At 69.4% G+C, this 56,398-nt stretch carries 50 protein-coding genes, 2 pseudogenes and 1 riboswitch (1 of these 53 only partly in view); of the genes and pseudogenes, 22 read left to right on the forward strand and 30 right to left on the reverse strand.

Annotation, left to right across the window (positions count from 1 at the left end):
* Positions 1–2,043: pseudogene (locus ACFWY6_RS02780) on the forward strand (hypothetical protein); the annotation flags it as partial.
* Positions 2,044–2,110: 67 nt separating this feature from the next.
* Here ACFWY6_RS02780 and rocD read toward each other — a convergent pair.
* Entirely contained in the window at positions 2,111–3,313 is a 1,203-nt protein-coding gene (rocD, locus tag ACFWY6_RS02785) for an ornithine--oxo-acid transaminase (RefSeq protein ID WP_384685667.1), read from the reverse strand.
* 111 nt (positions 3,314–3,424) lie between these two features.
* Positions 3,425–3,515: riboswitch (ZMP/ZTP riboswitch) on the forward strand.
* Between the two features lie 40 nt (positions 3,516–3,555).
* On the opposite strand from rocD, the gene glyA reads away from it, so the two are divergent.
* Entirely contained in the window at positions 3,556–4,866 is a 1,311-nt protein-coding gene (gene glyA / locus ACFWY6_RS02790; protein WP_384685670.1) for a serine hydroxymethyltransferase, read from the forward strand.
* Between the two features lie 66 nt (positions 4,867–4,932).
* Here glyA and ACFWY6_RS02795 read toward each other — a convergent pair whose 3' ends face one another.
* From ACFWY6_RS02795 to ACFWY6_RS02805, 3 genes are all read right to left on the reverse strand, one after another.
* Positions 4,933–5,682: a hypothetical protein gene (locus ACFWY6_RS02795; RefSeq protein ID WP_384685673.1), complete on the reverse strand. Its 750-nt coding sequence runs from the start codon at positions 5,680–5,682 to the stop codon at positions 4,933–4,935.
* Positions 5,683–5,754: 72 nt separating this feature from the next.
* Positions 5,755–6,606 (reverse strand): hypothetical protein, encoded by an 852-nt coding sequence (locus ACFWY6_RS02800; RefSeq protein ID WP_384685675.1) that lies wholly within the window; start codon positions 6,604–6,606, stop codon positions 5,755–5,757.
* Complete coding sequence (locus ACFWY6_RS02805) at positions 6,599–7,234, reverse strand: RNA polymerase sigma factor (protein WP_384685678.1); 636 nt, start codon at positions 7,232–7,234, stop codon at positions 6,599–6,601. Before ACFWY6_RS02805 ends, ACFWY6_RS02800 begins: the two co-directional genes overlap by 8 nt.
* 238 nt (positions 7,235–7,472) lie before the next feature.
* On the opposite strand from ACFWY6_RS02805, the gene trpS reads away from it, so the two are divergent.
* Together trpS and ACFWY6_RS02815 are read left to right on the forward strand one after the other, a co-directional pair.
* On the forward strand, positions 7,473–8,483 hold the full coding sequence (gene trpS, locus ACFWY6_RS02810; RefSeq protein ID WP_266870185.1) for a tryptophan--tRNA ligase: 1,011 nt from the start codon (positions 7,473–7,475) through the stop codon (positions 8,481–8,483).
* A 73-nt stretch (positions 8,484–8,556) separates the two neighbouring features.
* On the forward strand, positions 8,557–9,144 hold the full coding sequence (locus ACFWY6_RS02815; RefSeq protein ID WP_384685681.1) for a 2'-5' RNA ligase family protein: 588 nt from the start codon (positions 8,557–8,559) through the stop codon (positions 9,142–9,144).
* Between the two features lie 45 nt (positions 9,145–9,189).
* Here ACFWY6_RS02815 and ACFWY6_RS02820 read toward each other — a convergent pair whose 3' ends face one another.
* Together ACFWY6_RS02820 and ACFWY6_RS02825 are read right to left on the reverse strand one after the other, a co-directional pair.
* Positions 9,190–9,945 carry a decaprenylphospho-beta-D-erythro-pentofuranosid-2-ulose 2-reductase gene (locus ACFWY6_RS02820; RefSeq protein ID WP_384685684.1) on the reverse strand — a complete coding sequence of 252 codons (756 nt, stop codon included), beginning with the start codon at positions 9,943–9,945 and terminating at the stop codon, positions 9,190–9,192.
* A gap of 20 nt (positions 9,946–9,965) precedes the next feature.
* Entirely contained in the window at positions 9,966–11,345 is a 1,380-nt protein-coding gene (locus ACFWY6_RS02825; protein ID WP_384685687.1) for an FAD-binding protein, read from the reverse strand.
* Positions 11,346–11,547: 202 nt separating this feature from the next.
* Here ACFWY6_RS02825 and ACFWY6_RS02830 point away from each other — a divergent pair, with 202 nt between their 5' ends.
* From ACFWY6_RS02830 to ACFWY6_RS02845, 4 genes are read left to right on the forward strand one after another with little or no spacing between them, the layout of a single operon-like run.
* Positions 11,548–12,069: a phosphatase PAP2 family protein gene (locus tag ACFWY6_RS02830; protein ID WP_384685690.1), complete on the forward strand. Its 522-nt coding sequence runs from the start codon at positions 11,548–11,550 to the stop codon at positions 12,067–12,069.
* Positions 12,062–13,015: a decaprenyl-phosphate phosphoribosyltransferase gene (locus ACFWY6_RS02835; RefSeq protein WP_384685693.1), complete on the forward strand. Its 954-nt coding sequence runs from the start codon at positions 12,062–12,064 to the stop codon at positions 13,013–13,015. Before ACFWY6_RS02830 ends, ACFWY6_RS02835 begins: the two co-directional genes overlap by 8 nt.
* Positions 13,016–13,050: 35 nt before the next feature.
* A complete protein-coding gene (locus ACFWY6_RS02840) occupies positions 13,051–13,473 on the forward strand; it encodes a GtrA family protein (RefSeq protein WP_384685801.1) in 423 nt (140 codons plus the stop codon).
* Positions 13,461–14,441, forward strand: coding sequence for a YihY/virulence factor BrkB family protein (locus tag ACFWY6_RS02845; protein ID WP_384685696.1), 981 nt, complete (start codon positions 13,461–13,463; stop codon positions 14,439–14,441). Before ACFWY6_RS02840 ends, ACFWY6_RS02845 begins: the two co-directional genes overlap by 13 nt.
* On the opposite strand, the gene ACFWY6_RS02850 is transcribed toward ACFWY6_RS02845, so the two are convergent.
* Positions 14,389–15,651: a D-alanyl-D-alanine carboxypeptidase family protein gene (locus tag ACFWY6_RS02850; protein WP_384685699.1), complete on the reverse strand. Its 1,263-nt coding sequence runs from the start codon at positions 15,649–15,651 to the stop codon at positions 14,389–14,391. The two genes, ACFWY6_RS02845 and ACFWY6_RS02850, sit on opposite strands and share 53 nt — an antisense overlap.
* A 109-nt stretch (positions 15,652–15,760) precedes the next feature.
* On the opposite strand from ACFWY6_RS02850, the gene ACFWY6_RS02855 reads away from it, so the two are divergent.
* The 3 genes from ACFWY6_RS02855 (at position 15,761) to ACFWY6_RS02865 (ending at position 17,894) form a co-directional block, all read left to right on the forward strand.
* Complete coding sequence (locus tag ACFWY6_RS02855; protein ID WP_135331861.1) at positions 15,761–16,000, forward strand: SCO4848 family membrane protein; 240 nt, start codon at positions 15,761–15,763, stop codon at positions 15,998–16,000.
* Positions 16,001–16,002: 2 nt separating this feature from the next.
* Positions 16,003–17,307 carry a metallophosphoesterase gene (locus ACFWY6_RS02860; RefSeq protein ID WP_384685703.1) on the forward strand — a complete coding sequence of 435 codons (1,305 nt, stop codon included), beginning with the start codon at positions 16,003–16,005 and terminating at the stop codon, positions 17,305–17,307.
* A gap of 167 nt (positions 17,308–17,474) precedes the next feature.
* Positions 17,475–17,894, forward strand: coding sequence for an ATP-binding protein (locus tag ACFWY6_RS02865; RefSeq protein WP_384685706.1), 420 nt, complete (start codon positions 17,475–17,477; stop codon positions 17,892–17,894).
* Between the two features lie 69 nt (positions 17,895–17,963).
* On the opposite strand, the gene ACFWY6_RS02870 is transcribed toward ACFWY6_RS02865, so the two are convergent.
* Both ACFWY6_RS02870 and ACFWY6_RS02875 read right to left on the reverse strand, forming a co-directional pair.
* Entirely contained in the window at positions 17,964–19,409 is a 1,446-nt protein-coding gene (locus tag ACFWY6_RS02870) for an ATP-binding protein (protein WP_384685709.1), read from the reverse strand.
* Positions 19,406–20,134: a response regulator transcription factor gene (locus tag ACFWY6_RS02875; RefSeq protein WP_384685712.1), complete on the reverse strand. Its 729-nt coding sequence runs from the start codon at positions 20,132–20,134 to the stop codon at positions 19,406–19,408. The genes ACFWY6_RS02870 and ACFWY6_RS02875 overlap by 4 nt, the downstream gene beginning before the upstream one ends.
* A 172-nt stretch (positions 20,135–20,306) precedes the next feature.
* On the opposite strand from ACFWY6_RS02875, the gene ACFWY6_RS02880 reads away from it, so the two are divergent.
* Positions 20,307–22,925, forward strand: coding sequence for an MMPL family transporter (locus ACFWY6_RS02880; protein WP_384685803.1), 2,619 nt, complete (start codon positions 20,307–20,309; stop codon positions 22,923–22,925).
* 62 nt (positions 22,926–22,987) lie between these two features.
* On the opposite strand, the gene ACFWY6_RS02885 is transcribed toward ACFWY6_RS02880, so the two are convergent.
* A complete protein-coding gene (locus ACFWY6_RS02885; protein ID WP_384685715.1) occupies positions 22,988–24,292 on the reverse strand; it encodes an MFS transporter in 1,305 nt (434 codons plus the stop codon).
* 210 nt (positions 24,293–24,502) lie between these two features.
* On the opposite strand from ACFWY6_RS02885, the gene ACFWY6_RS02890 reads away from it, so the two are divergent.
* The gene (locus tag ACFWY6_RS02890; RefSeq protein WP_384685805.1) at positions 24,503–25,036 is read left to right on the forward strand and encodes a MarR family winged helix-turn-helix transcriptional regulator; all 534 of its coding nucleotides are present in this window, start codon (positions 24,503–24,505) and stop codon (positions 25,034–25,036) included.
* 21 nt (positions 25,037–25,057) lie between these two features.
* Here the strand turns inward: ACFWY6_RS02890 and ACFWY6_RS02895 are convergent, their stop codons facing one another.
* The 9 genes and pseudogenes from ACFWY6_RS02895 to ACFWY6_RS02935 all read right to left on the reverse strand — a co-directional run bounded on the left by ACFWY6_RS02895 (position 25,058) and on the right by ACFWY6_RS02935 (position 34,867).
* Positions 25,058–25,528: a VOC family protein gene (locus ACFWY6_RS02895; protein WP_384685718.1), complete on the reverse strand. Its 471-nt coding sequence runs from the start codon at positions 25,526–25,528 to the stop codon at positions 25,058–25,060.
* Between the two features lie 381 nt (positions 25,529–25,909).
* Positions 25,910–26,050 carry a hypothetical protein gene (locus tag ACFWY6_RS02900; protein WP_384685721.1) on the reverse strand — a complete coding sequence of 47 codons (141 nt, stop codon included), beginning with the start codon at positions 26,048–26,050 and terminating at the stop codon, positions 25,910–25,912.
* 58 nt (positions 26,051–26,108) lie between these two features.
* Positions 26,109–26,384 (reverse strand): hypothetical protein, encoded by a 276-nt coding sequence (locus ACFWY6_RS02905; RefSeq protein WP_384685724.1) that lies wholly within the window; start codon positions 26,382–26,384, stop codon positions 26,109–26,111.
* A 190-nt stretch (positions 26,385–26,574) separates the two neighbouring features.
* Positions 26,575–31,074, reverse strand: coding sequence for a DUF6531 domain-containing protein (locus ACFWY6_RS02910; protein WP_384685727.1), 4,500 nt, complete (start codon positions 31,072–31,074; stop codon positions 26,575–26,577).
* A gap of 94 nt (positions 31,075–31,168) precedes the next feature.
* Entirely contained in the window at positions 31,169–32,197 is a 1,029-nt protein-coding gene (locus ACFWY6_RS02915) for a hypothetical protein (RefSeq protein WP_384685730.1), read from the reverse strand.
* Positions 32,185–32,850 carry a hypothetical protein gene (locus ACFWY6_RS02920; protein ID WP_384685733.1) on the reverse strand — a complete coding sequence of 222 codons (666 nt, stop codon included), beginning with the start codon at positions 32,848–32,850 and terminating at the stop codon, positions 32,185–32,187. Before ACFWY6_RS02920 ends, ACFWY6_RS02915 begins: the two co-directional genes overlap by 13 nt.
* A gap of 256 nt (positions 32,851–33,106) precedes the next feature.
* A complete protein-coding gene (locus tag ACFWY6_RS02925; protein WP_384685813.1) occupies positions 33,107–33,424 on the reverse strand; it encodes a hypothetical protein in 318 nt (105 codons plus the stop codon).
* A 371-nt stretch (positions 33,425–33,795) separates the two neighbouring features.
* Positions 33,796–34,037 (reverse strand): annotated as a pseudogene (locus tag ACFWY6_RS02930) (hypothetical protein); the annotation flags it as partial.
* 254 nt (positions 34,038–34,291) lie between these two features.
* On the reverse strand, positions 34,292–34,867 hold the full coding sequence (locus ACFWY6_RS02935; RefSeq protein ID WP_384685735.1) for a CGNR zinc finger domain-containing protein: 576 nt from the start codon (positions 34,865–34,867) through the stop codon (positions 34,292–34,294).
* A gap of 82 nt (positions 34,868–34,949) precedes the next feature.
* Here ACFWY6_RS02935 and ACFWY6_RS02940 point away from each other — a divergent pair, with 82 nt between their 5' ends.
* On the forward strand, positions 34,950–36,122 hold the full coding sequence (locus ACFWY6_RS02940; protein ID WP_384685737.1) for an epoxide hydrolase family protein: 1,173 nt from the start codon (positions 34,950–34,952) through the stop codon (positions 36,120–36,122).
* An 11-nt stretch (positions 36,123–36,133) separates the two neighbouring features.
* Here the strand turns inward: ACFWY6_RS02940 and ACFWY6_RS02945 are convergent, their stop codons facing one another.
* From ACFWY6_RS02945 to ACFWY6_RS02975, 7 genes are all read right to left on the reverse strand, one after another.
* A complete protein-coding gene (locus tag ACFWY6_RS02945; protein WP_384685739.1) occupies positions 36,134–37,204 on the reverse strand; it encodes a hypothetical protein in 1,071 nt (356 codons plus the stop codon).
* Positions 37,204–37,827 carry a hypothetical protein gene (locus tag ACFWY6_RS02950; protein WP_384685741.1) on the reverse strand — a complete coding sequence of 208 codons (624 nt, stop codon included), beginning with the start codon at positions 37,825–37,827 and terminating at the stop codon, positions 37,204–37,206. The genes ACFWY6_RS02945 and ACFWY6_RS02950 overlap by 1 nt, the downstream gene beginning before the upstream one ends.
* A gap of 314 nt (positions 37,828–38,141) precedes the next feature.
* Entirely contained in the window at positions 38,142–38,912 is a 771-nt protein-coding gene (locus tag ACFWY6_RS02955; RefSeq protein ID WP_384685743.1) for a succinate dehydrogenase iron-sulfur subunit, read from the reverse strand.
* Positions 38,912–40,666 carry a succinate dehydrogenase flavoprotein subunit gene (gene sdhA, locus ACFWY6_RS02960; RefSeq protein WP_384685745.1) on the reverse strand — a complete coding sequence of 585 codons (1,755 nt, stop codon included), beginning with the start codon at positions 40,664–40,666 and terminating at the stop codon, positions 38,912–38,914. Before sdhA ends, ACFWY6_RS02955 begins: the two co-directional genes overlap by 1 nt.
* A gap of 16 nt (positions 40,667–40,682) precedes the next feature.
* Complete coding sequence (locus ACFWY6_RS02965) at positions 40,683–41,165, reverse strand: succinate dehydrogenase hydrophobic membrane anchor subunit (protein WP_266870224.1); 483 nt, start codon at positions 41,163–41,165, stop codon at positions 40,683–40,685.
* Between the two features lie 8 nt (positions 41,166–41,173).
* Complete coding sequence (gene sdhC / locus ACFWY6_RS02970; protein ID WP_076684883.1) at positions 41,174–41,554, reverse strand: succinate dehydrogenase, cytochrome b556 subunit; 381 nt, start codon at positions 41,552–41,554, stop codon at positions 41,174–41,176.
* Between the two features lie 149 nt (positions 41,555–41,703).
* Positions 41,704–42,210: a 2-oxo-4-hydroxy-4-carboxy-5-ureidoimidazoline decarboxylase gene (locus tag ACFWY6_RS02975; protein ID WP_384685807.1), complete on the reverse strand. Its 507-nt coding sequence runs from the start codon at positions 42,208–42,210 to the stop codon at positions 41,704–41,706.
* A gap of 348 nt (positions 42,211–42,558) precedes the next feature.
* Here ACFWY6_RS02975 and ACFWY6_RS02980 point away from each other — a divergent pair, with 348 nt between their 5' ends.
* The 3 genes from ACFWY6_RS02980 to ACFWY6_RS02990 all read left to right on the forward strand — a co-directional run bounded on the left by ACFWY6_RS02980 (position 42,559) and on the right by ACFWY6_RS02990 (position 45,497).
* Positions 42,559–44,154, forward strand: coding sequence for a glycoside hydrolase family 20 protein (locus tag ACFWY6_RS02980; protein WP_384685748.1), 1,596 nt, complete (start codon positions 42,559–42,561; stop codon positions 44,152–44,154).
* 137 nt (positions 44,155–44,291) lie between these two features.
* A complete protein-coding gene (locus ACFWY6_RS02985) occupies positions 44,292–44,798 on the forward strand; it encodes a hypothetical protein (protein ID WP_384685750.1) in 507 nt (168 codons plus the stop codon).
* Positions 44,799–44,912: 114 nt separating this feature from the next.
* Positions 44,913–45,497, forward strand: a complete 585-nt coding sequence (locus ACFWY6_RS02990) for a hypothetical protein (protein ID WP_384685752.1) — start codon at positions 44,913–44,915, stop codon at positions 45,495–45,497.
* Between the two features lie 156 nt (positions 45,498–45,653).
* On the opposite strand, the gene ACFWY6_RS02995 is transcribed toward ACFWY6_RS02990, so the two are convergent.
* Entirely contained in the window at positions 45,654–47,015 is a 1,362-nt protein-coding gene (locus tag ACFWY6_RS02995; RefSeq protein WP_384685754.1) for a hypothetical protein, read from the reverse strand.
* A 437-nt stretch (positions 47,016–47,452) separates the two neighbouring features.
* On the opposite strand from ACFWY6_RS02995, the gene ACFWY6_RS03000 reads away from it, so the two are divergent.
* From ACFWY6_RS03000 to ACFWY6_RS03010, 3 genes are all read left to right on the forward strand, one after another.
* The gene (locus tag ACFWY6_RS03000) at positions 47,453–48,358 is read left to right on the forward strand and encodes a hypothetical protein (RefSeq protein WP_384685756.1); all 906 of its coding nucleotides are present in this window, start codon (positions 47,453–47,455) and stop codon (positions 48,356–48,358) included.
* Between the two features lie 121 nt (positions 48,359–48,479).
* The gene (locus ACFWY6_RS03005; protein ID WP_384685758.1) at positions 48,480–48,914 is read left to right on the forward strand and encodes a hypothetical protein; all 435 of its coding nucleotides are present in this window, start codon (positions 48,480–48,482) and stop codon (positions 48,912–48,914) included.
* A gap of 73 nt (positions 48,915–48,987) precedes the next feature.
* Positions 48,988–50,181, forward strand: coding sequence for a DUF4241 domain-containing protein (locus ACFWY6_RS03010; protein ID WP_384685760.1), 1,194 nt, complete (start codon positions 48,988–48,990; stop codon positions 50,179–50,181).
* A 310-nt stretch (positions 50,182–50,491) separates the two neighbouring features.
* Here the strand turns inward: ACFWY6_RS03010 and ACFWY6_RS03015 are convergent, their stop codons facing one another.
* Together ACFWY6_RS03015 and ACFWY6_RS03020 are read right to left on the reverse strand one after the other, a co-directional pair.
* The gene (locus tag ACFWY6_RS03015; protein ID WP_384685762.1) at positions 50,492–50,821 is read right to left on the reverse strand and encodes a DUF397 domain-containing protein; all 330 of its coding nucleotides are present in this window, start codon (positions 50,819–50,821) and stop codon (positions 50,492–50,494) included.
* Positions 50,808–51,632 (reverse strand): Scr1 family TA system antitoxin-like transcriptional regulator, encoded by an 825-nt coding sequence (locus ACFWY6_RS03020; protein WP_384685763.1) that lies wholly within the window; start codon positions 51,630–51,632, stop codon positions 50,808–50,810. Before ACFWY6_RS03020 ends, ACFWY6_RS03015 begins: the two co-directional genes overlap by 14 nt.
* Positions 51,633–52,050: 418 nt before the next feature.
* Here ACFWY6_RS03020 and ACFWY6_RS03025 point away from each other — a divergent pair, with 418 nt between their 5' ends.
* The gene (locus ACFWY6_RS03025) at positions 52,051–53,079 is read left to right on the forward strand and encodes a hypothetical protein (RefSeq protein WP_384685765.1); all 1,029 of its coding nucleotides are present in this window, start codon (positions 52,051–52,053) and stop codon (positions 53,077–53,079) included.
* Here the strand turns inward: ACFWY6_RS03025 and ACFWY6_RS03030 are convergent.
* A complete protein-coding gene (locus tag ACFWY6_RS03030; protein WP_384685767.1) occupies positions 53,016–55,739 on the reverse strand; it encodes an FG-GAP-like repeat-containing protein in 2,724 nt (907 codons plus the stop codon). The genes ACFWY6_RS03025 and ACFWY6_RS03030 overlap by 64 nt on opposite strands.
* Positions 55,740–55,986: 247 nt before the next feature.
* Between ACFWY6_RS03030 and ACFWY6_RS03035 the strand changes: the two genes are divergently transcribed.
* Positions 55,987–56,398 carry the beginning of a hypothetical protein gene (locus ACFWY6_RS03035; protein WP_384685769.1) on the forward strand. The gene runs 437 nt beyond the window's last position, so only the first 412 of its 849 coding nucleotides appear in the window; its start codon is at positions 55,987–55,989; the stop codon falls past the right edge of the window.

Here is a 56,398-nt window from a genome sequence, read left to right on the forward strand (position 1 = left end):
CGTACGTTTGGCCCCGGCGGGGGCGCGGGCTCGACGTTTGGCCCGGGCGGGGGTGCGGGTGCGATATCTGGCCCGGGCGCGGACGCGGTCGCGACGTTTGGCCCCGGCCCCGGCCCCAGCCCCGGCGGCGGCACGGCGGAGACACCCGGCCCCGCCCTGGACGTACTCGACCTCATCACACGCCTGGTCGACCGCTCCCTCCTCACGGCGGCACCCGGCACCGACGACACGCACGGCATCCGCTACCGCATGCTCGAATCCGTCACCGCCTACAGCCTCGAACGCCTCGACGAGGCGGGCGAGACGAAGGACACCCGCCGCCGCCACGCCCACCACTACACCCACCTGGCCGAACAAGCCGCCCGCCAACTCCGCGGCCCCGCCCAACACCACTGGCTGCACCGCCTGGACACCGAAACGGTCAACCTGCGCGCCGCACTGGAGTGGGCCGCGATGGACGACGACACGGCCGAGGACGGGCCGGCCCTTGGCGTGTCCCCCTCGCGCGGGGCGGCGCCATCCTCGGCCCTCACCGCTCCGGGCGATGCGCCCCCGAGCCATTCAGCCCGGACCGATACCGCCCGCAGCGCCACCACCACGCCACGCGATGACGCCCTCAGCGGCACCGCACCCATCGGCGATCCGAGCGCATCCGGTGTGACCGGCGGTGGTGCGCTCACAGGCGGTGCTGTCACCGGCACTGCTGTCACCGGCACTGCTGTCACCGGTACTGCTGTCACCGGCGGTGCGCTCACCGGCGGGGCGGCCTCCGGCGGGGCCACCACCGGCAGTGCCACCACCGGCAGTGGGCTCGGCGGCAGCACGCTCTCCGAGCCCTCGACTCGCCCTGCCGCCCAGGACCGCCCCGCCCCCGGTGCCGCCGCAATCCCCCTCTCCCTGCGCCTCGCCAACTCCCTGACCTGGTACTGGTTTCTCCGCGGTCGTCTCGGTGAAGCCGAGCGGTCGCTCGGGAGTGCCCTGGACCCGTATCCGAACGGGAGCGCCGCCGCCTCCGCCCGTACCGCCCGCGCCGCCTTCGCCCTGCTGACCGGCGACGCGCCCCGCGACATCGCCGCCGACGACGCCGCCGACCCCCGTTCCCGCTGGCTGCTCGCCTACGCCCGCTGTGGATTCCGTACGCCGCACGAGGACGCCACGCTCGACGGGATCCTGGAGGAGTTCCGCGCGGCGGACGACCGCTGGGGTGTGGCCGCCGCCCTCAGTGTCCGTGCCACGCTGGCCCTCTACCGCGGCGACCTCCCGGCCCTGCGCCGCGACGCCGAGGACAGCGCCGCCCGGTTCGCCGAACTCGGCGACCGCTGGGGCCAGTTGCAGGCCTCCGAGCAACTCGGCGTCCTCGCCGAGATCGCCGCCGACTACGAAGCCGCCACCCGGCTCCACCGCGACGGCATGCGCGACGCGCAGGAACTGCGCCTGTGGACCGATGTCTCCTTCCGTCTCTCACGCCTCGGCCGCATCGCCCTGCTCACCGGCGACGACGCCGCCGCCACAGACTTCCACGCACGCGCCGCACGACTCGCCGAGCAGCACTCGCACCGCCCCGCGCAGCAGTTCGCGGAGACGGGCCTGGCCATCGGCGCCCGCCGCCGTGGCGACCTCGACACCGCCGAGCAGCACCTCCTGCCGTGGCTCGCCTGGAACCGCCGCCTGGGCGTCGACTCAGGCTCCGCCCTGATCCTGGTCCAGCTCGGCTACGTCGCCGAACAGCGCGGCGAAGCCCAACGCGCGGAGGAACTCCACCGCGAAGGCCTCACCACGGCCCGCGCCACCGGCGACGACCGGGCAGTCGCCCTAGCACTGGAGGGACTCGCCGGCGCCCACTCCCTCGCGGGCGACCACACCCGCACCGCCGAACTCCTCGGCGCCGCAGCCGCCCTGCGCGAGGCGGCCGGCAGCCCACTGCCACCCGCCGAACGCGCCGACGTGGACCGCGCCGCCCACCGCTCCCGCACGGCCCTGGGAGAGGACGACTACGCCGCCGCCTTCACCCACGGCCACACATCCCCACCGGAGGGCCGGTGACCACGGGAGCGGGATCCGGTCCCTTCCCTGGCGGGGGAGCGGCCCCGCCAGGGTGCGGCACGCCGAACTAGCTCAGCACCGCCCGGAGTTGATCAAGCCCCCAGTCCAGGTCCTCCTTACTGATCACCAGCGGCGGGGCGATCCTGATCGTCGACCCATGGGTGTCCTTGACCAGCACCCCCCGGTCCATCAACTTCTGGGAGATCTCCCGGCCCGTGCCGTGCGACGGGTCGATGTCGACGCCCGCCCACAGCCCACGGCCCCGCACCTGCGTCACCGCGCCCGTGCCGGCGAGCAGCCCCAGCTCGGAGTGCAGATGCTCGCCCAGCTCGGTGGCCCGCTGCTGGAACTCGCCCGTGGCCAGCATGGCGACGACCTCCAGCGCCACCGCGCACGCCAGCGGATTGCCGCCGAACGTCGAACCGTGCTCACCCGGCTTGAACACCCCGAGCACATCCGCGTCCGCCACCACCGCGGACACCGGCACGACACCCCCGCCGAGCGCCTTGCCCAGGATGTACACGTCCGGCACCACGCCCTCGTGCTCGCACGCGAACGTCCTGCCCGTCCTGCCGAGCCCCGACTGGATCTCGTCCGCCATGAAGAGCACGTTCCGCTCGCGCGTCAGCTCCCGCACACCCGCGAGATATCCGGCCGGTGGCACCAGAACCCCGGCCTCGCCCTGGATCGGCTCCAGCAGCACCGCCACCGTGTTCTCCGTGACCGCGGCCCGCATCGCCGTCAGATCGCCGTACTGAACGATCTCGAACCCCGGCGTGTACGGGCCGAAGTCCGCCCGCGCCTCCTGGTCCGTGGAGAAGCTGACGATGGTCGTCGTGCGCCCATGGAAGTTGTCGCGCGCCACGACGATCTTCGCCCGACCGTCGGGCACCCCCTTGACCTGGTACCCCCACTTTCTGGCGGTCTTCACGGCGGTCTCCACCGCCTCCGCCCCCGTGTTCATCGGCAGCACCATCTCCTTGCCGCACAGCTCCGCGAGCCGCGTACAGAACTCGGCGAACCGGTCGTGGTGGAAGGCCCGCGAGGTGAGCGTCACCCGCTCCAGCTGTGCCTTGGCGGCATCGATCAGGCGGCGGTTGCCGTGCCCGAAGTTGAGCGCCGAGTAACCGGCCAGCATGTCGAGGTAGCGGCGCCCCTCGATGTCCGTCATCCACGCACCCTCCGCCGACGCGACCACGACGGGCAGCGGATGGTAGTTGTGCGCGCTGTGCGCTTCGGCCGAGGTGATGAACTCTTCGGTAGTCGACACGGGGTCTCCGATCGTCCTGCGGCATGGGGCGGGTGTGGCGCCCAAGTTCTATCGTCGCTCGGATCGTGGACGAAGAAACCTGCCGTCCCGGCGCGCCAGCTAGGCTGGCTCTGACAGCACGGCGACTGGCGCGCGGGGAACGGACCCCGAGGAAGCCGTGCGAGGCAGAACCTTCGAGGTGCCGCCCGCCTGGGCACCCCGGGACCACGACCGGACACTCACCGCTCGCCCCGGAGGACGCCATGACCCACCCCTCTCCTTCTTCGTCGGCTGCTTCGCCTTTGCCGAACACCCTCAGCCACCCCGCGCTCGCCGCGCAGGACCCCGAACTTGCCGCCCTCGTCGGCGCCGAGGAACAGCTGCAGGCCGACACCCTGCGCCTGATCCCCAGCGAGAACTACGTCTCCACCGCAGTCCTCGAAGCCTCCGGCACCGTCCTGCAGAACAAGTACAGCGAGGGCTACCCGGGCCGCCGCTACTACGAGGGCCAGCAGAACATCGACCCCGTCGAGCGCCTCGCCGTCGCCCGCGCCAAGTCCGTCTTCGGCGTCGAGCACGCCAACGTCCAGCCCTACTCCGGCTCCCCGGCCAACCTCGCCGTCTATCTGGCCTTCGCCGAGCCCGGCGACACCGTGATGGGCATGGCCCTGCCCATGGGCGGCCACCTCACCCACGGCTGGGGCGTCTCGGCCACCGGCAAGTGGTTCCGCGGTGTCCAGTACGGCGTCCGCCACGACACCGGCCTCATCGACTTCGACGAAGTACGCGACCTCGCCCTCAAGGAACGCCCCAAGCTGATCTTCTGCGGCGGCACCGCCCTTCCTCGCACCATCGACTTCGCCGCGTTCGCCGAGATCGCCCGCGAGGCCGGCTCCGTCCTGGTCGCCGACATCGCGCACATCGCCGGTCTGATCGCCGGCGGCGCCCACCCCTCACCGGTGCCGCACGCCGACGTGATCTCCACGACCACCCACAAGACCCTGCGCGGCCCGCGCGGCGCGATGCTGATGTCCCGCGAGGAGCACGCCAAGGCCATCGACAAGGCGGTCTTCCCCGGACTGCAGGGCGGCCCGCACAACCAGACCACCGCGGCCATCGCCGTCGCCCTCCACGAGGCGTCCCAGCCCTCCTTCCGCGACTACGCCCACGCCGTTGTCGCCAACGCCAGGGCCCTCGCCGAAGCGCTGCTCGCCCGCGGCTTCGACCTGGTCTCCGGCGGCACCGACAACCACCTGATCCTGATGGACCTCACCCCCAAGGACGTCCCCGGCAAGGTCGCCGCCAAGGCCCTCGACCGAGCCGGGATCGTCGTCAACTACAACACCGTGCCGTACGACCCGAGGAAGCCGTTCGACCCGTCCGGCGTCCGCATCGGCACCCCCTCACTCACCTCCCGTGGTCTCGGCACGCAGCACATGCCGACCGTCGCCGACTGGATCGACCGCGGTGTCGCCGCCGCCCGCACCGGCGACGAGGACGCCCTGACGAAGATCCGCTCCGAGGTCGCCGACCTGATGGCCGCCCATCCGGCCCCGGGCCTGCCGACCCACTGATCTCCGGCACATCACGTCCCGCTTCCCTCCGCCGGTCACCTCACCGGCCGGGGGAGGCCGCACCCCTCACACATCCCGCAGCTCCTGGCGAGGCCCCTCCTCCTGGGGGCGCCGCGCCCGCAGCGACGCGAGCGGTGTTCGCAGCTCGGCGAGCGGCCCCCGCAGCAGCAGCGCACCCGCCGCCCCCACCGCGACGCCCGGTATCGCCCACCACCAGCCCGTCCCGCGATCGCCCGGCGTACCCCCGGTCGGCTCGGAGGCCTGCCCGGCCCCTGCCCTGGCCTCCGAGCCGGCCGCCGACGGCGGTGACGCCGGTGTGGGGGGTATGGCCTGGCGGCCGTCTTCCGCCTCTGGGCCCATGACCCCGAGCTTCTCGAACAGCTTCGTCAGGCCGGCCGGGTCCTGCGCCTTGTGCCAGTAGCCCTTCATGGACTCCAGGTCGGTCGACGTGTGCACCCACACGTCCGCCGTGGCCTTGCCCGCGTCGGGCGCCACCGGATAGACCCGGTCCACTCGCCACGGCCGCACGTCATGGGCCATCCACGTCACATTGAGTTGACGGCTCTCCTGCCCGATGCCGAGCCCCGGCGGCCGCTCCCGGCTCCCCCTGTCCGCGCGGATCTCCCCGAGACCCTGCTCAAGGCGGCGATAGTCCTTGTCGTCTATGGTCAGCGCCGCGCTCTCCCCGCTGATGGGCGAGACCACCAGGACGCTCGTCGGCCCGCCCGCCACCGCCTGCGGTGCCCCAAGGACCACCAGAGCCAGCGCCGCCGCCAGCCCCATCGCCGACCCGCACACTCCCCTTACCGTCCGCATGTCCGATCCCCCAGCCGCTCGCCGGCACGACCCGTCCGTGCCGCGTCACTTCTGGTACACCGCCCGAGCCGTTCAGGTTCCCGATCCGCCCGGCCCGATCCGAACCGACTTCCCGATCTCCAGCGCCCGCTCCTTCGACGCCACGCCTTCGAGCCGCAGCGTCAGATCCGCCCCGTGCGTCCACAGCAGCGTCGGCCCCGCCGTCCGCTCGGACCGCTCCCACCGCTCGCCGTCGCCCTCCACCAGCCAGAACGTGAGCCGATGGGACGCCGGGAACCACAGCCCCGTCGCACCGTCCACCTCGACCCACTCCGGCCGCACCCGCACCGTCTTGCCGAAGCCGGGGTCGAGGCGCGCGCCGAACTCGTCAAGGCGTATCGTCCGGCCGTCGTCGCGCCAGCAGAGGCTGACCAGGACGCGTGCCCCCGGCTCGCGCGTCACCGCCACCGCGTCCGGTGCGCCGAGCGCGGCCGGGACCGCGGGCACGAACCCGGCCCGGCGCTCGGCCTCGGTCAAGGTCAGCGCACCGCCGCACCCCGGCACGCCCGCCCTGGTCGGCGGTGCCCCCGACGGGTCGTACCGCACCTCGACCCCGCCGAAGTCGAACCAATCGAAGACCGCCGCCCGCACCGGCGGTGTCAGGACCGCCGCCGTCAGGAGCCCGCACAGCGCCGCCGTCACGATCCGCCACCGCGCCCTCAGCCACCGCCGCAGCCGGTCCAGACGCCCCGGCGGCTCGGCCACCGGGACCGGCACCGACTCCGCGATGATCTGCGCGATGACCCGCTCGGCCATCGTCGAGCCGTCGGCCCCCGGCCTGTCGAGGGACCGGCCGAGCTCCCGCAGCTCCTCAGGAAGCCGACGGGCCCGCCGCCCGGCCCGCTCCCGCTCATCCGGCCCGCCCCCCTCACGCCGCTCATCCATGCCCGTCACCTCCTCCCGACCCATCCGACCCATCCGGTCCATCCGGCACCCGCGGCAACAGCCGCTCCAGCTTCCGCAGCGCGCGGTTCAGCCGGGATTTGACCGTGCCCCGCGGCCAGCCCAGGGCCTCGGCCGTCTCCGCCTCGTCCATCTCCAGGAGATAGCGGTAGGTGACGACCAGGCGGTGCTCCTCGCTCAGCCGCTCGAGCGCGGCGAGCAGCGCCGCCCGGCGCTCCACCTCCAGCGCCGCGACCGCGGGGTCCGCCGATTCCGGTATCAGCGGCTCCGCCTCCGCCAGCGCGGCCTCCCGCCCGACGAGCGAGCGCTGCCGGACGGCCGAACGCACTGTGTTCCTCGTCTCATTGGCGACGATCGACAGCAGCCACGGCTTGAACGCCGAGCCCTCCCTGAACCGCCCCAAGGAGCAGTACGCCTTGAAGAAGGCCTGCTGCACCACGTCTTCCGCGTCCGATCCTGCCCCGAGCGCCGCGGCCGCCCGGAGCGCGAGCCCGGTGAAGGCGCGCACCAACTCCGCGTACGCCTCCGCCTCCCCGGCGCGCACACGCGCGATCACCGCACCCTCGTCGACGACGCGGCCCCCCTCCAGGACCTCCCCCTGTGCCCTCACACTCTTGATACACCGGCCGGACGAGATCGGTTCCGCATTCACGACGACCGGGACCGGGACGACCGGGACGCCCGGGACGACCGGATCGGGCGAAGGCTCGAAGCGGCGGATCACGAGATCGCGGCACACCCGTCACACGTCTGTTTCCGAGCAATGAGAGACACCTGAGAGAATGAGCCTCATGGCCTCTGATCGCCCGCCCGTCACCCACCACCACCCTCAGGGGAATGGCTTCGCCATGCAGCATCTGCCTCGTGTGCTCTCCGGAATCCAGCCCACCGCGGGCTCGTTCCACCTCGGCAACTACCTCGGCGCCGTCCGCCAGTGGGTGGCGCTGCAGGAGTCCCACGACGCCTTCTACATGGTGGTGGACCTGCACGCGATCACGATGCCGCAGGACCCGGCCGAGCTGCGTGCCAACACCCGCCTCGCCGCCGCTCAGCTGCTTGCCGCGGGACTCGACCCGGAGCGCTGCACGCTCTTCGTCCAGAGCCATGTCCCCGAGCACGCCCAGCTCGCCTGGATCATGAACTGCCTCACCGGCTTCGGCGAGGCCTCGCGCATGACGCAGTTCAAGGACAAGTCCGCCAAGCAGGGTGCGGACCGCGCCTCCGTGGGCCTCTTCACGTACCCGGTCCTCCAGGTCGCGGACATCCTGCTCTACCAGGCCAACCAGGTCCCGGTCGGCGAGGACCAGCGCCAGCACATCGAGCTCACCCGTGACCTGGCCGAGCGCTTCAACGGCCGGTTCGGCGAGACGTTCACCGTTCCGGCGGCGTACATCCTCAAGGAGACGGCGAAGATCTACGACCTTCAGGACCCGTCGATCAAGATGAGCAAGTCGGCGTCCGCTCCCAAGGGCCTGATCAACCTCCTCGACGAGCCCAAGGCCACCGCCAAGAAGGTCAAGAGCGCGGTCACGGACACGGACACGGTCGTGCGCTACGACACCGAGAACAAGCCCGGTGTGAGCAACCTCCTGACCATCTACTCGACGCTTACGGGGACCGGTATTCCGGAACTGGAGCAGAAGTACGTCGGCAAGGGCTACGGTGCGCTGAAGACCGACCTCGCCGAGGTCATGGTCGAGTTCGTGACCCCCTTCCGGGACCGCACCCAGGCCTACCTGGATGACCCGGAGACGCTGGACTCGATTCTGGCCAAGGGCGCGGAGAAGGCGCGTGCCGTGGCCGCGGAGACTCTCGCCCAGGCGTACGACAAGGTGGGCTTCCTGCCCGCCAAGCACTGAGCCACACCACCCCCTGTACCGAGCCACGTACAGCAGCGCCCTCTGCCCGCCACCCGACCGACAGGAGTACGACGTGGGGACCGTAACGATCGGTGTTTCGATCGCGGTCCCGGAGCCACACGGCAGCCTGCTCCAGGAGCGGCGCGCGGGCTTCGGGGACCCCGCGGCGCACGGCATTCCCACCCACGTCACGCTGCTCCCGCCGACCGAAGTGGACGCGTCGGCGCTGCCCGCGGTCGAGGCGCACCTGGTGACCGTCGCGGCCGCCGGGCGCCCCTTCCCGATGCGGCTCTCCGGTACGGGCACGTTCCGCCCGCTGTCGCCCGTCGTCTTCATCCAGGTGGTGGCGGGCGGCTCGGCCTGCGGATGGCTCCAGGAGCGCGTCAGGGACGCCTCCGGGCCCATCGAGCGCGAGCTGCAGTTCCCGTACCACCCGCACGTCACGGTGGCGCACGGCATCTCCGAAGAGGCCATGGACCGGGCGTACACAGAGCTCGCCGACTACGAGGCCGAGTGGCCCTGCACCGGATTCGCGCTCTACGAACAGGGCGCCGACGGAGTGTGGCGCAAGCTGCGCGAGTTCGTCTTCGGAGGGGGCGGCCCCCTCGTGCCTCCGCAGGCGGCGGCCCCGGCCGCGCACGGCACGCTGCCCGCCCGCTGAGCCCCCCCCAGGAGGGGATCTCACCGCAGAAGCAGGACCGGCACCTCACATCGGAAGCCGCCGGAACACCGTCCGCGGCACATGCCGCAGCGCCGACATGACCACCCGCAGCGCCCCGGGCACCCACACCGTCTCCGAGCGCCGGCGCAGGCCCGTCTCGATGGCCTCGGCGACCGCCTCCGGAGTGGTCGCCATCGGGGCCTCCTCCAGGCCCGCCGTCATCTTCGAACGTACGAAGCCGGGGCGCACGACCATGACGTGCACGCCCGTCCCGTGCAGTGCGTCTCCCAGGCCCTGGGCGAAGGCGTCGAGGCCGGCCTTGCTCGACCCGTAGATGAAGTTGGAGCGCCGCGCCCGCTCGCCCGCGACGGACGAGAGGACCACCAGGGAGCCGTGCCCCTGGGACTGCAGCGCCCGCGCGCACACCAGGCCCGCGGAGACCGCCCCGGTGTAGTTCGTCTGTGCGACACGCACCGCCGACAGCGGCTCGTCCTCGTCGCGTGCCTGGTCGCCGAGGATGCCGAACGCGAGCAGGACCATGTCGATGTCGCCCTCGGTGAAGATCTTCCCGAGGGTGTTCTCGTGGGACTCGGAGTCGAGCGCGTCGAAGGCGACGGTGCGGACGTCCGCACCCATGTCGCGCAGGCCCGCCGCGGCCTTCTCCAGGCCCGGGGACGGCCGCCCGGCCAGCCACACCGTGCGGGTGCGCCGCGCGACCAGACGGCGGGCGGTGGCGAGTCCGATCTCGGAGGTGCCGCCGAGCACGAGCAGCGACTGGGGGGTGCCGAAGGCGTCCTTCATGGGACCAACTCCTGGAGGTACTAGAGGGCGAGGCGGCGTGAGAGGTCCGAGCGGAACAGGCCGCGCGGGTCGAGATCGGCCCGCAGCGCGCGGAAGTCGTCGAGCCGCGGATACATCGCGGCGAGCATCTCGGGCCGCAGGCGGGAGTCCTTGGCCAGGTAGACGCGGCCGTCGGACGTGGCCACTTCCTCGTCCAGTTCGTCGAGGAAGGCGCCGAGGCCCGGCAGGTTCGCCGGGATGTCGAGGGCCAGCGTCCAGCCGGGCATCGGGAAGGAGAGCCAGCCCGGATCGCCCTCTCCGAAGCGCTTCAGTACAGCCAGGAAGGACGGGCAGCCGCGCTCCGAGATGCGCCGCACGATGCGTCGCAGGGCTTCTTCCTTGCCGTGTCCGACGACGAATTGGTACTGCACGAAACCGCTGCGTCCGTAGACGCGGTTCCAGTGCGGGACGCCGTCCAGGGGGTGGAAGAACGTGGAGATCTTCTGGAGCTCGCCCACGCGGCAGCGGGGCGCCTTGCGGTACCAGAGCTCGTTGAAGAGGCCCACCGACTTCCGGCCGAGGAGCCCTTCGGGCAGGAAGCGCGGGGCGGGCGGCAGTTGGCCGGGGCGGAACGTCAGCGGGGCTCTACGCGCGCGTGCCGGAAGGGCGTCCAGGGGAGCGTGGTCGCCGCGCGTGAGCACCGAGCGGCCCATCGCCTTCCCGCGCGCGAGGAGGTCGATCCAGGCGACCGAGTAGCGGTAGCGGTGGTCGGTGGCGTCGAGGCGGGCCATCAAGTCGTCCAGGTCGGCGGCGCGTTCCGTGTCCACCGTCATCAAGGAGGTCTCGACCGGCTGCAGTTGAATGGTGGCCGCGAGGATCACGCCGGTCAGGCCCATGCCGCCCGCCGTCGCGTCGAACAGGGCGGTGCCGCGCTCGAAGGACCGCACCGTGCCGTCGGCGGTGAGCAGCTCGATGGCGTTGACATGGCGCGAGAACGAACCGGAGCCGTGGTGGTTCTTGCCGTGGATGTCCGCGCCGATCGCGCCGCCGACCGTCACGTACCGGGTCCCCGGGGTCACCGGCACGAACCAGCCGAGCGGGAGCAGGACTTCCATCAGGCGGTGCAGCGAGACGCCGGCGTCGCACAGGACGGTGCCCGCGTCGGCGTCGATGGCGTGCACACGGTCCATGCCGGTCATGTCGATGACCGCGCCGCCCGCGTTCTGCGCGGCGTCCCCGTAGGCCCGTCCCAGGCCCCTGGCGATGCCGCCGCGCTCGTCGCACGCGCGCAGGGCCGCGGCGGCCTCCTCGGGCGAACGGGGGCGGATCAGCCGGGCGGTGGTGGGGGCGGTGCGCCCCCAGCCGGACACGGACACAGCCTCGGACGTCGTCACGGAAGCGGATGCGGAGTCGGCAGGCATGGGAGCGACCGTATCGCCCATGCATGGGTTGTTTGTCCTGAATCATCCGAGCTATCACCGAAATGGGTGAATGATGGAGTGTCGTCCGATATTGACGTAAATATTGAGAGATCGCCTAGAAGAGTCGGGAGCCGCGGTTCCTGGAGTCCTTGGAATCCATGGACCCCCTGAAGTCCCTGAAGTCCCCGGAAAAGGAGGCCACATGCACGGCATGGACCACCGGCTGCTGTCGGCCCTGCGCGACTGCGGCTCCGACAAGCGCGTGGCCACGGCCGCGCGCGCTCTCTCCTGGACCGGCGAGCACGGCGCGCTCTGGCTCGTCGCGGGCCTGGCGGGCGCCGCGGTCGACCGCGAGCGGCGCGGCGCGTGGCTGCGCGGCACGGCCCTCACCGCGGCGGCCCACCTGGCCAGCATGGGCGTCAAGCGGGTCGTACGCCGCCCGCGGCCCGGCGCGGACACCGGAGCCGAGCCCCTCGTCAGGACCGCGGGACGGCACTCCTTCCCCAGCTCGCACGCCACTTCGGCCGCCGCAGCGACCGTCGCGTACGGCGCGCTGAGCCCCGCGGGCGCCCGCATCGTGCCGCCGGTCGCCGCCGCGATGTGCGTCTCCCGGATGGTCGTCGGTGTCCACTACCCGAGCGACGTGGCCGCAGGCGCGGCCCTGGGCGCCCTCACCGCGCGCGTGGGCGCCGCCTGGGTGAACGGGGGCCGCATCGATGCCTGAACGCGCCGCCCTGATCGAACGCCCCAGCCCGCCCCAGCCGTCGGGCCCCCGTCCGCTGGCCCTGTCGCTGGGCCTCCTGAAGACCGCGCGCCCCCGCCAGTGGGTCAAGAACCTCCTGGTCGTCGCGGCCCCCGCCGCGGCGGGCGAGCTCTTCTCGCGTCACTCGCTCAGCCAACTCGCCATCGTCTTCGTGCTGTTCACGGCCGCCGCGTCCGCCGTCTACCTCATCAACGACGCGCGCGACGCCGACGCCGACCGCGCCCACCCCACCAAGTGCCGCAGACCGGTCGCGGCCGGGCAGGTCCAGGTGCCCGTCGCGTACGCGGTCGGGGGACTGCTCGCCGTCCTCGCCCCCACGGCAGCCGCCGTGCTCTGCACACCGCTGACCGCGGCGCTGCTCACCGCCTACGTAGTGATGCAACTCGCCTACTGCGTCAGCCTCAAGCACGTACTCGTCGTCGATCTCGCCGTCGTCACCACGGGCTTCCTGATGCGCGCCATGATCGGCGGGCTCGCCCTCGGCATCCCGCTCTCGCGCTGGTTCCTCATCACCACCGGCTTCGGCGCGCTCTTCATGGTCTCCGCCAAGCGCTACTCCGAAGCCGTCCAGATGTCGGGCGGCGGCGAGAAACCGGGCGCCACGCGCGCGTTGCTCACCGAATACACCACCGGGTACCTGCGCTTCGTGTGGCAGCTGGCCGCCGGGGTCGCCGTCCTCGCCTACTGCCTGTGGGCCATGGAGAGCGGCGGCACCGCCAACGGCAGCCTGCTGCCCTGGCGGCAGCTGTCGATGGCCGCCTTCGTCCTCGCGGTCCTGCGGTACGCCGTGTTCGCCGACCGGGGCACCGCCGGCGAGCCCGAGGACGTCGTCCTGCGCGACCGTGCGCTCGCCGTCATCGGCGTGGTGTGGCTGGCGATGTACGGACTCGCGGTCGCCGACTGGTGAGCGTGGTGAGCGCCCTCAGAGGGCGGCTGCGGGCCATGGGGCCCGAACTGCTCGGCTTCGCCGCCGCCGGGATCTGCGCGTACGCCGCCGACCTCGCCCTCTTCATCTGGCTGCGCGGCCCCGTCGGCCTGGACCCGCTGACCGCCAAGGCGCTGTCCTTCGTGGCCGGTTGCACCGTCGCGTACGCGGGCAACGCGCTCGGCACCTACCGGGGCGAGCGGGCCAGGGTGTCGCGCCTGCGCCAGCACGGGATCTTCTTCGCCGTCAACATCGCGGGCGCCCTGGTGCAGTTGCTCTGCATCGCCGTGTCCCACTACGGCCTCGGCCTCACCTCACAGCGCGCGGACACCGTCTCCGGAGCGGGAATCGGTATGGCACTCGCCACTGTTCTGCGTTTCTGGGGTACCCGGACCTTGGTCTTCCGCGCAGCGGGCAGGGAGGCATCATGGACTGGCTGAAAAAGCTCCCCGGAATCGGGCCCCTGGTGGAGCGCGCGATGCGCACGCACGCGTGGAGCGCGTACGAGCGGCTCGACAGTGTGCACTGGACCCGCCTCGCGGCCGCGATGACGTTCATCAGCTTCCTTGCGCTCTTCCCACTGATCACCGTCGCCGCCGCGATCGCCGCCGCGACGCTCTCCAAGAGCCAGCAGCAGAAGCTCGAGGACAAGCTCGCCGAGCAGGTCCCCGGCATCTCCGACCAGCTGAACCTGAACGCCCTGGTCGACAACGCGGGCACCATCGGGCTCGTCGCGGGCGCCGTGCTGCTCTTCACCGGCATCGGTTGGGTCGGCTCGATAAGGGAGTGTCTGCGGGCCGTCTGGGAGCTTGAGGACGAGGACGAGAACCCCGTCCTGCGCAAGCTCAAGGACGCCGGGGTGCTCATCGGGCTCGGCGGCGCCGGGCTCGCCTCCGTCGCCGCCTCGACCCTCGCGTCGACCGCCGTCGGCTGGAGCGCCGACCTCGTGGGCGTCTCCCGGGACGGCTGGGGCGGCCTGCTGCTCCAGGGGGCGGCGTTCGCCATCGCCGTCCTCGCGGACTTCCTGCTCCTGCTGTACGTCCTGACGCTGCTGCCCGGCGTCCAGCCGCCGCGCCGGCTGCTGATCACCGCGGGGCTCATGGGCGCCGCCGGGTTCGAGCTGCTCAAGCTGCTGCTCGGCGGCTATATGAAGGGCGTCGCCGCGCGGAGCATGTACGGCGCCTTCGGTGTGCCCGTCGCCCTGCTCCTGTGGATCAACTTCACCGCGAAACTCCTGCTGTTCTGCGCCGCCTGGACGGCGACGCGGAAGCAGGGACGTACAGAAGAAGAGCCAGAGGAAGAGCCGGCAGAAGACGACCGGGGCGCCCCGAACGACGAGGCGCCCTCCGGAGACGTCAGCGACGGCCCTTCCGGCGCACCAGGTCCGGCAGCGGCAGCCGGCGGCTGATCACGAACCACCCGGCGGCCAGGAGCGCCAGCACACCGCCCACGACACCGAGTGCGACACCGACGCCGCCGCCCGAGTCCTTGTCCGCGGCGTGCGCCACGTTCTTGGCCGCATCCGACTTGCCCTTGCCCGCGCCCGGAGCGCCCTTCCCGCTGCCCGTGGCGGCACCCTTCGGGGGGACCAGTTCGCCCACCGGGTCGACCTTGCCCGAGGCCTGGAAGCCCCAGTCCAGCAGGCGTTCCGTCTCCTTGTAGACGGCGTGCTGCTCCCCGGAGTCAGGGTTCATGACGGTGACGAGCAGCACCTTCCCGTCGCGCTCGGCGACGCCCGTGAAGGTGGTTCCGGCGTTCGTGGTGCTGCCGTTCTTGACGCCCGCGATGCCCTTGTAGGGGTCGAGACCGACGTCTCCTGTAAGGAGTCGGTTGGTGTTCTGGATCTCGAAGGAGTCGCGCTTCTTCTTGCCCTTGTCCTTGCCCTTCGTGACCTTCTTGGTCTCGCCGGGGAACTTGGCGGTGGCCGTCGAGCAGTACTCGCGGAAGTCCTTCTTCTGCAGCCCGGAGCGGGCGAACAGGGTCAGGTCGTACGCGGAGGAGACCTGCTTGTCGGCGTCGTAGCCGTCCGGGCTGACGACGTTGGTGTCCAGGGCCTGCAGTTCCTCGGCGTGGGACTGCATGTCCTTGACGGTCTTCGCGACGCCGCCGTTCATCGCCGAAAGGACGTGCACCGCGTCGTTGCCCGACCGCAGGAAGACGCCGAGCCACAGGTCGTGGACCGTGTACGTCTCGTCCTCCTTGACGCCGACCATGCTGCTGCCCGCGCCGATGCCCGCCAGGTCGGAGAGCTCGACCTTGTGCTCCTGCGTCTTGGGGAACTTCGGCAGGACCGTGTCCGCGAAGAGCATCTTCAGGGTGCTCGCCGGGGGCAGCTTCCAGTGCGCGTTGTGCGAGGCGAGCACGTCGCCGGACTCGGCGTCCGAGACGATCCAGGAGCGTGCCGACAGGTCCTTGGGGAGCACGGGAGCGCCCGCCTTCAGGCTGACCTGGGTGCCTGCCTCGCCGAGCTTGGCGCCGCCGACCGTCGACATGGAGGAGGGCGGTTTCGGCTTCTTGTCGTCTCCCGGCTTGCCGTCCGCCAGTGCGGGCGCTGCGGTCGAAAAGGTCAACAATGCGGCGGAAGTGACCAGCAAGGCGGTCTTTTTTACGGCAGGCACGGACGAGAACGTACAGGGCGCCGCTGTGGAAGTCGCCGTCGAGGTGGCCTGTACGTCGCGCTCCTGACCCCGGCGGCTGTGCGGAAGGGAGGCTCGCGATACTGAACGTATGAAGCTCAGCCGCCCGGTCTCCTGGTTCCTGCTCGCCTTCGGCGTGTGGAGCTGGTTCATCTGGATCACTTTCGTCAAGAACCTGTGGAAGGACGGCAGCGGGCTCGCCTTCGACGACGGCGACCCGACCGCGTACTTCTGGGTGCACCTGACGCTCGCCGTCGCCTCCTTTGTCTTGGGGACGGTGGTGGGGACCATCGGGTTGCGTGGGGTGCGGGCTCTGCGCCGTACGTCATAGCCGTGATCATTCTCGTCGTACTCATCGGCCTCGCCGTCCTCGCGGCCTTCGCCGGGCTGCAGTGGTACGCATGGCGGCGCCTGGTGCGGGACACGACGGCGCGGCCCGGGTTCGTGCGGCGGGCCGGCGCGGTGGTCTTCACGGTGGGGCCGCTGCTGATGTTCGCGGCGGTCGCCGGTGAGCGGGCCGGTGCGCCGTTCTGGCTGCAGCAGGTGCTGGCCTGGCCGGGCTTCATGTGGATGGCTCTTTCGATCTACCTGGTCCTCGCGCTGCTCGCGGGCGAGCTCGTACGCCCCGTCCTGCTGAGACTGCTGCGGCGGCGACGCTCGGAAACGACTCCTACGGAGACGGCGCCTACGAAGGCCGCTCCTACGGAGAGGGCGTCTAGGGAAGCCACTCCTACGGAGGACCCGGCTTCGACGGATGACGCCCCCGCAGCCGCCCCCGCCCCCGCCGAGGAAGCGCCGCGGAATCCGGCCACTCCCTCGCGCCGCCTCTTCGTCTCCCGGATCGTCGGCGGCACCGCCGCGGCCGTCGCCGTCGGAACGGTCGGCTACGGAACGTACGGCGTGCTGCGCGGCCCCCGGGTGAAGCGCGTCACCGTGCCGCTGGCCAAGCTGCCGCGCGCGGCGCACGGGTTCCGGATCGCCGTGGTCAGCGACATCCACCTGGGGCCGGTCCTCGGGCGCGGCTTCACCCAGCGCGTGGTCGACACGATCAACGGCACCCGGCCCGACCTCATCGCCGTCGTCGGTGACCTCGTCGACGGCGACGTCGATGACCTCGGGCCCGCCGCGGCGCCGCTGGCGCAGCTCCGGGCCCGGCACGGCAGCTACTTCGTCACCGGCAACCACGAGTACTTCTCCGGCGCGGAGCAGTGGGTCGATCACGTACGCGAACTCGGCCTGCGCCCCCTGGAGAACGCGCGCGCCGAACTGCCCGCCTTTGACCTCGCGGGCGTGGACGACGTGGCGGGCGAGCGCGAGGGGCACGGGCCCGACTTCGCCAAGGCGCTCGGCGACCGCGACCGGTCACGGGCGTCCGTGCTCCTGGCCCATCAGCCGGTCGTCATCCACGACGCGGTCAAGCACGGCGTCGACCTCCAGCTCTCCGGGCACACCCACGGCGGACAGCTCTGGCCAGGCAACTTCATCGCCGACCTGGCCAATCCGACGCTTGCGGGACTTGAGCGGTACGGCGACACCCAGCTGTACGTGACACGCGGCGCCGGCGCGTGGGGGCCGCCGGTGCGGGTCGGGGCGCCGTCCGACATCACGGTCGTGGAACTGGCCTCCCGCCAGGCGTAATCGGCTGTTGGTTCGATTCGGTTCCCTTTGGTTCGGACTTGGCCGGATACTGCGGGGTCGCACGGTGACGGTGTGACACCGGGCGCTTCCTCTGCGCAGCATCTGGTGTCGGAAGTGTGTGCGGTTCCGGGTGCTTGTGTGTGCCCGAGCCCGAGGGGGGCCCAGGATTGTTACGACGTCACGCGTTCCGGCTGCCACCGCATCCGGCGTCCGTCGCGCTCGCTCGCGTTCGCGTTCGCGATCATTTGACGGCCTGGGGGCATACGGAGAAGAGCGTGGCGCGCCATGACGTCGTACTCCTGGTGTCGGAACTCGCGACGAACGCGGTCTGCCACGGCCTCGTCCTGGAGCGGGAGTTCGAGGTCGCGGTCACGGTGCTCGCCGACGGCGACTGCTTCATAGAGGTCTCCGACGAGAGCCCCGTAGGCCCGGAGCTGCGGGGCACGGGCACCTGGGAGGACGAGAACGGCCGGGGCCTGCGGCTCCTGGACGCGCTGGCCGAGGCGTGGGGTGTCTGGCGGCGCGGGAGACACGGCAAGACGGTGTGGGCGCTGGTGCGGGGCACGGGGGACGCCGGGTGGCCCTGATCCCTGATGGCCGGGCCCGCCGCCGTCACGACGCCGAGGCGGGCCTCAACTCGGGCTCTGCGGCGGGCCTCAACTCGGGCTCTGCGCGGGCAGAGTGACCGTCACGGTGAGCCCCTCGCCCGGAGCCGTCTGCACCTCGACCTCGCCCCCGTGCGCGATGACGACCCCCTGCACGATCGCCATGCCGAGGCCGCTGCCCGCGCCGCCGCCCGCGCGGAAGAAGCGGTCGAAGATGCGGGCCGCGTCCTGTGCCGCGAGGCCCGGCCCCCGGTCCTCGACACGCAGCCGCACAAGCCCGTCCACCCGCTCCACGCCCAGCGTTACCGGCGCGTCGGCGGGGGTGTGGACGCGTACGTTGCCCAGCAGATTGCCGAGCACCTTGCGCAGCCCCGACTCGTCCGCGCGGATCAGCAGGGCGCCCTCGGCGCGGACGGTGAGCGGGCGCTCCGGCTCCTGCACGCGCAGATCGTCGGCGGCGTCCCGCACCAGGCGGCTCAAGTCGACGTTCCTGAAGCGCAGTTCCGGCTGCTGGTCCAGGCGGGCCAGGGTCAGCAGCTCGTCGACGAGGCGCCCCATCCGGTCGGCCTCGGCGTTGACGCGGTCCCACGCGCGCGTGCGCTCCGCCGGGTCGCGGAGCATCCCCTTGTCGTACAGCTGGAGGTAGCCGCGGATCGCCGACAGCGGCGTACGCAGCTCGTGCGAGGCGTCGGCGACGAAGCGGCGCAGCTGTGCGGAGCTGCGTTCGCGGGTCTCGAAGGCCGATTCGACCTGGTGGAGCATGGAGTTGAGGGCAAGCCGCAGCTGCTCGGTCTCCAGCACCGGGGTGCGGCTCGACGGCACCCGCCGCGTCAGGTCGCCGTCGGCGATCGCGGACGCCGTCTCGACCATGTCCTCCAGCGGGCGAAGACGGTGGTGCGCGGAGATCATCGTCAGGACGGCGAGCAGCCCCAACAGGGCCACTCCGAAGGCGGCGTCGACCTTCAGCGCCTTCTTGATGCCCGAATGCAGGCTCTCCGTAGAGGTGGCCATCAGGACGGTCGTGCCGTCGTCGAGGCGCGCGCCCACGGTGCGGTAGGGGTCGCCGTCCAAGGTGACGTCGCGCGGCTGCGATGCGCTGACCAGGGCGCCGGGGTCGTCCACCGCGGAGGCCAGGGCGCGCTGGCGCGGTGTCGGCTCCAGCGAGCCGATGGGAACGGGCTTCCCGGAGGCGCCGATCGCGACGATGAGCGTGTCCGCGCGCGGGAGCCCGCCACTTCGGTCGGTGCCGTCGGGGGAGAGGTTGTCGAGCGCCATGCCGAGCGCGCTGATGTACTCGATCTGCTTCATGGTCAGACCCATGCGGTGCAGCGAGTCGCGCGACGAGGTGAGCTCCGCGTCGATGTTGTCGAGCAGGAAGTGCCGCATACCCATGATGCTCACGGCCGTCGCGGTGACGATGCCGAGGGCCAGCAGCGCCACGTTGACCCAGGTGAGCTTGGCGCGCAGCGAGTGCGTGCCGCGGTGCGCACGCCTCATGCGAGTCCGTATCCGACGCCCCGCCGGGTCGTGATCACCGGCGGGCCGATGGCGGCCAGCTTGCGCCGCAGATAGCTGATGTAGGTCTCGACGACGGTCGACTCCGCCGTGTGCTCGTAGCTCCACACATGGCGCAGCAGCTGCTCCTTGGGCACGACGCGGCCCGCGTTGCGCACCAGGAAGCGCAGCAGGGCGTACTCGGTCGGCGTGAGCTGCGCCGTGCGGTCCGCGCGGCGCACCACGTACGTCGCGTCGTCGAGCTCCAGGTCGCCGTAGCGCAGCGGCGGGCGCTGGGGGAGCACGTCGCCCGCCCTGGTGCGGCGCAGGACGGCCCCGATACGGGCGACGACCTCGTCGATGTTGAACGGCTTGGTGATGTAGTCGTCGCCGAAGCCGAGCGCGCCCACGACCTCCGACGGCGCGTCCCGTGCGGTCAGGAACACCAGTGCCAATTCGGGGCGCCGGGCGCGCAGTTCCCTGCCCAGCGCACGCCCGTCGCCGTCCGGCAGCATCACGTCCAGGAGTGCCACGTCGGGCCGGGTGCGTCCGGCGAGCGCGAGGGCATCGCGCACGGTGCCGGCCACCATCACGTCGAAGCGGTGATAGCGCAGGGCGATGGCCAGCACGTCGGCGATGCTCGGTTCGTCCTCGACGACGAGGACGGTCGCCCCCTCGCCCCGCGGCGTTCCGACATCTGTTCCCCGGCGGCCTTCGGCGTGGCACATGGCCCCAGTATCGGCGCGGACGTTGTACGAAGTCCCGGGTCCGTGCCTTGGAGTTACTTGAGAATCATGGCCGCGCCGCGCCGCAGCGGCGCCGTGCCGCCGATGCTGAGGTCCGACGAGGCACGGACCTGGGGGAATCGGCGACGCGGAGGAGGAACGGATCGTGACGGCATTGGCGCGGTGGTGCCATGCGCACCGCCTGGTGGTCCTTGTGCTGTGGGTGGGTGCCCTGTTCGGCCTGGGGGCGGCGGGGACCTCCGCGGGCACCGACTATTCGAATGTGCTCTCCCTGCCCGACACGGACTCCACGCGCGCGTACGACCTGATGACGAAGGCGTTCCCGGAGCGCTCGGGGGACACCGACACGGTCGTGTGGCGCGTCGACGAGGGTGCTTCGGTGCGTGACAAGGACGTACGTTCCCGGATCGAGCCCGCGCTGAAGGACATCGCCGGCATGAAGGGCGTCGGCGAGGTGGTGGGCCCGTACGCCTCTAAGAAGGCGGGCGCTTCCAAGAAGGCGGGCGCTTCCAAGAAGGCGGGCGCTTCCAAGAAGGAGGGTGCCTCGAAGAAGGAGGGTGCTTCTAAGAAGGAGGGTGGCTCCAAGAAGGCGGGCGCCTCCAAGGAGGCAGGCGCCTCCAAGAAGGCGGGCGCGGCTCAGATCAGCGAGAACGGGCGGATCGCCTACGCCCAGGTGACCTTCACCGAGCAGGCGAACTCCGTCCCCAAGGACCTCGTCCAGGACGTCGTGGACACGGCTCAGAACGCCGAACGCGGCGGCCTCCAGGTCGAACTCGGCGGCCAGGCGATCACCCGCATCCAGGAGCCGCCCACCGGCACCTCCGAACTCGTCGGCATCGCGGCCGCGGCCGTAGTCCTCTTCCTGGCCTTCGGTTCGCTCTTCGCGATGGTCCTGCCGATCGTCATCGCGGTCTTCGGAGTGGGCCTCGGCATGCTCTCGACGATGCTGCTCAGCCATGTCACCGACATCCCCGAAGTGGCCCCGCTGCTCGGCTCCCTGATCGGCCTCGGCGTGGGCATCGACTACGCGCTCTTCATCGTGACCCGGCACCGGCGCGGCATCCTGCGCGGCATGGAGCCGCGGGATGCGGCGATGCAGGCGCTGAACACCTCGGGCCGCGCGGTGCTGTTCGCGGGCGGCACGGTGTGCATCGCGCTCGCCGGAATGCTGGTGATGAACATGCGCTTCCTGGACGGCGTGGTCATCGCGGCCTCCCTGACGGTGATCCTGAGCGTCCTCGCGGCCGTCACGCTGCTGCCCGCGCTCCTGGGGCTGCTCGGCCCCCGGGTGCTCAGCCGCAGGCAGCGGCGGCGTCTCGCGGCGACGGGGCCCGATCCGGCCGAGGCGAGCGGCCTCGCGGCGCGCTGGTCGTCGTACGTACAGAAGAGGCCGCGTTCGATCGCGGCACTCGCCTTCGTGGTGATGGCCTTCCTCGCCCTGCCGCTGCTCTCCCTGCGGCTCGGCGCGACCGACCAGGGCAACCACCAGGAGTCGACGACGACCCGACAGGCGTACGACATGCTGGCCGACGGCTTCGGTCCGGGATTCAACGGCCCGCTCCAAGTAGTGGCCGAAGAGACCGACACCGGAGGCCTGGCGGAGCGCATCCGGTCGACGGAGGGCGTCGCCCAGGTGGCGGCGGCCCCACCGTCGGACGGCATCTCCGTCATCAACGTCGTCCCGACCACATCCCCCCAGTCCGAGGAGACCGACCAACTCATCGACCGGCTACGGGGAGACGTGATTCCGGAGGCCGGCGTCGAGGCGCACGTCGGCGGCGTGACAGCCGTCTTCAAGGACTTCGCCGCGGTGACGGGCGACCGGCTGCCCTACTTCGTAGGAGCCATCATCGCGCTCGGCTTCCTCCTGCTGCTGATCGCGTTCCGCTCCCTGGTGGTGCCCCTGACGGCCGCCTTGATGAACCTGATCGCGGCAGCCGCGTCCTTCGGCGTACTGGTGGCGGTCTTCCAGTGGGGCTGGGGCACGGAACTGATCGGCGTCGGCAAGGAGGGCCCGATCACGGCGTTCCTGCCCGTCATCATGCTGTCGCTGCTCTTCGGGCTCTCGATGGACTACCAGGTGTTCCTGGTGAGCCGTATGCACGAGGAATGGGTGCACACGAAGGACAACGCCCGCGCGGTTCGGGTGGGCCTCGCCGAGACGAGCAGGGTGATCAACTGCGCGGCCCTGATCATGATCTGCGTCTTCTCCGCGTTCGTCCTGAGCGGCGACATGGAGGGCGCGATGGCGGGCATCGGCCTCGCGGCAGCGGTGGCCTTGGACGCCTTCATCCTGCGTACGGCGCTGGTCCCGGCGGCGATGCAGCTGCTCGGCCGCGCCAACTGGTGGCTCCCCGCGGGCCTGGAGAAGCGCCTGCCGCACCTGGCGGTGGAGCCACGGGAGGAGCCGGAGCAGGCCCCGTCCGAAACCGTCCCCCACGCGCGCGTGGAGCCCAACGGCCCGGGGACGGCCTCCGTAGGCATGGCCTCCGTAGGCACGGCCTCCGTAGTGCACGGCTTCATCCGCACAGTGGAGGGCGACCCGGTGCCGGACGCGACCCTGACGCTGCTCTCCAAGGGCGGCCGCAAACTGGACCGCGTGACGTCACTGGCCGACGGCTCGTACATCGTGGCGGCCCCGTCGGCAGGCGCCTACCTACTGGCAGCCACGGCCCCCGGCTACGCCTCACGTGCCCGGCACATCATGGTCGCCGACGAGCCGCTCGTGTACGACATGGAGCTGGCGCCGGGGGAGGTGGACGCGGTCAACTGAGCCCGGCCGGGAGCTGGTCGCGCTGCGGCGGCTCTGCGGGATCGACGGGGGGGGAGCGGCACTCAGGAGACGGTGTCCCTGGGGGCGTTCTCCGAGTGCCCGGTGTCGCTCTCGCCGTCCGGGGTGAACCGACCGTTCTCGCCCCCGACTTCACGAGGCGTACTCGCGCCGTCTGCTCTGAACCCGCGTACTCCCGGCACCGCAGCCGTTCCCACGCACGCGATGCCCACCACGCAGGCCGCGATCCAGAGGGGCGCCGCCTCACCCCACACGTCCGCCGCGAGGGGCGCGAGCACGTAGCCGAGGGGCATCGCGGCCAGCGAGAGCAGCCAGTCGTACGAGGTGACACGGGCGAGTGCGCCGGGCGGTATCGCCGCCTGGACGGATGTCGCCCACACGGGGCTGAGGAAGCCGAGGCCCGCCTGTGCGACGGCGTAGGCGCCGATGATGAGCGGGGCGGGGGCCCCGGCGGCGAGCAGGCCGAGGGGCAGGGCGTACGTCGCGAGGCCCAGGTTGGCCGCCAGGATCGGGCGCCGGGGCCGGGCCCGACCCGCGAGCAGCGAGCCGAGCAGCAGCCCGATCGCGCCGGCCTGCAGGATGCCGATCCACACGTCCTCGCCGCCCAACTCCTTTACGGCGATGGCGGGTCCGAGGGTGGTGAGCACGGCGGCGGCGCCGTTCCACGCCGAGTGCGCGACGAGGCTGGTCCAGTACCAGTCCCGGCACCGCACCTCCTGCCACCCCTCGACCAGGTCCCTACGGAGGGAACGGCGCCCCTCCGGGGTGACCCGTCGCACGCGGATGGCGGCCAGCAGGCACGCGCTGACGGCGAACGAGACCCCGTCGAGCACGAAGGCCCAGCCGGGGCCCGCGTACTTGATGAGGAGCCCGGCGAGCGCGGGCCCGCCGACCATGGCGGTGCTCTTGACGACGCCGAGTGCGGAGTTGGCGGCGTGCCGCTCCTTCCCGTCGACGGTGCCGGTGATGAGGGTCGGCAGGGTGGGCATGGCGAACGCGGAGGCGGCGCCGCCGACCGCCGAGGCGAGGGCGATGTGCCACAACTGGGGGTTGCCCCCCAGGAGTTCGACGCCTACGAAGAGCTGCGTCAGGCACCGCACGACGTCGGTGCCGAGCGCGACGGTACGGGCATTGAACCGGTCGCCGACGACCCCGCCGATCGGAAGCAACAGCAGCCTCGGCCCCATCGCGCAGCCGAGGACGAGGGCAAGCGCGGAGGCGGAGCCGGTGGCACGGATGACGGCGAGGGAGAGGGCGGCGGGGATGACGGCGTCGCCGATGAGGGAGAGGGAGCGGCCGAGGAAGAGCAGCCGGAAGGGGCGGTTGCGCAGCAGGAGGGGCGACGGCATGGAGAGGACTGTATTTCGGAACCGAATTATTCGTCAACGAAATATATGGAACCGAAGAACCGAAGTAGGCTGCGCTCCATGGCGGACAAGCGCGACAGCAGGACGGCGAGGGACGCGGGAACGGCGAGGAACGCGGGAACGGCGAAGGACGCGGGAACGGCGAAGGACGCGGGAACGGCGAGGAACGCGGGATCGGGGAACGCGCCCGCGATCGCCCACAAAGCCGCCCCCGAGCCGGCCGCCCGCGACTGGACCGACGGTCACGTCGAACGCTGGCTCCCCGTGCTCCCCGGCCTCGACCCCGACATCGAGGGCGCCGTCACCCGCATGAAGAAGCTGACGGTGTATCTGCGCCGGATCCGCGAGCAGTCCCTCATCGACTTCGACCTGGAGCGCCCCGAGTTCGACACCCTCCACAAGCTGGCCGGTCGCGGCGGCCGGGCCACCCCCTCCGAGCTGGCCGCCGACCTGGACCTCGCGCCCGCCTCCGTAACGGGCCGTCTGGGCGGCCTGGAGGGCCGGGGCCTGATCCGCCGCACCCCCTCGAAGGAGGACCGGCGCCGGGTCGACGTGGAGCTGACGAAGTCCGGCCGCTCGATCTGGCTCGGCGCGATGGATGTCCTGGGCCACGAGGAGTATCGCCTCCTCGGCGTGCTCTCGAAGGACGAGCGGGCCCAGCTCTCGGACATGCTGCGCCGCATCATGCTGGTGGCGGAGGAGGGCGGCGGCGCGTCCTGGCGCTGACGCCGCTCCTGCCCCTGCGGGTCAACTCCGCGCCAGCTCGGGCCGCTTGCAGTAGTCGGTGAACCCGACGACGTTCCCCCACGGGTCGGCGACCTCCACGGTCCACCCGGTGGCCACGGAGAACGGCGGCGCGAGCAGCTTGACCCCCGCAGCGTCCAGCGCACGCCCCGCGGCGCGAGCGTCGCGCACCTCCAGCCACACCCTGGGGGAGGCCCACGGCGGCGGCTGCCGGACGGCTTCGTCCTCCACGCGCAGCAGTACGCCGGGCATCTCCTTGCCCACCTTGAGGATGGCGAGCCCGATCTCGTCGATCCGGGCGGAGACGGGGAACCCGAGACGTTCGTAGAACCCGACGGCCTCGTCCAGGTCGCCGACGGGGAGCAGGACGTTGTCGAACCCGAGGAGATCGGTCGCCTGTCCGGCGGCGGCCTCGCCTGCGGACTGGCCGACGGACTGGTCAGCTGACAGGCCGACCGACTGGTTGTCTGACATTCCGTCAGGGTAGGTCGACGGCTCTGCGCCGGACGCGAGCGCGCGCCAACGTCACCCCGGACGGTCCCTTCTTCGGCCGTCTGGCCGTTTCCGTCGCCCGAATGGCTTCCGACCAGGCCGTGCCCTATGGGTCGTGGGACGCCCCTGCTGGAAACTCGTTCCGTGGGACATGGGGCGGGGAGATCTTTCGGATGAAGAGTGGGCTCGGTTGGAGCCGCACTTGCTGACGTTTCCGGGGCCCCGGGCTGTGTTGGAATCAGGTGGCGCGAGAAAGCCCTGCCGCCTCGCCACGGAGGTTGCCGGCGTGGATGGGTCGGTCATCGCTCTCCGCCTATGTGCAGCCAACGTGCGTGCGGCGCCCGTGAGTTCATCCGGCGACTATCACCAGATGGCGGCGAGCGTGGCGAGTTCGGCGGAGCAGGGCGATGCAAACCCTCGCTCCCAGTCGGAGATGGTGTCGGGCGTGATGTACGCGAGCCCGTAGCTTGCCTGCATCCCGTACGCGACGTCCCCGGGCGCCATGCCGAGCGCCTCGGGCTGAGCCGGACCCTCGGGATGATGGCGAGAGTGATGGGTCGGATCACGGCGTGTACGCCGTGATCTTGTCGCCTCCGTCGTATTCCGCGAAGTCCGAGAACGCTAGTACGGGGGAACCGTTCGAAACGTCGGCGCCGCAGAAATACCTGGGCCCGGGGGCGGATGAGTACAGGTAGTCGATGTCCTGCAGTGCCTCAGTGGTTCGGCAGACGATTCCCGGCTCACGCCAGGAGTACATGATGTACAGATGCTCGTGCTGTCCGGCAGGCGTCTCGGCCGCTTCGCTCAGGAACTGTTCCCAGTCGTTATTGTCAGGCAACCTCAGGATTGTGTGAGGGACTTGGCTCCAACGGACGTGGCTCGTGGTCCACGGAAGCTCGGACAGTGAATTGTTGAAGGCGTCTGAAACCTCGTTTCCGAGAATCCAATGCTCGCGCCCGGTCAGCCAGGATTGAATGTGTTCTTGCTCTGTATGCATGCGAGAGATCTTTCCGGTCAGGTGATTCCGGTCAGGTGTGCGGGAAATGTTCGAGGATCGCCAGATAGTCCGCTTCCTCGGCGCCTCTGATCGTGTTGGCGCCAAGCTTCCAACTGTCGCTTCGCTTACGGCCTTCCCTGTTCCACCAGTTTACGTGGAATCCCTTGTCTGGGTTCTGGTCGTCGAAGTCGATTCGCCATCCACGGTTTCCGTCGGGACTCTGCATCCCGGTTACTCGACCCTTGTGCGGGCCGAGTTCCTGCACGAACGGAATCTGATCATCGCCTAGTTGCGCGCGTTCCTTCGCGTTGGCTCTCGCTTCACTGAACGAGTCGAAGTACTCATGCTCCTCGTTGGACGTCTTCCGTTGCGGTGGTTTGTCCTTGCCCTTCCCCTTGGGGCATTTGGGTGCCAGGCCGAGCGGATCAACCCACGTGAGGGGATTGTGGACGTAGGTGTTGGCGTTCGGTGCAGGGCCGAGGCCCAGGGGATCTGGCGTGAGGTAGCGCGCGGTTTCGGGATCGTAGTGCCGGAAGTAGTTGTAATGGAGTCCGCTCTCGGCGTCGTAATATTGGCCGGGGAATCGCAGAGGCATGTACGCGGTGCTACTGGAACTCCAGGCCGTGGTGCCCCAGAGAGTTGTTCGGGTGCGCCACGCTATGCTGCCGTCCTCGCCGACGAGCTCGGTGGGCGTACCGATGAGATCGGTGACGATGGCGAAGAAGCGCGAGTTCACTTCCTCTTGCGCGCCGCCGGCCGCGGTGATCCGCTCGGCCTGGGAGATCGGGTGCAATCCGTCGTGGTCCCAGGTCAGTGTCACGGGATCAGGAAGGGCCGCAGACGCACTGGTCTGCTCGCAAAGGGTGCTGCCGTCCCACGAGAAGTGGACGTGCTCGACAACGGATTCACCGTCGGTTGCGAGGCGCTGTTTCTCGATGCGACGGCCCAAAGGATCGTAGCGATAGCGCCAGCGGGTGCCGTCTGGAGTCACCACTGCGGTGAGCCGGTCCTCGGCATCCCACTCACAGCGCCAGGTATCCGGCTTCCGGGACAGTCGGGTTCTCTGCCGCGCAGTGACGCGCCCCAGGGCATCGTGTTCGTACCGCGTACGACCCGCGCGGTCTATTCGAGTTCCGGTGTAATGGCGCAGGCCGACGGAATCCTGGCCCGGATGTGATGCGGGCCAGGACGCGGCAGCCTGGTTTCCGGCCGCGTCGTACGCGTACTGCTCGTTCCAGTTTTGGGCGTGCACGGCCGTCACTCGCCCGAGGACGTCCACATCAAAGCGTCGCGTTCCGTTCAGCTTGTCCTCGAGGTGTACAAGGTTCCCATCTGCGCGGTATCCGTAGCAGCGGGACTGAATCTCCGTGTCGTCCGCAGTCGAGAGGGATTGGGTGATGATGCGGCCCAGTTCGTCGAAGGTGTTCGCCATATTGACGTTCTCGCCCATCTGGCGGCTGATCTCGCGTCCTCCCCGGTCGTACGCGAAACGAATGGCCCTGTCCGACGCGGTCATCAGGGTCTGGTTGCCGTTGGCGTCGTATTCCCAGGTGGTGACCGCGCCGGAAGGGGTCGTGCGCTGCACACGTCGGCCCAACTCGTCGTACGCGTAGGCGGTGCGCCTGCCGTTGACCGCCTCGGACACGAGTCGGCCGACGCGGTCGTAGAGCCGGACGAGCGTGGCTTCCGGTCCTGCTACCTCGGCGAGCTGATCCCCGGGGCCGTACATGAAGGTGGTCACCTGAGCGTCGGCGACCTTGCGGATGACTCGCCCCAGTTCGTCGTGCTCGTACGACACCGTTTGCCCCAGGGCATCGGTGCGGGCGGTGTGGCGTCCTGCCGCGTCGCACGTATAGCCGAGCACGCGGCCGTCGAAGTCGCTCTCGCCGATCAGGTTCCCTGCCGCGTCGTAGGTGTAACTCCATCGCATTCCTTGCGGATTGGTCACCTCGACGAGACGCAGCGATGAGTCGTAGTCGAACGTGTACCGCGTTCCGTCGGGATCGGTGCGCGAGGAGAGCAGGTCGAAGTGCGTGTATTCGAACTGGGTGGACTGGCCCATCTGATCGGTATGGCTGATGCAGTTGCCCTCGCCGTCATAGCTCCACGATTCGGTGCTGCCGTCCGGAGCGATGCGCAGCGCGGGCTGACCCTCTGCGGTCCATGCGAAGCGGGTTGCGTTCCCCAACGGGTCGGTGAGTGAGACAGGCCGGCCGAAGCCATCTCGCTCCCAAGCGGTCACAGCCCCCAATGGATCGATGGATTCCAGGGTCAGACCCGCCGGATCGCAGCACACCCTGGTGGTGTGACCGAGTGCGTCGGTGATCGACGAGAGGTGGCCTGCCCCGGCATAGGCGTAACGAGTCACGACGCCCGCCGGGTCGGTGACCCGTGTGCAGTTGCCGCCTTCGTCGTACTCCTGCGACCAGTAGGTGCCATCGGGTAGTTCGATGGAACAAGGCTGATTCAATCCGTTGTAGGCATACCTGATGGTGGCGCCGTCCGGGTAGGTCACTTCAAGGGGCTGCCCCAGCTTGTTGTTCACGATGCGGATGCTGTGCCCGAGCGCGTTGGTAGTGCGGACGAGATGGCGGTGGCTGTCGTAGACGGAACGCCGAGTGCCGCCGAGCGGGTCGACCTCGGCGACGACCAGGCAACGTTCGTCGATGACGAATCGGGAGGTTGCGCCCTCAGGTGTGGTGACCTCGGTGATGCGGCAGTTGGGCCAGCCGGAGTCAGTGAGGTCGTAGGCGAACGCATTGGACATGTGCCCGGCTATGCCCTGCTGGGTGGTGCAGCGGTCCCGCTCGTCGTAGGTGTAGCCGTAGCGGCTCTGGTTGGTGTCCTCCCACGACGTGAGGCGCAACTGCTCGTCATAGGTGAACTTCATGGACAGGCCAGAGGAGTTGGCCACCGTGGTTAGGTTGCCGTCGGTGTAGCCGTATCGTTTGATCACGGCGTCCGTGCCGTCCTCGCCCGCGCCTGCCAGGCTGAGCGCGGTGACGCGTTCGTTCTCGACGGTCAGTTTGAGGTGGTAGCCGCCGCTGTGGCGGATGGCCTGTGGGGTGCCCTCGGTGTCGTAGTCGAGGTCGATGGTGTTGTGGTTGCGGTCCGCTATTCGGGTCAGGAGTGCCACGTCGTCGATGGGCGGGGCGAAGTGGCGTGAGTGTCCGGCCACGGGATCGGTGATGCGGTAGCCGCCGTTGTCCAGGCGTTCCAGCGGCCAGCGCGGGCCGGACTCGGGCAGCACCGGTGTGTCCGGTCCCTGGGGGTGCGGGTAGGCGAGGAGCATGCCGTCCTCGGTGACGAACACGACGCCGTCTTCGTCGATTTCGAGGCGCTGGTCGAGAGTGGAGGACCAACTGGGCCCGAACCAGCCGCCGGTGCGGTAGCCCGAGGCGACCCGGCGGGTGAAGGCCAGCGGCAGGACGCCGGGCAGGGTGACGTCGGTCTCGGCCAGGAACATCTGTCCGGTGGCCACGTCCACCGGGTCGCCGCAGCCCTTGATCTTGCTCTTGACGCGGTTGTACGCGCCCTTCGCGCCGTTCTTCAGCGCGGTGCGGGCCGACTTGAAACCCTTCAGCCCGCCCTTGAGCCCCTTCAGCCCCTTGCCGAGTTTCGCCGCGGTGGTCAGCCCCTTCATGCCAGGTACGCAGTCCAGCGCCGCGAACGCGACATCCATGAGGGTCGCTTGGCCTTTTGCGTATTTGGTCAGCGTGTCGGCCAGGACGATCGCTCCGGCCACGATCACGATCGCGGCGAGGATGGGCCCGCCGACAATCATCGCGATCACGCCGACCACGGCGACGACGACCTTGCAGACCGCAACGATGGTGTCCCAGTTGTCGGAGACCCAGTCGCCGATCTCCTCCCACCACTTGCGGTTCTGAATGCCCGCGTCGGAGGCCTCGTCGATCTTCCGCTTCGCGGTACCGGCCGCGTCCTCGCGCATCTTGCGCGCGTCCTCGGCCATCTTCTTCGCCGCATCCAGCGCACTCTGCGCGGAAGTGACATCACCCTGGGCGGTACTCTGCGCCTTCTCCGCGGAGGCGGCGTTGCGGGTGGCGGCCTTGACCTTGTCCGGATCCGGCTTGGGCACATCCTTGCCGGACTTGCTGCCGCCGTCGTTGTCGTCCTTGTACTTGTCGGCTTCCTTGCCCGCCCGCTCCACCCACGAATTCGCCGACGTCAGCTTCGACTTCGCACTGCTCAAGTCGGCCTGCGCCTCACGCCCCTTGACCAGCGCCTTGTCCGCCAAGGTCTGGGCGCGCTCCAGATCCGGCCAGTACGCCGACAGCGCGTCGCCCGCCATCTCGTAGCTCTTCTTGAGCTTCTTCAGCTTGTCCGGAGCATCCTCGAACTGCTCGGTGAAGGCGTCCGCGGTCTTGCCCGCCCACTGCAGGATCGCGTCCTCGCCCGCCATCCCCTTGATGTCCCGCAGGACGCGGCCCACGTCGTCGGAGAAGTCGTGCAGGTTCTTCGCCAGGCTGCGAACCCGGTCCGGATCGCCCGGAGTTGGGTCCTTGTCCAAGTCGAGTATGTGCCAGTCGCCCGGACGGTGTGACACCTTGCGTTCCCCCGTTTTGGTTCCGATTCATCTGGAGCTATCTGCCTGCGATGCCCGATCAGCGATTGATGGACTGGATCTCCTGGACCGTAACGTCCTGAGTTGATCCGTATGTGCCGTCCGGTAGGTCGTCGCCCTCGCCGGTCGTGCTCGTCCAGCTGATCTTCCAGGTGATGGTGGCCTTGAGCTCGTAAGCCGCTGAAGCGTCAGTGGCGCGGAGAAAGTTCACGCCGCAGGGCGGCGTGTCCTTCGACTTGCCCTTCGCGTACGCCTCGCCGATCGAACCGTCGGCGTTGATCCTGCAGTTCCCGGAGGCGGGGAAGGTATCGGCGTCCTCCGTACCTGGATCGATGTGCAGCGAGACGGGCTCGGCGGTCGTGGTTGCTGACAGGCCTGTCCCCGGGAGGCTGGCGGTGACGGACACCTTCTTGAACTTCGCCTTGTTCAGCCAGATCCAGGTCGGCAAGTTCACCGTCGACTTGCCGGCCGGAGCCGCCTCAATCTCCGTGCCGGGCACGGGGAGTTCGTCGTAGGCGTATTCGGCGAGAATCTCAGGTGAGAGGGCCAGCGGTTCGTCGGGGGTGTCTGCCTTGTCGACCCAGAACGGGGCCTTGTCGCAGGATGTCGCCTCCGGGTCGTCCTCACGGTTGGGGTTGACGACACCCGCCCAGAACATTCCCTCGCCCTGCTTGTCGAGGTTGTAGTCCTCGTAGGGCTTCCCGTCCTTGTAGTAGCCGTCGTACATGTCGGCGACCATGTTCCCGAGCCCGAACGGGTTGTACTTCCGCAGGTTGCCGACGGACTTCTTCAACTCCTTGGGGGAGAAGGCGGGTTCGTACCAGCATGCTGGTGGGGTCCAGTTGGAATCCGCAGAGTAGAGGGTCCCGGTCTTCGCCGTAGAGGTCCTGCCATTGACGGTTGTCTGAACCTTCGTCTCGGCGTGGATCTGGCCAGCGCCTGAGCTGTCCGTCTCGCTTCCGCCCTTGCCGGTGCCGCCTGGTCCGATGGCATACGCCGACGCCGGCAATCCTGCCAGTACCAGCGTCGCTGTGACGGATGCGGTGATGCGACCCGTCACTTTGCGCACGACGCGGCCCCTCGCTTGCCGAACCCCTTGGTGCTCTGCCAGACGCCCTTTGCATTCAGGGTCAGCCGGGTGTTGTAGAGCACGTAATTGTCCTTGGGCTCTGTCTGGCCGGATGCCTTGACCTTGCCCGTCTTACGGTCGGTATTGGACGCCCCGCTCTCGTCCGCGCAGTAGACGAGTGCCGCGGTCTTGTTGTCGACCAGTGTCACTCGCCGATCGAAGTAGCGGATTGTTCCCTTGTAGCTGATGCCTGCGTCCAGGAAGCTCTGTACATACTTGGCCTCCGACAGCAGGGCTTCGCCCTTGTTGTAGAAGCTCAGCGCGGTTGAGTCTCGGTCGCCGCTCACGATGGCAGCGCTCTCGGCGTTGATCCCGCGCTCGTTGTCCGCGAGCACCGCGTCCTTCGTTGCGTCGCCTGTCGAACCGCCGTCGAAGACGTTCTTCACGTCCTTGGGCAACTCGACCTTCGGCCGCTCGATCTTGTCGTCCGAGGCGCTCGTGTCCGGCGATGCCGACTTCTTTCCGCTACCCGAGTCGGCTCCGGCGATCTTGTCTTTGTCGCTGGATTCGTCGCTCCCACCGCCGCAAGCCGTCAGCAGCAAAGTTGCTGTCGCAGTGAAGGCGACAGCGGCAGGCAGGGTTCGGCGGTTCACGGTGAGCTCCCGATGGGGCGATGGTTGTCTTATGTGAACCAACGCCATCTGTGGGGCTGCCGAGGGGGCCAGGCGGGATTAAGACGCTCAGATAAGGCTAGTTTTGAATCTTCGTGCGTATTTGACGGTTTTGCGCTTGCGCTGAGCGTGATCGAGGGAGGTTAAATCTGCGATGCTCCATGCAGTAGCAGTCGGCGTGGGGCGCATCTACAAGGCAGGCCGTTTGCTGTTGCAGCACATTGGCCTGCTCCCCGCATCAGTTGCAGCGACCCGGGACGGTCACGAGCGAGGTGGTCTGCCATACGCCCTGCCGGGACTTGGTGAGCCTGGTCCGGTACTGCAGGATCGAGTCCGGGGTGTCGGGGGTGGCCGTGACCTTCTCGGTCTTGCGGTTCTTCGCCGATGCCTTGCGCTCGTCGACGCAGCAGAAGAGCGTGCCCGTGCCGTTGTCGGCGATGTGGTCCATCGCGTTATAGGCCTTGATGTCACCGATCAAACTGTCGTCCGTCTCGACGAAGCTCTTGATCCACTTGCGCGCCGTGGTGAGGGAGGCACCCGAGTCGTAGAACCGCACAGCGTCCGACTCAGGATTTGCCTCGATGATGGCCGCGTATTGGCCCGAAGATCTTCCTGCCCGTCGTCCAGGATCGCCTGCAGCTTCGGGTCGCTGTTCGTCCGGCGTACGAAGTGCGCCTTGAAGTCCGAAGGCAGCTTGATCTCCGGCCGCTCGACCTCATCAGGCTTGGCGCTGAGGGGAGCCGAAGCCTTTCCGCCCTCCTCACCCGCCGCGGCGTTCTTGTTCGAGGAGTCGTCGCCGCCTCCCGATCCGCGCGTGGTCGACAGCAGGGCCGCGGACGCGGTCAGCGCGGCTGTCATGAGACGGGTGGGGCGGTTCACTCTGGGCGTCCAGGCGGTGGGGAGGGAGGTGGAAACACTCCTGCCGCCGTCGAACGTGCCGTTCGGGAGATCGCCGCCCGCGCCGCCTGTGCTTTCCCAGGTGATCTCCCAGGTGATGGACGCCTTCAGCTGGAACGGCTCCTGCCGGTGGCCCGGAGGTAGGAGATGCCGCACGGCGGGTCCTGTTTCGAGAAGCCCTTCGTGTCTGGCGTTCCGGGCTCCACGTGGAGGCTCTTCGGCTTCGCCGTCGTCTCCGCCCACACGCCGGTGCCGGACAGCTCGGCGCGGACTTGACCTCTTCGACGGCTTCCTTGGCCAAGTTCGTTGACCGCTGCGTCTTGCGTTACGGAGTTTCGTGGCTCGTTTCCGGGGAGGTCTTGTGGAATCAAGTGGCGCGAGAATGCCCTGCTGCCTCGCCGTGGAAGACCTCCACGCCTACCCGCCAACACCCCCGACTGCGAAGAGCCGATGTGCGTCGCCGATCAGTAAACGTAGACGTACTGATTGAAGGCGTTGACCGAAGGCGGCGGATCGAGGGTGACGATCACTCCGCCGAGCTGGAGTTCTTGCGCTGGTTGGCATGGAAGCGCGCCTTTTTCTGGCGATTCCCGCATGTGTTCATGTCGCACCATTTGCGGCTGCGGCTCTGGCTGGTGTCGAAGAAGGCGGCCCGGCAGGTCGGCGATGCGCACAAGGCCAGTTTTCCGTCTCGTTCGCCCGCGATGATGCTGATCGCGTCGGCGGCGATCACGCTGAGGGCATCTTCCATGCAGGAAGCCGAGCCGAGCCGCCATCGCCGCTTGCCCTCGGGCGTCAGGATGGCCGCAGCCCGGCCCTGAGCGCTGCGGTCATTGATGACTTGGACGGCGGACGCAGGCAGGGTGTCCTGGATCGCGGCCGCTGTCGCGGCGGCGTGAATCGACTCCCTCAGTTCCCGGGCGAGGTCGAGCTGGGCGGTGGTGCAGGAGTCCACGGCGAGGCCGCTCGCTGCCAGCCAGTCGATGAGTCGGTGCGGCGTGGGAATGCGCTCCACCGCGTTGCCGTGACGCTCCGACAGGGTCCCCGTGAAGCTGGTCGCCAGCACGTTGCCGAGGCGGAAGTCAGGGAATCCAGCACGCATGGAACCACCTTAGCCGGTTGCGGCGTGGCTCGGGAAACTGCTAGAACCGTCTTAGCCGGTTCCGCGATGGCCAGGAGGTCTCATGCCCCGTCCAAGCAGCGACGTGCAAGCATTTGAAGCCCACGCACCCGACGCCGACCTCGACGATCTGCGCGCGCGACTGGCGGCGGCGCGGCTGCCGGAGGCCGAGACGGTCCATCGCGCCGCGCCCGACCCTCGCCGATGGGACCAGGGCGTTCCGCTCGCCGACCTCGTCGATGTCGTGAACTACTGGCGCACCGGGTACGACTGGCGGTCGTTCGAAGAGCGCCTCAACCGGATCGGCCAGTTCCGTACGACCATTGATGATCTGGGAATCCACTTCCTGCACCGCCGGTCCGCGCGCGCAGATGCCACGCCTCTTATCCTGACGCACGGCTGGCCGGGCAGCATTGCCGAGTTCATCGATGTGGTGGACGAGTTGGCAGATCCGAAAGACGCAGACGCGCCGGCGTTCCACGTCGTGGTCCCGTCGCTGCCGGGCTTTGGTTACAGCGACAAGCCGGCCACCACCGGGTGGGGAACCGAAAAGATCGCGGCCGCATGGGTGGAACTGATGGGAAGGCTCGGCTACAGCAAGTTCGTGGCCCACGGCGGAGACTGGGGAGGGAATATCACCACGGTTCTCGGCGGCAGATTCCCGGCGCACGTTCTCGGCATCCACACATTGTTCGCGGAGGCGCCGCCCGGACTGCCGACGGACGGGCTGACGGCGGCCGAGCGCAAATGGACCGAGGAAACCCGCCACTTCTGGCGCCAACGCGCGGCGTACGCGAAGCAGCAGGCGACCCGGCCGCAGACCATCGGCTACTCGCTCGTCGACTCACCGGTCGGGCTTCTCGCCTGGATCCTCGACAAGTTCGCCGAGTGGTCGGACACCGAGGACAGCCCGTTCGAGACGATTTCCATCGACCGCGTTCTTGACGACGTCACCCTGTACTGGCTGACGCGGAGCGGCGCATCGGCGGCCCGCATTTACTACGAAAGCCACAACTCACTGGACCCCGAACTCCGGGTCGACGTCCCGTCGGCAATCACCATGTATCCCCGCGACATCGAGAAGAGTCCGCGCCCCTGGGCACAGGAGCGATACCGACAGATCGTCCGATGGGGGGCGCCGGAAAGCGGGGGACATTTCCCGTCGCTGGAGGTTCCCGAGTATTTCGTCAAAGACCTGCAAGAGGGCCTCGCGGCAGTGCTGGCCGCCAATCGGTGAGCCTCGTTCCGTCAGCGGTTGATCGACTGAATCTCCTGGACGTTGACGTCCTGCGTCCCGTCGAACGTGCCGTTCGGCAGGTCGCCGCCCGCGCCGCCGGTGCCTTCCCAGGTGATCTCCCAGGTGATGGACGCCTTCAGCTGGAACGGCTTGCCGTCGGTGGCCCGCAGGTAGGAGATGCCGCAGGGCGGGTCCTGCTTCGAGGAGCCCTTCGTGTACGGGGTGCCGATGCTGCCGTCGTCGTTGACCTTGCACTCACCGGATGCGGGGAAGGTCCGCGCGTCCGCCGTACCGGGCTCCAGATGGAGGCTGACCGGCTTGGCCGTGGTCTCTGCCCACAGGCCCGTACCGGGCAGTTCGGCGCGGACCTTGACGTCCTCGAAGGTGCCCTTGTCCAGCCAGACCCAAGTGGGCAGGTTCACGGTCGACTTGCCTTCCGGCTTCAGTTCGACCTTGGTGTCCGGGACCTTGACCTTGTCGTACGCGTACGAGGCGAGGACCTCGGGCGTCGGGGCATTGTCGATCTTCGGGAGGGTGCCGGCGTCCTGCCAGAAGAGGATCTCCTCGCAGTCGTACGCCGCCGGATCGTCTTCCATGTCAGGGTTGACGACACCGCGCCAGAACTTGCCGTTCTTGCCGAGGTTGAAGTTCTTGTAGCTCTTGACGCCGTCGCTCGGCGACTTGTCCTTCTCGAAGGTGTCCACCATCAACTGCTCGCCCCAGCTGAGCGAGGGGGTGACCGGAACCAGGTTCTCGTTGGGCGTCTTTTTGAGCTGGTCCGTCGCGGCCTTCACCTGCTCGGATGTCGCCACGGGCTCGTACCAGCAGGCCGGGGGCTTCCAGTTGGGGTCCACCGGGGCGAGCCCCTTGGCGGAGGAGCCGCCCTTGCCGCCGCTGACCTGATTGACCGTGATGTTCGTGGTGCCGACCCCGGCGTTCAGCGTGTTCTTGTTCGCGCCGCCCGAAGGCCCCGGCGGATTCTGGTTGTTCTTGTCCCCGATGGCGTACGCCGCCGTCGAGGAGAAGCCCAGAGTGAGGGCCGTGGCGAGCAGGAAGGCACCTGCCTTCGCGGACGTCCGCATCACTTGCACCCGCCCGGGACGGTCTCCAGGGAGACGGTCTGCCACACGCCCTGTTTGGACTTGGTGAGCCTGGCCCGGTACTGCAGCACCGAGTCGGGGGTGTCGGGGGTGGCCGTGACCTTCTTGGTCTTGCGGTTCTTGGTGGACGCCTTGCGCTCGTCGACGCAGTAGAAGAACACAGCCGTGTCCTTGCCGTTGACGTTGACCTTCGGGTTGTAGGCCCTGACCTCACCGATCAGGCTGTCGTCGGTCTCGGTGAAGCCCTTGATCCACTTGCGGGCCGTGGTGAGCGAGGCGCCCGAGTCGTAGAACGCCACCGCGTCCGAATCAGGGTTCCCCTCGATGATCGCCGCGTACTTCGCCCGCAACTCCTCCTTGCCGTCGTCCAGGACCCCCTGGGCCTTCGGGTCACTGTTCGTCCAGCCCGAGAAGTTCGCCTGGAACTCGGCCGGGAGCTTGATCTCCGGGCGCTTCGCACCGTCCGGCTTCGCCGACGGACTCGCGGAAGCCTTCGAGCCGCCGCCACCCGCGCCCTCGATCTTGTCCGAAGGTCCGTCGTCCCCGCCTCCCGAACCGCAGGCGGTCAACAACAGGGCCGCGGACGCGGTGAGCGTGGCCGTCATGAGACGGATGGGGCGGTTCACTCGGGACTCCCGTGAGGTGGGGGGTAACTGAAGCGAACCAACGCTATCTCTGGGGCGAGTGAGGACACCAGGCGGATTTGATCAACAGTCAGTGCTTTTACGCCGGTTCAGGCGCATTGGTCGCCGGGTCGACGCTCAACTACCGTCCCGCACAGGCTTTCCTGCCTCCCGAGCTCCCGATCTGCGGGTGAGCGAAGCCCTGGCCGGCCGCCCGGAACAGCGAGAGGGCCCCGCCCCCGGTACAAGACCGGGGAAGGGGCCCTCAACAGCTGCGTAAGGGCCAGCCGAAGAAATCAGAAGCGCCGCGTGATCAACGCCCGCTTCACTTCCTGGATCGCCTTCGTGACCTCGATGCCGCGCGGGCAGGCGTCCGTGCAGTTGAACGTCGTGCGGCAACGCCACACGCCGTCCTTGTCGTTGAGGATCTCCAGGCGCTGCTCGCCCGCCTCGTCACGCGAATCGAAGATGAAACGGTGCGCGTTGACGATCGCGGCCGGGCCGAAGTACTGGCCGTCGTTCCAGAAGACCGGGCAGGACGACGTGCACGCGGCGCACAGGATGCACTTCGTCGTGTCGTCGAAGCGCTCGCGGTCCTCCGGCGACTGCAGGCGCTCGCGCGTCGGCTCGTTGCCGGTGGTCACCAGGAACGGCATGACGTCGCGGTACGCCTGGAAGAACGGGTCCATGTCGACGACCAGGTCCTTCAGGACCGTCAGACCCTTGATCGCCTCGACCGTGATCGGCTTCTCCGGGTTGAGGTCCTTGATCAGGGTCTTGCAGGCCAGACGGTTGCGGCCGTTGATGCGCATGGCGTCGGAGCCGCAGATGCCGTGGGCGCAGGAGCGGCGGAACGTCAGGGTGCCGTCCAGGTCCCACTTGATCTTGTGGAGACCGTCGAGGACGCGCTCCTTGGGGTCGATCTCCACCTGGAAGTCTTCCCACGTCGCTTCCGCCGAGACCTCGGGGTTGAAGCGGCGGATGCGGAACGTGACCGTGATGTACGGGGAGTCGGCGAAACCCGCCTCGGGCTTCGCGTCTTCCTTGTCGAGGGTCGGGGTTGCCATCAGTACTTACGCTCCATCGGCTGGTAGCGGGTCTGGACGACCGGCTTGTAGTCGAGACGGATCGAGTCCGTGCCGTCGTCGCCGACCTCGCGGTACGCCATGGTGTGGCGCATGAAGTTGACGTCGTCGCGGTTCGGGAAGTCCTCGCGGTAGTGACCGCCGCGGGACTCCTTGCGCGCCAGGGCGGAAGTCGCCATGACCTCGGCGAGGTCGAGCAGGTTGCCCAGCTCGATGGCCTCGAGGAGGTCGGTGTTGAAGCGCCGGCCCTTGTCCTGGATCGAGACGTTGAGGTAGCGCTCGCGGAGCTCCGCGATCTTCTCCACCGCCGTCTTGATCGTCTGCTCGGTGCGGAACACCATGACGTTGGCGTCCATGGTCTCCTGCAGCTCCTTGCGGAGCTCGGCGACCCGCTCGTTGCCCGAGGCGTCGCGCAGGCGCTCGACCTGGGCGACGACGAGCTCCTCGGCGTTCTCCGGGAGCTCGACGAAGTCGTTCTTCGCCGAGTACTCCGCCGCGGCGATACCCGCGCGACGGCCGAAGACGTTGATGTCCAGGAGCGAGTTGGTGCCCAGGCGGTTGGCGCCGTGCACCGACACGCAGGCCACCTCGCCCGCCGCGTACAGGCCCGGAACGACCGTGGTGTTGTCCGCGAGGACCTCACCCTGGACGTTCGTCGGGATGCCGCCCATGGCGTAGTGCGCGGTCGGCTGGATCGGGATCGGGTCCGTGTAGGGCTCGATGCCGAGGTACGTACGCGCGAACTCCGTGATGTCCGGGAGCTTGGCGTCCAGCTGCTCCGGCGGGAGGTGCGTCAGGTCCAGGTAGACGTGGTCGCCCTCGGGACCGCAGCCGCGGCCCTCACGGATCTCCGTGTAGATGGAGCGGGACACCACGTCGCGGGACGCGAGGTCCTTCATCACCGGCGCATACTTCTCCATGAAGCGCTCGCCGTCCTTGTTGCGGAGGATGCCGCCCTCACCACGGGCGCCTTCCGTAAGGAGGATGCCCATGCGCCAGATGCCGGTCGGGTGGAACTGGAAGAACTCCATGTCCTCCAGCGGCAGACCGCGTCGGTAGCACGCCGCCTGGCCGTCACCGGTGAGCGTGTGCGCGTTCGACGTCACCTTGAAGAACTTGCCGGTGCCGCCCGACGCGTAGACCACGGACTTCGCCTGGAAGAGGTGGATCTCGCCGGTCGCCAGTTCGTAGGCGACGACGCCCGCGCTCTTCTTGACGCCGTCGACCTCCACCAGGAGCTGGTCGAGGACGTAGAACTCGTTGAAGAACTCCACACCCTCCTTGATGCAGTTCTGGTACAGCGTCTGGAGGATCATGTGGCCGGTGCGGTCGCCCGAGTAGCAGGCACGGCGGACAGGAGCCTCGCCGTGGTTGCGGGAGTGACCGCCGAAACGGCGCTGGTCGATCTCACCCTTGGGCGTACGGCCGAAGGGCAGACCCATCTTCTCGAGGTCGAGGACCGCGTCGATGGCCTCCTTCGCCAGGATCTCGGCGGCGTCCTGGTCGACCAGGTAGTCGCCGCCCTTGATCGTGTCGAAGGTGTGCCACTCCCAGTTGTCCTCCTCCACGTTGGCGAGCGCGGCGGCCATGCCGCCCTGCGCGGCGCCCGTGTGGGAGCGGGTGGGGTAGAGCTTCGTCAGGACCGCGGTGCGGCTGCGCTTCGTCGCCTCGATGGCCGCGCGCATGCCCGCGCCACCGGCGCCGACGATGACAGTGTCGTACTTGTGAATCTTCACTGGGTTCGCCTCGGCTTTAGCGGATGTTCGGGTCGAAGGTGAAGATCACCAGCGTGCCCAGAAGGATGGTGAACACCGTGGCGGTGTACAGCAGGCCCTTGAGCCACAGGCGCGTGTTGGCGCGCTCCGCGTAGTCGTTGATGACCGTGCGCAGGCCGTTGGCCCCGTGCAGCATCGCGAGCCACAGCATCAGCAGATCCCAGACCTGCCAGAACGGGGACGCCCAGCGGCCCGCGACGAACGCGAAGCCGATCTTCGATACTCCGCCGTCGAGCACCAGCTGGATCAGCAGGTGGCCGAGGACCAGGACGACCAGGACGACTCCGGACAGGCGCATGAAGAGCCATGCGGCCATCTCGAAGTTGCCGCGGGTCGAGCGCGGGGTCTTGGAGGTGCGCTTGCGCGGCGCCTCGATGACGGGTGCCGGGTTGTCGACGTCGTAGAGCGAGGCGCCCTCGACGGGGCCCACTCCGGACTTCTCGAGCGTGGTGTCGGACATGTCTGGCGTCAGCTCCCGAAGACTTCGCGGACGGCGTGGCCGAGGACCGGGTAGAGCGCCCCCACCATCAGGACGACCCAGATGCCGACGACGGTCCAGAGCATCTGCTTCTGGTAGCGCGGGCCCTTCGACCAGAAGTCGACGGCGATGACACGCAGGCCGTTCAGTGCGTGGAAGAGGATGGCGGCGACCAGGCCGTACTCAAGGAGTGCGACGAGGGGCGTCTTGTAAGTGCTGACGACATCGTCGTACGCCTCCGGGGAGACGCGGACGAGAGCGGTGTCCAGCACATGCACGAACAGGAAGAAGAAGATGAGGACGCCGGTGACTCGATGAGCCACCCAGGACCACATTCCTTCCCGGCCGCGGTACAGCGTTCCAGCCGGCACGGCAGAACCCTCCGGGAGCGGGGATTGGGGCCAGCCGGCTTGGGTGGTCGGACGGGCCCGGCCGGGTACGGTCCACCGGCCGCTCGTCATCGTATCGACGAGTTGTCGGTTCGCTCGCGCGGGGTAGCCAGGTGTGATCAAACAGGCAATCAAACAGGCACGTACGGGCTATTCAGCTCGTGCACGAGCCGGGTGAGTCGCCCGCGGGCCAGCTTGCGCAGTTCCTCGGCGGCCAGGACGCGCTCTTCCTCCGGGTCGTTGCCCAGGCGCGCGCGGATTCCGGCCAGCAGATGGTCCAGGGCCTCGCCCTGGGCGACGCCGTCCAGACAGATCACGAATACGTGACCGAAGCGGCTCTCGTACGCGGCGTTCGCGGCGCTCAGTGCGGTGTCCGCGGCGGAGTACGTGCCCCGGCGGGGGACACGCGGCTCCAGAGGTTCGCAGGCCAGGGCCTCGGAGAGGTCGGCGGGCGGGAGGTCGTACGCCGCCTCGTCGGACGCGGCGAGCAGTGCGTCGAGGTCGGGGTAGGGCCGGTGGGCGACGAGGCGGCGGGCCCAGGCGTGACTGCCGCAGCAGGTGAGCAGGGCGGCTTCGGCGGCTGCCGGCTCTGCGGTGTTCAGCTGCTCTGGGGTTCGGGACGGACTGTGCGGGGGCAGCGGGACTCCTGGGCAGGGGACATCGATGAGGGACGGCTGGGGGATTTGTCGTAACGCTAGCGAGATGTGGTGGGGGCTGTCTGACGGATGCGTGAATTTCACCCGGATGGGAGAGTTTCGCTTCGCGTGGTGGACGGTATGGCCGCGGGCCCCGTTTTAGCGTGGGGGCATGACTGGTGCCTTGTGCTGCTTGCCGGGGGTTTCCTGTGCCGCCGCTCCGCGGCGGATTTTTCCCGCCCACCCACCCGTTTACCCCGTATCGGATTGGCCGGGGGAGGGCGTCTGCCCCGCAGCGGATCGGCTGCGCGGGGGCGTTTGGCCCGTAGCCGTGGCACAAAGGGGCAATCGGTGATCCCCCGCCGGTTGGCCGTCGCTGCCGGAGTCGTTGCCGCCGGGGCCGTCGCTCTCACCGTCGCCGTCTGGCCCGACGGAGGTGACGGAGGCGGTCAGTCCACTCCACCCCCCTCCGACGGCAAGTCCGCCGTCTCGCAGACTCTCACCCCATCGCCCACGAAGTCGTACCCCCTCTCCAAGGCCCCGGCCGTCATCCCCGCCGTGCGCGAGCACACCGCCGCGCGCGGGCCGGGGTGGCGGCCCGCGGCCGGCGGGCGTGTCGTTGTCGCGGACGACGACCTCGCGGACGAGGGCAAGCTGCTCGCCGGTGAGCTCAAGCTCGCGTACGCGGGGGACGACGAGCCCCGCAAGGGGGACGTGGAGCTGGTCATCGATGAAGACGCCGATGGCGGCGACGAGTCGTACACCCTCTCCGTGAAGGGGCAGCGGGTGAAGATCAGCGCCCCGGCCGAAGCGGGTGTCTTCTACGGGACGCGCACGCTGAAGCAGGAGGTGAAGGGGGAGCGGACCGCGCCCGAAGGCGTCGTACGGGACCGGCCCGCCAAGCCGCAGCGCGGCTTCATGATCGACATCGCCCGCAAGCACTTCAGCGCGGAGTGGATCGAGGACCGCGTACGCGAACTCGGCGACCTCAAGTACAACCAGCTCGGGCTGCACTTCTCCGACGACCAGGCGTTCCGCATCGAATCGGACTCGCACCCCGAGATCGTCTCGCCGGAGCACCTCACCAAGGCGCAGGTCCGCCGCATCCTCAAGCTCGCGGCCGCCCGGCACATCACCGTCGTGCCGGAGATCGACTCGCCGGGGCACCTCGGCGCGGTCATCAAGGCGCACCCCTCCCTGCAACTCGTCGACACCCGCGGCGTCGCCGCGCGCGGCGCGGTGGACATCTCCAAGCCGCAGGCCGCCGAGATCGTCGACGAGCTGCTTGAGGAGTTCGCCGATCTCTTCCCCGGGCGCTACTGGCATCTCGGCGCCGACGAGTACCGCGCCCTCATGGTCGACAACCCGGAGGCCTCCTATCCGCAGCTGGCGGCCGCGGCCCGCGAGCGGTACGGGCAGGGCGCCCGCGTCCAGGACCTCACCACCGGCTGGCTCAACGACCGGGCCGACACCATGCGCCCGTACGAACGGCGACTCAGGGCGTGGAACGACGGGTTCTTCCGCGGCGGGGTCGAGGAGGCCGCCGACGACCTGGACGTCGCGTACTGGACGGGCAAGGAGATCGGAGCGCGGGAGCCCGTCGAATATCTGAAGGCGGGCCGGAAGGTCGTCAATTACAACGACGAGTACCTCTATTACGTGCTCGGCCAGCCGAACGCCTTCGTCTATCCGACCGGACAGCGGATCTACGAGCAGTGGACCCCGCTGGTGATCCGCGGGACGCGGCCGGTGAGCGCCGAGTACGACGACCAGATTCTCGGCGGCACCTTCGCGGTCTGGTGCGACCTGGCCGGATCGCAGACCCCGGAACAGGTCGCGGCGGGGATCAGGATGCCGCTGCGGGCGACGGTCCAGAAGCTGTGGGATCCGCGGAAGCCGACGCTGCCGTGGGGCGACTTCGTGAAGCTGGCGGGCGAGGTGTCATAGGTGGCGCCCTGTAGTCGCACGGATCCGTTTTCTGCTTTTTGGTGGCGAACTCGCGTAAGTCTGTGGTGTATTCGGCCAAAGCCGATCGCAGCCGTCGAGCGCAGTTGAGCAGAGTCGAACCACGGGGGGACGCGGGCATGGGCTACTGGGGTTACTACGTCGTGGGCAGGAGCGAGCGGCCGCTCGTGGAGCTCACGGCGGTGGCGGGGGTGCGGGACGAGCTCAGCCTCCTCGTCCGGCGGGACGACGGCTGGCAGGTGTGGGAGGTGCCGGGCGGCGAGGGCACGCGCGACGTCGGCAGCATGAACTCCCTCGCCCTGGAGACGGGCGCGCCCGCGCTCTTCGGTTACGTCATGGACAGCGACTGCGTGGTCGTCGAGGCGGCCGCCCCGGAGAGCGGGGCCTGGACGACCTGCCTGGCGAGGACCGCGATGGCGGGATACCTGGGCGACGACGGGCTCAGCCTCGACGACTACTTCCTGGAGCCGCGCGACGCGGCGGACCGTGCGGTGGCCTGGGCGGCGGAGTCGGGCAGGACCGTGCCCGCGGCGCCGATCCTCGACGTCCTGAACGCCGCCGCGGAGCCTTCGGCGGAGCAGCTCTTCTTCCGCTTTCTGGACCGTCTCGGCGTTGTCCCGCAGTGAACGGCGGGACTCCCGTTCCGCTTCTCTGCCGTGACCGTGCCATGACTGTGTGACGTTCCCGGCGGGCCGCACGCAGTAGAGGACGTGCAGAGTCCGCAACGGGAGGCATACATCATGGGCGGCCCGAGTCTGGTCGAGCTGATAGCGGAGGCCGACGAGAGAGGTCTCGCGGCGAGCGGTCTCGCCTGCCTCGACCGGTGCCTACCGCTCCTCGGGGGCGGTGACGAGGTGCTCCGGCCGCTGTGGGGGAGCCTCGCTGAGGGCGGTGCGTGGGACATGGCGCTGGCCGATGCCCGTGCCGCGCTCGCGGGTTCGGGTTCCCCGCAGGAGGCCGCCGGCGACGAGGCCGTCACGCTCGCGCACCGCATGCTCGGCGCCGTGCCGGCCGCGCGTTCCGCCGCCGAGCTGCGCGAGTGGGCCGATGCCTGCTCGGTCGCCGCGCTGCAGATCCACCGGCTGCTCGACACCATGCCGGACGGCGGCTCCCAGCGGTCGTCCGTGACGGCGCGGCGCGAGGGGCGCACGGACGGGATGTCGCCGCTGGTCGCCGCCGAGTTGCGCCGCCAGATCCGGATCCTGGAACTGCTGGCCAACCAAGGCGCGGGCGCGGGCGGCCTTCGCCAGGCGCTCGACGTGTCGACGGAGGGGCGGCGGGTGCTGCGGGCGGTGGTTTCGCGGCGGGAGCGGGGGCGCGGTTAGCGCCCCGGAAGGGGCGCGGGGAACTGCGCGACCAGCCACGACGCGCCCGCGGACGAGTGCCGGACTGCCGCCGCAGCGAACGCGCCGCAGGAGGTCCCGCGGACCTCGGTGCGTCCGCGGGACCTCCTGCGGTCCTCTCCTCAGGCCCCCGGCCAGCTACTTCGCGCCGAAGATCGCCGCCAAGGGCTGCTTCTTCTTGAAGACGGTGGACGGCGCCGTCACATGCTCGCCGCCGATGTAGAGGCGCTCGCCCGCGAAGAGGATCCGCCGCTCCGTCGTGAACCGCGCTTCCATCTCCCAGCTGGCGGACGGGTTCTGCTGGATCTTCGTCTTCTTGTACGTCGTCGGGTCCAGCTCCCAGACCGCGCCGCCCGCCTCGTCCACGACGCTGGCCTCCTGGTACGCGATGACCTTGCCGTCGTCCGCGACGCCGACCGGGATCAGGGGGCCGCCGTCCACTCCCTCGGCCTTGCCCTTCTGCTTGCCGGTCTTCAGGTCGAGGGCGACCAGGTCGTTCTCGGCGCCGGACGACGCGCTCGCGGGCTCCGAAGTGCCGAGGAAGAGCGTGTCCTTGGTGACGGCGATCTGCTGGCAGCCGGTGACCTCGGTGGCCGGGCAGTCCAGCTTGTACTTCCCGTACTTGCCGCCCACCGTGCTGATCGTGCTCAGCAGCTTGCCCTGGGCGCCGCTGTCGTCGATCGTCAGGAACTCCGAGGCCCCCGAAGAGCCCTTCTTGGCGTCACCGCCGTCGGCGCCCACGACCAGCGGGTCGGTGGAGACGACGTGCGCGTTCTCCGTGCCTGCCGGGAGTTTGTACGTCGACTTCACCGCCTTCGTCGCGGGGTCGACGGTCTGGAGCGTCAGCTGAGGGCTGTCGACCTCGCCGCAGTCGCGGAGCGCGATCAGCTTCTCGTCGCTGCCCGCGTAGCCCTCCACCGGGCATTTCTCGTCCGAGGGCTTCCACAGAGGCTCGCCGCTGACCTTCCAGCCCGCGTCGGTGAGGCTGCCCGCCGCGGCGACCGTGCCGCCGCCGATGGTCACCTCGTCAAACATCTGCGCGGAGCCGTACTCGTCGGTGGCCTGCTTCTGCCACAGCAGCTTGCCCTTGTTCAGGTCGACGAGGCCGACCTCCGTACAGACGGAGGGGTCCTTCTTGGCGTTCTGGAAGAGCACGGCGATCAGGCCGTCCTTGGTGGGCTCCGGCGACGTCCAGCAGACCTCACCGCCGAGCGGTACCGTCCACTCGGCCTTTCCGCCGGCGAGCGGATAGCCGACTATTTTGTTCAGATCGGCCTTCACGAAATTCTTGTCGGTCGTCCACATCCCCATGGCGCCGACCATGTCCTTCACCTTCGCCATCGGCACCTGGCCCAGCAACTTCGCCTCGACGGCGGCCGATTCGGACCCGTCGTCGGCGCCGCTTCCGCTCCCGCCCGAACCGTCGTCGCTCTCGCCGCAGCCGCTGAGCAGGAGCGCGGCCGCGAGTAACGAGCCGAGGGCTGCCGCCTTGCGTGACATCTGAATCTCCTTGTGGGCATGGGTACTTGACCCACCGGTCATCGTGCGACGGCCGGTCGGCCAAGTGTTTTCGCTTGGATTGGCGATCCTTCCTTTTGGGTAAGGGAATTTCAACTCGGAATTCCTTATCTCTGCTTCAGTTGAAATGATCCCGGGAACATTTTGCGAAATTGGCAGAATGGGCGGTCGGCGAGGGCGCGGCACTGGGGCTTGTCGGACTTGGGGGTGACGTCCGCCGCGGCGTTGTCCTGGGCGCTGCATCCCTTGGCCTAGCGGGGCGGGTGGGGAAAACGTCACTGGTGGCGGGGCGGGCCCGGCAATTGGTCCGAATGATCCGTCCGCTCGCCTCCGCTTCCCGCGCTGTTGTATAACCGGGCCGCTCCCGCCGAGTTCGGCGGATCCCTCGCTCAACACCCAAGTCCTGGGGGGACTTTCCCTTGCAGATACGCACGTACAGACGCACCGTCGCCCGCTCCGGCACCGTCCTCGCCATGGCCGTCGCCCTCGCCACCGCGGGCCTGTTCCAGGGCGCCGAGGCCGAGGCTCAGACCGTGGAGTCGGGCTCGCTGAGCTTCAGCGGCGACACCGGTGACTGGGTCACCGGCGGTCAGTCCTTCGCGTACTCCACGGCCGCGCAGGACACCCTCGGCGTCAGCGCGTCCACGGACAACGGCGGCGTCAGCGTCGACGTCAACGGCGCCAACGGCGACTGGTGGACGCTCGACCTTGCGGCCCCGTCCGGCACCACCCTCGCACCCGGCTCGTACACCGGCGCGACGCGAGCCGGCTCCAATGGCCCGGCCGAGCCCGGCCTTTCGCTCTCCGGCAACGGGAAGGGCTGCTCCGACCTCACCGGCTCCTTCACCGTCCAGGACGTCGTCTTCGGCCCCCGCGGCTACGTCCAGAAGCTCGACGCCACGTACGAGCAGCACTGCTCGGGCGGCGAGCCCGCGCTCCGTGGCGAGGTCCACATCTCCAACCCGGCCGCCCCCGCCGAGCTGCAGCTCGGCGTAGACGTGGCCGCCAAGGGCACGGTCGCCGGCGCGGACGGCAGGCCCACCGTCCACGGCACGGTCACCTGCAACGTGCCGACCGACGTCTCCGTCGCGGGCGAGGTCACGCAGACCGCGAAGAACGTCACCACCACCGGCCCGTACTCCACCTCGGTCGCGTGCGAGCCGGGCGCGCCCGTCGCCTGGACGGCCACCGTGACGCCCTCCGGCAGCACGTCGTTCGTCCGGGGCGACGCCCAGGTGCGGGCCCAGGCCTTCACCCAGGACCCGAACTACGGCGGGACGGTCTCGGCCGAGAAGACGGTGACGGTGACCCTCACCAAGTCCTGAGTCCTGAGGCCTGAGACCTGACTCCTGAGGCCTGAGTGACGCTTGTGGTGCCCCATCCGCTTGGGAGTGCGGGGAGTTGCGAACGGCGGCTCCCCGGATTCCGGGCAAGAGGTGGGGCACCATGCGCGAGGCCGAGGAAAAGGCCGAGGAGAAGACGGCACCGGCGGCCGCAGCGATGCAAGGTCACGCCGCGCGGTTCGTCGCGCGGGCGAGCGCACGCAGCCGGCTGCCGCTCGACTACAGCGTGGCCAGCCTCCGTGTCGTCGACTCCGTCGTCGAAGGGCTCCGCGCGGGGGCCCCGGAGCGGAACCGTGTCGAGGGGGCGCTCTTCGGGCTCGGTGCGTACGTGGGTGAGGTGCTCGTGCGGCGCGCCGGTGCCGTGTGGGTGGATCTCGACGACAGCCGGCGCGCCTGGTTCGGGCAGTCCGTGGGCGTGCGGATGCCGGACGACAGGGTCTGGAATCCGCTCGGGAGGGTCGTCAACCGCTTCGAGCTCGGCCCCGAGGAGTCGCTGCAGACCTTCTATCTGACGCTGCACGGGCGGAAACGGGGCTGAAGAGGGTGAGGCGGGCCCGGGAAAATGTCAGAGGCCTCTGGCACGCTCAGGGTGATGGGGCGGAGGGGGAGCCATGACGATTGACGTCGTGTACGGCGAGGGCTGGGATGCGGTGCGGCGGGCCGTCGTCGGGCAGCTGAGTCCGGAGGCCGCGGCTGCGCGGGATGCGTCCGGAGCGCAGTACGCCGTGATCCTGCGAGGGCCGGGGGCGGCGCAGCCAGTCGTGCTGCATGTCGCCTGGGCCCAGCACTATCTCGGCGCGTGGGAGTACGACGAGCAGGGGCGCCGCGTGCGGGAGGTCGACCTCCGGCGTATCGAGCCCGGCCGGCTCTTCCTCAACCACACGGCGCAATGGCGTTACGAATCGCCCGACATGGCGGAGTTCGCGGACGACGCGGGCAGCGTGACCATGGATCTGCGGCCGGATGGCCGTGGCTGGACGCGCGAGCAGCCGAAGGGAGCCAAGGGCGCCCTCATGCAGGAGGGGGTCGAGCTTCCGCCGGAGCAATGCTGGTTCCCTGCCCCTGAGTTCGGTGACTGGGCCGCGCTCTCCGAGGCAGTGGATTTCTCGTCGGTCGGTGGTGGTCCCTTCAGGCCCGGCGTCCTTGGGGAGGCGGAGGATGAGCGAGTTCCCCTCGCCGCCCCGCAGCCCAACTGGCAGCCGCCTCGCGGCGCCCGGCCGAGGCACCTGGAGGAGATGTTCACCGAGGGCGCCCGATTCCTGCTTCCGTCGGAGTACGTCTCATACGGGGATCCCGTGCCCGCAGCGGAGCGTGAGGTAGTAGTACGTGTCCGGGAGCGCGGGCCGCTGGAACTGCCGACCGGAGAACTCGTCGTCCGTGATCCGTCCTGGGGCAGCGGATCGGCCGCTGCCTACAAGCCGTACACGGTGTCCGTCCGCCCGGGGAGCTACCGCGTCGAGATCGCTGAGGCGATGTCGATGGCGACGTCGATGGCGATGTGCGTCGTCGGGGTCCGGCTCGTCGTATCGGAACAGCCGACCACATCCTGGGAGTTGGCTGTGGTGGGGGAGCAGGATGTCCGGCTTCTGCGGGACGGGCAGTACTACGGCTTCGGCGTGGATGCCGGGATCGGCGCGCTCGCCGACGCCTCCGTCGCGGCCACCGGCGCCAACATGGTCACCTTCTCCAGCGGTATGGGTGACGGCTCGTACCCGGTGTGGATCGGGCGGGACGCAGACGGCGAGGTCACCTGCTTCGTCGCCGATATGCAGATCCTCTGCGACGCGGAGCGGTGCGGAGATTGATGGACGGTTGTGAGGCGCAGTTGCGGTGCGTGGCCCGGCGGGGGATCCGGGCCCGGCTCTTGCTGCTGGGGTGGAACCTTGTCGTCATCCCCTCGGCGGGTTCGGGCGCTGCTGGATGGCGACGAAGAGCTGCTGACGGCCTTCCCCGCCCGGCTGTCCTCCCGAACTGGGCTGCGTGGATGGCCTGTTGCCGGTAGCTGCTTTCGCGTGCTCACCCACGGCGAGGCGAGGTCCGAGTTTCGGGTGGCCGCCCGGCACAGGAAGGCCACCGAGCGGTTCGCTGTCGCGCTGGGGAGGGGGTGGTGGTGAGCTATGCGAGATGGCGGTGGACGGGACGAGGAGAGCTGGACTTCACTCCGGCGAGGAACGCCGTCCAGGCCGGGACAGTAAAGACCACGGCCGGGCCGTGGGGGTTCTTGCTGTCGCGGACGGGGATGTGGGCGTGTGCCTCGTAGGCGGCGTCGTTAACTTCGAGGCATGCGCTGCTTTCGCCGCCGCTGTGCGTCGACTTGCGCCAACTCGCGTAGGTGGCAGGGGTGGTGACCTCCAGGCATTCGCCACTGCTGCCGCCGCTGTACGTCGACTTGCGCCAGGAAGGCAGAACGGAGGCATCCGGAATGCTGTGCTCACTGCGCTTCATGCTCGTAATCCTCCGCGACGGACCTGATGAGGTCCAGGGACTTACGGTGCGACAGCGCGTCGCCCAGCGCGTGATCGTAGACCTCCTGGCACTCGCGCACCATTGACGGAAGTTCCCATACGCGGCCCGTTTTCAGGCCTTCCACGTACGCGATGGGCGGGAGGTCCTCGAACCACATCAGCGAGACGAAGCCCTCCAGCAAAGCGTGTGCGCCCGCCTCGTACGGAAGTACGTGCACACGGATGCGGCGGCTCTCGCCCAACGCCAGGATGTGACGGAGCTGTTCGCACATCACAGCCGAGCCGCCGACACGGCGGCGCAGAACGGCTTCGTCGAGCATCGACCACACGACGGGCGAGTCGAAGTCGTCGAGGATGCGGGCCCGTTCCAAGCGTGTGACGAGGAGCTCGTCACGTTTCGCGGTGCTCTTGGGCGGGTGTCCCGAGCTGAGGACTTCATGGGCGTACGCCTCCGTCTGGAGGATGCCGGGCACGAGCTTGGGTGCGTACTCCCGGATCTTCGTTGCCTTCGCCTCGAACTCCAGCGCCTCCGCGAAATGCTCCGCCACCCTCCGCCCGTCCAGCGTCGGCAGAAACCGCACGAAGAACCCACCCGCACCCAGGACTTGGTCCAGCCGTCGCGCGTCATCCACATCTGGCCTGCGGCGCCCCGCCTCGATATGCGCGATGTGCGTGCGCGACATGACCGCACGCTGGCTCAGCTCCTCCTGCGTGAGCCCTGCCGCCTCACGGCGTTGCCTCAGCTCCTCGCCGTACTTCGTCCGCGATTCCGGGTTGTCCTCGATCGCCACGCCCAACTCCCCATTGTGCAGGTTCCGTTGTCACGCTGAGCTATCTACCCAGCGTACGGGCGCCCGCCCCACTCTGTGACCGGAACAGCACGCAGAGCGAGAGGTGAAGTGATGGCTGAGGTTGAACGTTCGGCAGGTATCACCCTGCGGGTGTCTCGGGACGGTGGGCGGACCTGGGGGCCTCGTATCGCTTACTGGCCCTCGCGGGATGCCGCCCCGCTGCAGTCCGGTGGGCGGTTTCCGCCGTGTGCCTGTCCGAGGTGCAGGAGCGTGAAGTGACCGTCTGTGTGCGGGAGTTCATGTAGCGTGACCTCGACCGCTTCCTCGTATGGCGTCACGGCGTACGAGGCGGCCCTCGTCTCTGGCGGGAACCGGTGACGAGGGCCTTCACCCCGAGTGCTTCGAAGGAGCACCCGAAATGCTGCGTCATGTTATCGCGCCTGCCCGATTCTTCTCTCAGGTGCCGAACGAAATCATCCGTCATCCACGGCTCTCCTCCGACGCCGTCCGGCTGCTGACCTGGCAGCTCTCGCTCCCCGTCGACGCCGATGAATCACTCTCGAAGACCGCCCGGCGCGCCGGGATCGGCAAAGTCGCCTTCCTGCGTGCCAAGGGGCAGTTGAAGGACGAGGGTTACGTTCATGAGTGGCGCGAGCAGATCGAGCGCGGGCGGTGGCGGACCCGGCAGCTCGTGTCGAATGTGCCGCTCGGTCGGGACGAGGCAGCCCGTGTGGGAGCGGTATCGCCGCAGGTCGCGCCGACGGTCGCCGTACCGGCCGCCGGTGCGCCGATGGGTCGGGGCGTCGGCCGTCTTCCAGAGCAAACCCCCGTAGGGGACACCCTCCAACCGTCCCCGGAGGCGAAGGCGGCTCCGGAGCTCGCCGCCGAGGCCCGCCGTATCGTCGACGCCCTGCACCGGCTCGACCCGCGCCTCCGCGTACCCCGCGGGATACTGCCGGAGCTGGCCGCGCTGGCCGCCCAGTGGCTGGCGGTGGGGCACACGGCGGAAGCCGTGCGCGAGGAGATCAGACGTCAACTGCCGGGTTGCGGCACGGTAGTTCACCACCCGGGCGGACTCGTCCGATACGTACTGCGGGAGGCCCCGCCCCTCGACGTACGGCCGTCGGCGCCGCGCGTCGCGCAGATGGTGGAGTGCTCGGGCGCGCACGCCCAGCCCCGTCTCTTCCGGCCCGTCGCCGACGAGCTGCTCTGCGCCGACTGCCGTCAGGGGAGGGCCGAGTCCGCCGCAGGGGCTCAGACTGCCGTGCGCGGCGCGGCAGCGGTCCGTGCCGCCTTGCGGCGGTGGGACGGGACGCCGAACGCCGTGCCGCTCCCCCTAGTCGAAGGGGAGCAGCACGGCGTGCAAGAGCCGACCCGTACGGACTACGGCGTCAGCGTCTGGCCCAGGTGCGCCCCCGCCGGAGTCCCCAGCAACGTACGGCCGTAATAGACGCCACCCGACGTCGAGACGCCCGACGCGCCGCTGTCCAGCTGGAGGATCGTGCCGTCGCCCGTGTCCTCGCCGTCCACGCCGATCGCCAGGTCCGCGCGGCCGTAGCCGGAGAGGTCCGTCAGGGCGACCGACGAGCCCAGGCGGTCCGCCGTCTCCGTGGAGCCCGTGATGCCCGTCGTGTCCTGGGAGAAGGCCTGCGCGCCCGTGCCCGTCAGGCCGGACGACGAGCCCTTCAGGAGCAGGGACGTGCCCGCGTCCTTCCTCGATACTCCGTCACGGGTGATGTCCTCGTTCGGGGCGCCCGTCAGGACGTCCGCGTAACCGTCCAGGTTGTAGTCGCCCGCCGAGACCGACCAGCCCATCGCGTCGCCCGACTCGGCGGCGCCCGGGACGCCGGACGTGTCCTGGTGGATCGTCTTCATGCCGGTGGTCGTGAAGCCCGTCGACGTGCCCGGAACCACCGTCACCTGGCCGCCCGCGAAGGCGCCCGACTCGGCCGTGTACGGCTGGCCGATGACCAGGTCGTCGTAGCCGTTGCCGTTCACATCGGCCACGGCGAGCGAGCGGCCGCCCTTGACCGAGAGCGCACCGACCCTGCTCAGGCCCGACCTGGTGCCCTTGAACCACTGGACCTTGCCGATGCCCGCCTGGTCGCGGTAGGTCAGCGCCACGTCCGCGTAGCCGTCACGGTTGAAGTCGCCGGACGCGGCGTCCGCGTACGCGATGGCCGTGTCGCCGGACGTCAGCGTGCCGCCCACCTCGCTGCCCGGCGCGAAGCGTGCCGCCCAGGTGCCGCCGGTGCCGGTGGACGCCGAGAAGACGTCCGCCTTGCCGTCCGCGTTGAAGTCCGCGACGGCCACCGCCGAGCCGAACTTGGCGCCCGGGTAGTGGAAGTCGTCCGCGAGCTGCATGTCCGTGCCGGACGTGAACGCCGGGCCGTAGAGGATCGTGACCGCGCCGCGGTCCGCGTTGGTCGCGTCGTCCTCGCCGGGGGCGCCGATCGCCAGGTCCGCGTAGCCGTCGCCGTTGATGTCGCCCCAGGCCGTGGCCGCCGCCCAGTTGTCGCCCGCCTCGGAGGCGCCGGGGACGCCGGGGCTGGACTGGGTGAGGGTCTTCTTCGATGCGCCTACCGGGCCGTCCAGGCCGCCGGGGACGACGGTGAGGCTGCCGACGCCGCCCGATGCCTTGGGCGTGCCCGCGACCAGGTCCGTGATGCCGTCGCGGTTGAAGTCGGCGGTCGGGATCGCGGAGTTGCGGCCCGCGCTCGTGGCGTACCGGACGATCTCGCCCAGCTTCGGGTACAGGTTCTTGCCGGGGCACTCGGTGGCGAAGCCGTCCTGGTGGCCGGAGATCGTGTTGAGCGTCGCCTGCTCGTCCTTGTCCCAGACGCCCGTGTCGTCGGCCGCGGTCAGCGTGGCCTTGCCGGCCGGGTCGCCGCCGTACTGCCCGAGCTTCCAGGCCGCGACGCGCGCGACCGACTCCAGGGCGGCACGGGTCGGCTTGCCCGCCTTCTTGTACGTCTCGCCGGGTGCCGGGTTCTCGTTGCCGTGGAAGTCGCCGAGGACCGCTATGCCCGCCGACTCGCCGTTGAAGCCGTACGTGTGCGCGCCGCGCACCGGCAGATCGGTGCCGCCGCCGCGGCCCTCGAAGACCTGGCCGCACTTGTCCACGAGGAAGTTGTAGCCGAGGTCGTTCCAGCCCTCGGTCTTCACGTGGTACGTCATGATGCCGCGGACCAGGGCCGGGGACTGGGCGCAGCTGTAGTCGTTCGTACCGACCGTGTGGTGGACGAAGACCGCCTTGACCTTCTCGATGTACTCCGGCGGGTCCTCGACCAGGGACTCGTCCGCGCCCCAGGCCGCCCGGCCGGTCATCGGCGGCTTGGTGACCGTGGACGGTGGGGCGGGCGGTTTCGTCGGCTCGGGATCGGGCTCCGAGGCGGTGGGGGAGGGGGAGGTGCCCGGCTCCGATGCCGTCGGGGACGGCGCCTGTGAAGTGGGCTCCTCCGTCGGGGGCTGCGAGGTGGGCGCCTCGGACGGCTCGGGCGACGCGGGCTCGGTCGGCGCCGGCGTCGGCGTCTCGTCGGCCGCGACCTCCATGGGCGCAGCGAATGCCGCGGGTGCCATCGGCGAACCGTCGAGCGCCGGGTTGTCCGCCTCCTTGGACGTCACACCCGGGTCGACGAGGTTGACCTCAAGTCCCGTCGGCAGCGGGGTACTTGAGGCGCCGTCCGCCGCGACCACCCGGACCTCCACGCCGTCGGAGGGGCCGACCCAGAGCGGCTCGGAGGCCGCACGCATGCCCGCCTCGACCTTCTCGGGCAGATGCAGCTCCAGGTCCAGGTTCTGCCAGCCGGTCCACTTGCCGCCCTCGACGGAGCGCGTACGCACTTGCGCCGTGCCGTCGAGCTCCTTCGTCACGCCGGTCCACGAGACGCCGAGCAGCGAGAACTGCTTGGTCGACGTGCGCGGCAGCCCCCTCTCCTTCGCGCCGTCGGCCTTGAGCGCGATGTCGTGCACGCTCACCGGACGCTTGCCCCGCGAGCCGTCGTCCGCCGGATCCGTCGCGGGATCCGCCATCGCGTACGTGATCGCCCCCGCGCCCCCCAGCACGACGGCTCCGATCGTCAGCCACGCCCTGCGCTTGAGACTCAAAGGTCTGTACGCATGCGTGGTACGCGCTGATTCGCGCGGTTTGCGCGGGCTCAAATGCCCCACCCCTTAGCGGAATTGCCGACTGCATCGCCGGTTGACCAAAGCGAGTGCGTACGACCGGCCGGCAGGGCAAAGGGTTGTACGCATCAGGGCTCGAAACGACGTGATGTATCCCGCACTTCTGACGTGTGACATATGGCCTGAGCATTGCGCTGGGTCACGTGACAGCTGTGAACGAGGAGTGTGGGTGGGGACTGTGGTTCTTGGGGTGGAGAAGAGACGAAGAAGGTGGGTGCGGGCGGCCGCCTGCTGTCTCGTGCTCGGGGCGCTCACGTCCTGCGGCTCGGAGGGGAAGATCTACGAAGGCATGGTCGAGCGGACCCCGCCGGAGCCGCCGAAGCCCGCCGACGAGGTGCGCGGCGAGCGGCTCTCCGAGGAGGCCATGCGGCTGCTCAAGGACGCCGAATCCCTTCGCATCGCGGTCGAGATGACCGCCCCCGGGAAGCACCAGAAGATCTCCGTACACATGGACCGTCACAACAAGTGCACCGGAACCTTCGACGACGGGCCCATGAAGAAGGGCGACATCGTCATGGTCAGCGCCGATGAGGCCTACTTCCGGTTCTCGGACGAGGCGCTCGACGCGGTCCGTGCCCACG

It is taken from the genome of Streptomyces sp. NPDC059037 (assembly GCF_042740015.1).
In the GTDB taxonomy this organism is placed as follows: Bacteria; Actinomycetota; Actinomycetes; order Streptomycetales; family Streptomycetaceae; genus Streptomyces.

Excerpts from the sequence above, each read along its gene's own strand:
- glyA (WP_384685670.1), top strand. The coding sequence starts at position 3,556 with ATGACCCACCCCTCTCCTTCTTCGTCGGCTGCTTCGCCTTTGCCGAAC.
- ACFWY6_RS02795 (WP_384685673.1), bottom strand. The coding sequence starts at position 5,682 with ATGCGGACGGTAAGGGGAGTGTGCGGGTCGGCGATGGGGCTGGCGGCG.
- ACFWY6_RS02800 (WP_384685675.1), bottom strand. The coding sequence starts at position 6,606 with ATGGATGAGCGGCGTGAGGGGGGCGGGCCGGATGAGCGGGAGCGGGCC.
- trpS (WP_266870185.1), top strand. The coding sequence starts at position 7,473 with ATGCAGCATCTGCCTCGTGTGCTCTCCGGAATCCAGCCCACCGCGGGC.
- ACFWY6_RS02820 (WP_384685684.1), bottom strand. The coding sequence starts at position 9,945 with ATGAAGGACGCCTTCGGCACCCCCCAGTCGCTGCTCGTGCTCGGCGGC.
- ACFWY6_RS02825 (WP_384685687.1), bottom strand. The coding sequence starts at position 11,345 with ATGCCTGCCGACTCCGCATCCGCTTCCGTGACGACGTCCGAGGCTGTG.
- ACFWY6_RS02830 (WP_384685690.1), top strand. The coding sequence starts at position 11,548 with ATGCACGGCATGGACCACCGGCTGCTGTCGGCCCTGCGCGACTGCGGC.
- ACFWY6_RS02835 (WP_384685693.1), top strand. The coding sequence starts at position 12,062 with ATGCCTGAACGCGCCGCCCTGATCGAACGCCCCAGCCCGCCCCAGCCG.
- ACFWY6_RS02840 (WP_384685801.1), top strand. The coding sequence starts at position 13,051 with ATGGGGCCCGAACTGCTCGGCTTCGCCGCCGCCGGGATCTGCGCGTAC.
- ACFWY6_RS02845 (WP_384685696.1), top strand. The coding sequence starts at position 13,461 with ATGGACTGGCTGAAAAAGCTCCCCGGAATCGGGCCCCTGGTGGAGCGC.
- ACFWY6_RS02855 (WP_135331861.1), top strand. The coding sequence starts at position 15,761 with ATGAAGCTCAGCCGCCCGGTCTCCTGGTTCCTGCTCGCCTTCGGCGTG.
- ACFWY6_RS02870 (WP_384685709.1), bottom strand. The coding sequence starts at position 19,409 with ATGAGGCGTGCGCACCGCGGCACGCACTCGCTGCGCGCCAAGCTCACC.
- ACFWY6_RS02875 (WP_384685712.1), bottom strand. The coding sequence starts at position 20,134 with ATGTGCCACGCCGAAGGCCGCCGGGGAACAGATGTCGGAACGCCGCGG.
- ACFWY6_RS02885 (WP_384685715.1), bottom strand. The coding sequence starts at position 24,292 with ATGCCGTCGCCCCTCCTGCTGCGCAACCGCCCCTTCCGGCTGCTCTTC.
- ACFWY6_RS02895 (WP_384685718.1), bottom strand. The coding sequence starts at position 25,528 with ATGTCAGACAACCAGTCGGTCGGCCTGTCAGCTGACCAGTCCGTCGGC.
- ACFWY6_RS02900 (WP_384685721.1), bottom strand. The coding sequence starts at position 26,050 with ATGGCGCCCGGGGACGTCGCGTACGGGATGCAGGCAAGCTACGGGCTC.
- ACFWY6_RS02935 (WP_384685735.1), bottom strand. The coding sequence starts at position 34,867 with ATGCGTGCTGGATTCCCTGACTTCCGCCTCGGCAACGTGCTGGCGACC.
- ACFWY6_RS02940 (WP_384685737.1), top strand. The coding sequence starts at position 34,950 with ATGCCCCGTCCAAGCAGCGACGTGCAAGCATTTGAAGCCCACGCACCC.
- ACFWY6_RS02945 (WP_384685739.1), bottom strand. The coding sequence starts at position 37,204 with ATGCGGACGTCCGCGAAGGCAGGTGCCTTCCTGCTCGCCACGGCCCTC.
- ACFWY6_RS02950 (WP_384685741.1), bottom strand. The coding sequence starts at position 37,827 with ATGACGGCCACGCTCACCGCGTCCGCGGCCCTGTTGTTGACCGCCTGC.
- ACFWY6_RS02955 (WP_384685743.1), bottom strand. The coding sequence starts at position 38,912 with ATGGCAACCCCGACCCTCGACAAGGAAGACGCGAAGCCCGAGGCGGGT.
- ACFWY6_RS02965 (WP_266870224.1), bottom strand. The coding sequence starts at position 41,165 with ATGTCCGACACCACGCTCGAGAAGTCCGGAGTGGGCCCCGTCGAGGGC.
- ACFWY6_RS02985 (WP_384685750.1), top strand. The coding sequence starts at position 44,292 with ATGGGCTACTGGGGTTACTACGTCGTGGGCAGGAGCGAGCGGCCGCTC.
- ACFWY6_RS02990 (WP_384685752.1), top strand. The coding sequence starts at position 44,913 with ATGGGCGGCCCGAGTCTGGTCGAGCTGATAGCGGAGGCCGACGAGAGA.
- ACFWY6_RS02995 (WP_384685754.1), bottom strand. The coding sequence starts at position 47,015 with ATGTCACGCAAGGCGGCAGCCCTCGGCTCGTTACTCGCGGCCGCGCTC.
- ACFWY6_RS03005 (WP_384685758.1), top strand. The coding sequence starts at position 48,480 with ATGCGCGAGGCCGAGGAAAAGGCCGAGGAGAAGACGGCACCGGCGGCC.
- ACFWY6_RS03010 (WP_384685760.1), top strand. The coding sequence starts at position 48,988 with ATGACGATTGACGTCGTGTACGGCGAGGGCTGGGATGCGGTGCGGCGG.
- ACFWY6_RS03015 (WP_384685762.1), bottom strand. The coding sequence starts at position 50,821 with ATGAAGCGCAGTGAGCACAGCATTCCGGATGCCTCCGTTCTGCCTTCC.
- ACFWY6_RS03025 (WP_384685765.1), top strand. The coding sequence starts at position 52,051 with ATGCTGCGTCATGTTATCGCGCCTGCCCGATTCTTCTCTCAGGTGCCG.